Raw genomic sequence first — 57,671 nt, 5'->3', positions numbered from 1 at the left:
CCAGGTGTGACCCTGATTTCACCTCCACCGCACCATGACATCTACTCAATTGAAGATTTGTCACAATTGATTTTTGACTTGAAACAAGTCAACCCTCAGGCGATGGTGTCTGTGAAACTGGTATCTGAACCGGGTGTGGGAACCATTGCTGCAGGTGTTGCGAAAGCTTATGCCGATTTCATTACTATTTCCGGTTATGACGGCGGTACAGCGGCTTCTCCATTATCTTCAATTCACCATGCCGGTTCGCCATGGGAATTGGGTCTAAGTGAGGCGCATCAAGCCCTTCGCGTGAATGACCTGCGTGGTAAAGTCCGTGTACAAACTGACGGTGGTTTGAAAACAGGTCTGGATGTCGTGAAAGCGGCAATTTTAGGTGCAGAAAGCTTTGGCTTTGGTTCAACGCCAATGATTGCATTGGGTTGTAAATACCTGCGTATCTGTCACTTGAACAACTGTGCGACCGGTGTAGCAACTCAACAGGATCATTTACGTCAGAAACACTACATTGGTGAACCTGAAATGCTGATCAACTTCTTCCACTTCATTGCGGAAGAAACCCGTGAATGGTTGGCAGCGCTTGGTGTTGCAAGCCTGAAAGACTTGATCGGCCGTACCGATCTGCTGGAAATGTTGCCAGGTGAAACTGAAAAACATGCGCACCTGGACTTGAGCGCATTGCTTGAGTCACATCCTGCAGCTGAAGGCAAGGCGCAATATTGCCAGGTTGAAGGGAATGCGCCGTTTGACAAAGGTATTCTGGCTGAGAAAATGGTGGCAGAAATGTTGCCAGCGATTGAAGCGGGAATCAGCGGTGAATATAGCTTTACGATTGGTAACTGTGACCGTTCAATCGGTGCGCGTATCTCTGGTGAAATTGCACGCCGCTATGGCAACCTCAGCATGGAAGCGCATCCTGTTAAAGTCAATTTAACCGGTACTGCGGGTCAGTCTTTAGGTGTATGGAACGCTGGCGGTTTACATATTAAACTTGAAGGTGATGCCAACGATTATGTGGGTAAAGGTATGGCGGGTGGCCGCGTGTCTATCTTCCCGCCTAAAGGTTCGCCGTTCCAGACTCAGGAAACCGCAATCATTGGTAATACCTGCTTATATGGCGCGACTGGCGGTAAACTGTTTGCTGCAGGTACAGCCGGTGAGCGTTTCGCGGTACGTAACTCAGGTGCGTTTGCCGTGATTGAAGGTGCAGGCGATCACTGCTGTGAATATATGACTGGCGGTATTGTGACTGTACTGGGTAAAGTCGGCCATAACTTCGGTGCAGGTATGACCGGCGGTTTTGCTTATGTACTTGATCTGGATAACGACTTCGTTGACCATTACAACCATGAGTTGATTGAATTAAACCGTATTTCTACAGAGGCGATGGAAGAGCATCAAGAATTCTTGCTTCGCATCTTGGATGAGCATATTGCTGAGACAGGTAGTGCTTGGGCGTACAAGATCCGCAATGAGTTTGATTTTTACAGCCGTAAATTCTGGCTTGTAAAACCAAAAGCTGCTAATTTGCAAACGCTTTTGAAAACAACCAAAGCTGATCCACAATAATTCCACTACTGCAGATTGATAGGCAGGTGTGGCGGATAAATAAACCGACCACGCCTCCCCACGGAGAGAGACATGGCAGAGCGCCTAAACAATGACTTTCAATTCCTGGATGTCCCACGCCAAGATCCAGAGAAAAAAGATCTAACTGTCCGCAAAGCAGAGTTTGTGGAAATTTATAAGCCTTTTACAGCGGAAATTGCGGCAAACCAGACGCATCGCTGTTTAGGTTGTGGTAACCCATATTGCGAATGGAAATGTCCGGTACATAACTACATTCCCAACTGGTTAAAGTTAATTGCTGAAGGTCGCATTTTCCAGGCAGCAGAACTTTGCCATCAGACCAATACCCTGCCGGAAGTGTGTGGTCGTGTTTGTCCGCAAGACCGTTTGTGTGAAGGAGCATGTACCCTGAACGACGGTTTTGGTGCAGTGACCATCGGGAATGCTGAAAAATACATTAATGATACCGCTTTTGCCTTGGGCTGGCGTCCGGACATGTCACACGTGAAGTGGACAGACAAAAAAGTTGCCATCATTGGTGCAGGTCCTGCGGGTCTGGGCTGTGCGGACATTCTGGTACGTAACGGTGTTAAACCGGTTGTCTTTGACAAGCGTCCTGAAATTGGCGGCTTGCTGACTTTTGGTATCCCTGAATTCAAGATGGAAAAAGACGTGATGAAACGTCGCCGTGAAATTTTCACCGGCATGGGCGTTGAATTCCGTTTAAATACTGAAATTGGTACTGATGTTACGATTGATCAGCTACTTGCAGAATACGATGCCGTGTTTATGGGTATGGGTACATACACGTACATGAAAGGCGGTTTCGCCGGTGAAGATCTGGACGGTGTCTATGATGCACTGGATTTCCTGATTGCCAATGTCAACCGTTGCCAAGGCTGGGAAAAAGATCCTGCTGAATACATCAGTGTCGAAGGCCAAAAAGTGATTGTACTGGGTGGTGGTGATACAGCGATGGACTGTAACCGTACTTCTATCCGTCAAGGTGCTGAATCCGTGATTTGTGCCTACCGCCGTGATGAAGAAAACATGCCGGGTTCTCGCCGTGAAGTGAAAAATGCACGCGAAGAAGGTGTGGAATTCCAGTTTAACCGTCAGCCAATCGAAATTGTCGGTGAAAACGGTAAAGTGACAGGTGTTAAATTTGTGACTACACAATTGGGTGAGCCTGATAGCCGTGGTCGTCGTAGCCCTGAACCTGTACCGGGTTCTGAAGAAATCTTGCCAGCTGACGCAGTTCTTCTAGCATTCGGTTTCCGTACCAGCCCTGCTGAATGGTTTAATGATGTGAAAATTAACCTGGATGGTTCAGGCCGTGTGGTTGCGCCGGAACAGCAAGAGTTTAAATTCCAGACTTCAAATCCGAAAATCTTTGCTGGTGGCGATATGGTGCGCGGTTCTGACCTGGTGGTGACTGCAATCTGGGAAGGTCGCCAGGCAGCTGAAGGTATCCTTGATTATCTGGATGTTTAATCTCTCATTAAACATTGATAAAAAACCCGCTTAGGCGGGTTTTTTATTGTCATGAAGTATTGCCTGAAATGATAAGTTTTGTGTACCTGCTGATAAATAAAGGATTTTAGGGGTAAATGAGCTGGAAAAATGGCTGATTTTGCAAATGAGCCAAGCATTTATGCCATATATGAAGCAGTAATTCCTGCACATACTGAGTGTCTGCATTTCAGCGAAGAGATATTCAGATGACTCAAGTGACGGCAGAAAAATCATATCAAAATCGTCCAAAGGCTGTCGGAATTACAGTGCGTAAACCGCAATTTACTCCGCAAGCCATTCGCAGGCATTATTTTGCCAATTCTCCCATCATGTCACATTTGCTGACAGCGTTATCTTCTACATTTCCCATCGGGGAGCAGTTTTTTGTACATAGCGTACGGAATGTCCGCGATCGCGTAAAAGATGAAAAACTTCAGGCCCAAATCGCTGCCTTTATTGGACAGGAGGCCATGCATTCCAAAGCGCATGCAGCGTTTAATGATGCCTGGCGTCGGGATGATTATAATCTGGATCGTTTTCAGGCTTGGCTTGCACGTAAAGATAGTTATATCAAAGGGCTGCATCCTAAAATCCAGCTGGCAATTACCTGTGCCTTTGAGCATTTTACCGCTTTGCTGGGCGGATATATTTTGCGACATCCTGAAATTCTGGCAAGTTCAGATGAAGATACAATCAAACTCTGGGTCTGGCATGCCATTGAAGAAATTGAACATCGTGCTGTCGCCTTTGATGTTTATCAGCATGTGTATGGGGATGATAAAGTGCGACGTATGATTATGCGCAGTGTGACCACAGGCTTTGCCAGCTTGACTTTCTATTCGGCCACACGGTTATTTTGGCAGGATAAGAAAAAAAGTTTGCCTAAAGTCACGGGTAATCTTTTGGGAATTTATTTAATTGGGAAAATGTTTGTCCAGTTATTGCCTGAATATCTATCCTATTTTAAAGCCGATTTTCATCCTTCTGAAATTGACTATAGCGAGATCGTCAATATGTGGAAGCAGCGATTGGCGACTGAATATCTCCATCCAGAATTTCAAAAAGAGCTATCAACAGGTGCTTATAGCTGATTGAAATGATGCTTGATTCAGCCCGACGCATGATCGGGCTTTTTTTATTTTATTCAAGAAAAATTGAAATTTATCTTGAATAAATAAATTAAACAAAACTACAGCCAAATATGTTTACAATAAAAATATTTAAACAAATACAAATAAATAATAGAGGAATAGCACAATGAATTTTATCAAAAAAACCGCAGCGACAGTGGTGCTGGCAAGCACGCTAAGCTTAACCGGCTGTGGCTATAATACTTTACAGGTGAAGGATGAAGCTGTAACGGCTTCCTGGGCTGAAGTGCAGAATCAGTATCAACGCCGTGCAGATTTGGTACCCAATCTGGTGAATGTGGTAAAAGGTTATGCCAAGCATGAAGAACAGGTTTTAACAGAAGTCACTCAGGCACGTGCCAATGTTGCAGGACTAAAAGTGGATAAACAAGTGCTGGAAGATCCGGCTTTATTCCAGAAATATCAGGAAGCACAGGCACAGATGACCAGTGCATTGTCGCGTTTAATTGCGGTATCTGAAAATTATCCGGACTTAAAGGCGAATGAGCAGTTCCGTGATTTACAAGTACAGTTGGAAGGGACTGAAAACCGCATTGCAGTGGCACGTAACCGTTATATTGCCTCGGTTCAAGACTTTAATGCCTATTCACGCCAGTTCCCGCAAGTTATGACGGCTAAAGTGATTGGCATGAATCCAAAACCGAATTTCAGTGCTGAACAGGGTGCACAAACAGCGCCGAAGGTAACATTTGATTAATCGGGTGGCTATATAGAAAAGGATGCGCTTATGTCTGCTCCAGAAAAGAAAAGCTCTCTTGCGATTGTTTTGCAACTGCTGGTTTTGTGGTGTGCAATATTGTCCAGTTCATTCGCTTTAAGTGCAGATGCAGCAGCCACGGATAATGAAGATGCCGTCATTGCAGGGAAGATCATTCAGGAGCAACAACAAACCCAGCAACAGCCGTCAGCACAGCCAGAAGTAAAACAGCCGCACATTGCCAATGATATGGCAGAAGGCGAGTCTATCCGTGGACTGCCGACTTTAAATGAGCCGGTTGTGGATCAGGCCAATTTACTTAGTGCGGGTGAAAAGCAGGAGATCAGCCAACGGATTCTCAAGCTGCATGAACAAGGCAAGGCGCAAATTGGTGTGGTGATTGTTCCGACCACCGGTCAGGAAGATATTTTTGATTTTGCCATGCGGGTGGCCGAAAAATGGCAACTTGGCTCTGCAAAACAGGATAATGGTCTACTCATGGCGATTGCGGTGAATGACCGGCGCATCCAGATTTTAACCGGCTATGGTCTGGAAGGCGTGCTGCCTGATATTGTGGTAAGCCGAATTATTCGTAATCAAATCACCCCTTATTTTAAACAGGCCCAATATGCCCAAGGCATTGATGCTGGACTTGCGGAGATTGAACGTATTTTAAATATGGACCCTGAGGTTGCAGCAAATGCAGCCCAGGAGTTGAAAGAACGGCAAGAAAAAGCCTTGCATGAACAGCAGGCAAAACAGAAAACCTTGAGTACCGCCTTATTTATTTTAATTGCGGGGATTGTTGGTTCATTTATTGTGGGTAAGCCTCTCAGTGCTTCTACAGCAGCTGTTGCGGGTACGGTGGCTGGACTGGTCAATGGGGCTGGCTTAGTTACCAGTTTGTTGATTGGAGTAGGCATCTTTTTTTTACTCATCACTGCAATTGCACAAACCATTTTTCAGCTTGTACTTTCATCTGCCGGTCGTGGAGGGGGCAGAGGAGGAGGCGGTTTCGGTGGCGGTGGATTTAGTGGCGGCGGTGGCGGCTTTGGTGGAGGAGGAGCATCAGGATCATGGTAACAACAACAGATACGACAGAGATTGTCACCCAACCTAAAACAGAAGAAGTAAATCAACCCAGTTTTAAACGTTGGTTAAAGCATTTTTTATATATGCCTGCAACCAAACGCTATTTTTCCAAACAGGACCAGGTAGCGATTGCCCAGGCGGTCGCCGAGGCCGAGCATGATCATGTCGGAGAAATCCAGGTCGTGATAGAAGGTCATCTTCCTGTAAATCAGGCTTATTTTCAAAATACCCGCATGCGTGCGCGTCAGTTGTTTGCAGAACTTGGAGTGTGGGATACGGAATATAATAGTGGTGTACTGCTTTACATCAATTTATGTGAAAGAAAAGTTGAAATTGTAATTGATCGGGGGCTAAAAACCGCCACTCAGCAAATAATCTGGGATGAAATCTGTAAAAATATGATTGCTCAGTTGGCTCAGGAACAGTTTAAGTTGGCTGTCATAACAGGGGTGATGAACATCGGTGAAGTGCTTAGTCAATTTTATGCTCAATCCATGCAAGAGCAAAATAATGAATTAGGGAATAATCCCATTATTTTGGGCTAGAAAACAGGTGGATTAGTGACACAAAGTGTCACTTTTTTACTAAAAAAAACATTAAAACTACGTTGTAACAATTTTATTTTTTTAAAGTGCTGTTTTTTCTGTCAATTTTATTATAATCAGTTTTGGCACAGTTAGTGCTAACTATAAATTAGCTTACAAAGCTTATAAATAAACAAAAACATTTGTGGAGAATGTTATGAAATCTATGCAAAAGGGTTTTACTCTTATTGAATTAATGATCGTTGTAGCGATTATCGGTATTTTGGCTGCAATTGCGATTCCTGCTTATCAAAACTATACGAAACGTTCACATGTTTCTGAAGGTTTGAGTTTGGCTTCTGGAGCAAAAGCTGCCGTAACAGAATTCTATTCTTCTAATGGTCGTTGGCCTGGTACTAATGCTTCAGCTGGTTTAGCTTCTGCAAACAGTATTGCTGGTAATGCAGTAACTTCTGTAACAGTAAGTGGTAGTAATATTCTTGTTCGTTTCAATGATAAAGTTGCAAACGGAACGGGTGTTGCATTACAAGGTACTAATACTCCAGGTGGTGTAACTTGGAAATGTCAAACTACTGGTGTAACTACACCAGTAGATACTAAGTATTTACCATCCAACTGCCGTTAATGCATAATTGAGAGGAGGCATCTCTATAGGTGCTTCCTCTTTTTTATAAAAAATTTATATGAAACTATTTTTTAAAAAATATAATATCTATATATTTTTAATTTTAATTCTAGTAATAACTTTTTTTATTTATTACCCTGGTTTAATGGGTGATTATGTTTTTGATGATTCAGCGAATATTTTAGAAAATAAGAAATTAGAAATAACCACTCTGGATTGGAATAGTCTAAAATCTGCTTTTTGGTCTGGGGGAGCAGGACCATTAGGTCGCCCTGTAAGTATGCTGTCTTTTGCAATTAATTATTATTTTACTGGCTTTGAACCTTTTTATTTTAAATTTACTAATTTAATTATTCATCTAGTAAATGGTATTTTAGTATATTTTTTGAGCTTGCTTATATTTAAAAGACTAAATATTAACCAAAAAATAAGAAATACTGTAATTCCATACTTAGCCTTAACTGTAAGTGCAATCTGGCTGGTACATCCACTTAATTTGACTAGTACTTTGTATGTTGTGCAACGTATGACTAGTTTATCAGCATTATTTGGCTTTTTATTCCTCCTTATCTATTGTTATTGGCGAAGTCATCAGTGTAAAAATGGATTTAATAGAATAGGAGTATTTTTAGGTTTATTTGTTTCATTTCTGGCTTCGATTTTAAGCAAAGAGTCTGGCTTTTTATTCCTCGGTTTACTCTATTGGATAGAATTACTAATTTTTCAAGGAAAAGATTTATATCAAAAAGATATTTTCATTGTTCGATTTAAATTAATAACCCTATTATGGATTGGGCTCGTTATATGTCTATTAGGGATAGTTTATATTGCATTACCTTATATATCTAGTCTGCCAGCTGGAAACAGAGATTTTAATACGATTGAACGATTATTGACAGAATCGAGAGTTGTATTTTTTTATTTAAAAATGATTTTTTTCCCCTTATTGTCTGATTTAAGCTTATATCATGATGATTTTGAAATTTCTAAATCCCTTACTCAGCCGATAACTACACTTTCTTCTATAGTAGGGTTGTTGACGATCTCGGTTCTCAGTTTACTTTGTGTTAAAAAATATCCTCTAGTGCTGTTTGCATGGGGGTGGTATTTAATTAGCCAATTGATGGAATCGACTTTTATTAGTCTTGAGTTGGTTCATGAACATCGCAATTATTTTGGAACTATTGGTTTTATTATTTTAATCACTTATAGCATTATTAAAATAAAAAATAAAAAAATTGAGGCTTTCATTATATTAATTGGGGTAGTTTATATAATCAATTTAGCCTTGATTACGTGGCAACGTGCAATAATTTGGTCAAATTTGGTCGATCATGCTGCATATGAGGTTACTATGCATCAGAAATCTGATCGTGCTAATTATCAAATGGCGCGTATTTATATGAAATTAATGACCGATGTGCCATCTGAGCGGAAAAAGTATGCTCAACAGGCTTATTATTATTTACAACAATCTAAAGAAAGCTATTTGCCTTCTAACGGGGCATGGTTTGGTGAACTTCATTTAGCCTCAGAGATGAAATGGACAATATCGTCTAAGACGGTTGAAGAATTAAAAGAACGTCTAGCTCATCATTCCTTTGCAAATAATAATATTGGTTTTTTGAGTGCATTTTCTGATTGTCAAATCAAGGGCTTTTGTAAGGTTCCACATGATCAAGCTGTAATGATAATAGCTGCAGGTATTGATAATCCGAATGTAAATAATGATGTACGGTCTGAACTTTATAAACTTCTTGCAAATTATTTTGTTTCGGTGATCGCTGATTATACAAAAGGTGAAGAGTTTATGAGTGAAGCATTAAAATTGAAAAATGATGTCAATGGGCGTCTTGTCTTTGCTCAAATTTTTCGCTTGCAAAATAAATTTAATCTAGCTTTAGAGCAGCTTGAACAAGCTAAAGCCTTGGATAGGGCTAATGTATGGTATAAAGAAATTGCTTTCGAATATCATGAACTTAATACAGCAAAAACTGCATATAAGGAACGACATTGAAAATTAGTGTAGTGTTACCTGCAAAGAATGAGTCTGGGGCTATAGAATCTACAATTAAGGAAATTGTAGATTTGAAATTAATCGATGAGATCATAGTGGTTAATGATGGTTCTAATGATGCAACAGCTGAATTGGCAGAAAATGTAGGGGCTAAAGTAGTCACTCATCCTTATTCTAAGGGTAATGGTGCTGCTATTAAAACGGGTGCTCGTACTGCAACAGGTGACATTATTGTCTTTATGGATGCTGATGGGCAGCATGACCCAAATGATATACCTCGGCTTTTAGAAAAAATTAATGAAGGTTATGATCTCGTAGTTGGTGCTAGACAGAAAGGTTCACAGGCAAGTATTGGTCGTGGCATTGCTAATGGTTTATATAATAATTTAGCAAGTTATATGACAGAACATAAAGTAGAAGACTTAACTTCCGGTTTTCGTGCTGTTCGTGCAGAAAAATTTAGAGAATTTTTATATCTTCTGCCAAATGGGTTTTCATATCCTACTACTAGTACGATGGCATTTTTCAGAGCTGGTTATTCTGTTACGTATACGCCAATTCATGCCGCCAGGCGTATTGGTAAAAGCCATATTAAGCCTATTAAAGATGGAATGCGTTTTTTTATTATCATTTTTAAAATTGCGACTTTATTTTCTCCATTAAAAATGTTTATACCAATTGCAGTAATACTTTTTTTGATAGCGACAGGGTGGTATGGCTATACGTTATGGGATGCAGGTCGTTTTACCAATATGAGTGCACTACTTTATACAGGAAGTATTATGATTTTTTTAATGGGTTTAATTTCAGAGCAAATTACAGCTTTGATGTATAAAGATAGTGAATGAAATTATATGTTACATATAGTTTCTCGTTTATGGAAAGCTTTAACTCATTTAGAAAAAAGAAAATTTATTATTGTTCTTATGTTAACAATATTAATGGCTTTTTTAGAAACATTAGGTGTAATTTCAATTATGCCTTTTTTAGCTGTTCTATCTAGTCCAAGTATTGTGGATAATGACCCGAGGATTCATTATTTTTATCAAATTCTAAATTCATCTTCATACACTAACTTTATAATCAAGTTGGGTGTATGTTCTATGGCTCTGATTAGTTTTTCTGCTGTTTTTAAGGTTATTCACTTTTATGGAATAAGTCGTTTTGCCAGTTTACAGCGGCATTATTTATCAACAAGATTACTTTCTATTTATTTAAAACAAGATTATGAGTTTTTTATTCAAAAAAACAGCTCAGAATTAACAAAAAATATTCTTTCTCAAATAGATCAACTTGTTGATAATATTATTCAACCTATAATGACTATAATATCTTATGGATTAGTTATTTGTGCCATGATTATGTTGATATTCATGCATAACCCATATATAGCAGTTACTGCATTTTTTTTGTTTTTAATGGTATATGTTTTAATTTACTTTGGTGTGAGAAAATTTTTAAGTCAAATTGGTCAGGAATTTCATTATGCTAATAGTGAACGCTATAAAGCTTGTAATGAAGTCTTGGGTGGTATCAAGGATGTTAAAATTAATCATGCAGATCAAGGGTATTTAATACATTTCCAGGAGCAATCTCGAATTTTTGCAAGACATTTGGCAGCCAATCAAACCGTGGGAAATATTCCCTTATTGTTGGTTGAAGCAATGGGGTATTGTGCAATTATAGGCTTAGCAATAGGCCTAGTACTAAATAAGCAAAATATTTCTACAATATTGCCATCATTAGGCTTATTTGGTTTTGCTGCATATAGGATGTTGCCCGCAGCACAAAATATTTATCGTGCAATATCAAGTATGCGTTTTTCTTTAGATTCAGCCAATAAAATATTAGATGATTTGTATTTACCTACTCAATTAGATCCAAAGCAGGCTCATCCACAATTAAGCTTTAAGCATCAAATTGAGCTACGAGATGTAAGCTATGCCTATCCAGGTGACCCAGATAAAAACATATTAGAGCATTTTAGTCTTGTTATTCCATGTAAAAGTAGTGTTGGAATTGTTGGAAAAAGTGGCTCGGGTAAAAGCACACTGATGGATATATTACTTGGGCTTTTAGAGCCACGGCAGGGTGAGTTATTGGTAGATGGTGTTCTTATTAATAAAACCAATGTGCATTCGTGGCAAAATTTGGTTGGCTATATTCCACAATTTATTTACTTAGCAGATGATACAGTCGCTCAAAATATTGCATTTGGTGTTCCAAAAGATAATATTGATATGAATGCTGTTATAAAAGCAGCAAAAGCAGCCCAAATTCATGAGTTTATCGTGAATAATTTAAAGGATGGTTATAATACTTTTGTAGGTGAGCATGGAGTTATGCTTTCTGGTGGTCAGCGTCAACGTATAGGGATTGCTCGGGCTTTATATAAGCAACCACAAGTTTTATTTATGGATGAAGCAACAAGTGCTTTAGATATAGAAACTGAACAGGCAGTGAATGAGGCAATTCAGAATCTTAATGGTCAAATTACTTTAGTAATCATAGCTCATAGAGAAAGTGCTGTTGAAAAATGTGACTATTTACTTGATCTTTCAAAGTATTAATCTTTATTGTTTACGGAGCTTTAAATGAGGTTTTTAATTACTGGAGGAGCAGGTTTTATTGGCTCAGCTTTAATACGGTTCATTCTAAAACAAACTGATCATTATGTATTAAATATTGATAAATTAACTTATGCGGGTAATTTGGAGTCATTAAAAGAAATAGAACAACATCCAAGATACCAGTTTAGAAGAATTGATATCTGTAATTCAGCAGAAATTTTGCAAGCAATTAAAGAATTTAAACCTGATGTAATTATGCATTTGGCAGCAGAATCCCATGTAGATCGTTCAATTGATGGTCCAGCAGAGTTTATTCAGACCAATATAGTCGGTACTTATACATTGTTAGAAGCTACACGACTTTATTGGAAAGAGCTTAATAGTGAACTTCAGGAAAGGTTTCGTTTTCATCATATTTCAACTGATGAAGTATATGGAGATTTAGAGGATACGAATCATCTTTTTACAGAAATGACTCCTTATGCTCCAAGTTCTCCATATTCTGCATCTAAAGCAAGTTCGGACCATTTAATACGCGCTTGGCATCGAACATATGGACTACCTACTATTATTACCAATTGTTCTAATAACTATGGTCCATATCACTTCCCTGAAAAATTAATTCCATTAATGATTTTGAATGCATTAGAGGCAAAGCCCTTACCTGTATATGGTAATGGTGAGCAAGTTCGAGATTGGTTATTTGTGGAAGACCATGCACGTGCTTTATACAAGGTGGCAACCGAGGGGAAAGTGGGTGAAACCTATAATATTGGTGGCAATAATGAAAAGAAAAATATTGAAGTTGTAGATACTATCTGCAAAATTTTAGATTTGTTAAGGCCACAATCTAACGGACAATCCTATAAAAAACTTATTACTTTTGTAAAAGATCGTCCTGGGCATGATTTACGTTACGCTATTGATGCAACGAAAATAAAAAATGAGTTGGGATGGTCACCAGTTGAAACTTTTGAAACAGGCATTCAAAAAACAATAGAGTGGTATTTAAATCATTTAGATTGGTGTCAACGAGTGCAAGATGGTCGTTACCAACGGGAAAGATTAGGAATAAATAAGAATGTCTAATACAACAAAAGGTATTGTTTTAGCGGGTGGGTCGGGGACTCGTTTATATCCTATAACGAAGGGTGTGTCTAAACAGCTATTACCTATTTATGATAAACCTATGGTTTACTACCCAATTTCAGTATTAATGCTCGCAGGAATACGTGAAATATTAATTATTAGTACGCCTGAAGATATTGGTGGATTTAAGCGTTTGTTAGGTGATGGTGCGCAGTTTGGTATTCAATTGAGCTATGCAGTTCAAGCCAGCCCTGATGGTTTAGCTCAAGCTTTTATTATTGGCGAAGAGTTTATTGGTAAAAGCAATGTTTGTTTAGTACTTGGAGACAATATTTTTTATGGTCAAGGTTTTACTCCAATGGTACGGAAAGCTGTGAGCCGTAAAACTGGAGCAACCGTTTTTGGTTATCAAGTCAAAGATCCAGAACGCTTTGGCGTGGTGGAGTTTGATGAAAATAAACGTGCAATTTCTTTAGAAGAGAAACCAAAGCAACCTAAATCCAATTTTGCTGTAACAGGTTTGTATTTTTATGATAATGATGTAGTTGAAATTGCGAAAAAAGTGAAACCTTCTGAGCGTGGTGAAGTTGAAATTACAACTGTAAATCAAATGTATTTAGAGCGTGGTGATCTAAATGTAGAGTTATTAGGGCGTGGTTTTGCCTGGTTGGATACGGGAACGCACTCTAGTTTGTTGGAAGCGGCTCAATTTGTTGAAACGCTTGAGAAACGTCAGGGTTATAAGGTTGCATGTTTAGAGGAAATTGCACTAAATAATGGCTGGATGACTCAAGAACAGGTTTTAAGTATTGGGCAAAGTATGAATAAAAATGACTATGGGCAATATCTGATTTCATTGGTGACAGATCTACTATGAGTTTAATTCAATTAATCGATTTGCCGAATTTTGGAGATCAAAGAGGAGGATTGGTTGCAATTGAGTCAAATCAATCGATTCCCTTTGAAATTAAGCGTTTGTATTATATTTTCAATACTACGAATCAATCACGTGGCTTTCATGCACATATCAATTTAAAACAAGTTGCTATATGTCTAAAGGGTAGCTGCCGCTTTATTTTAGACAATGGGCATCTAAAAGATGAAATTATACTGACATCGCCAACACAAGGTTTAGTGATTAATTCTTTAATGTGGCGAGAAATACACGACTTTTCAGATGATTGTGTGTTACTTGTTTTGGCAAGTGATCATTATGATGAAAGTGACTATATACTTGATTATAAAGATTTTTTAAGGAGTATAAATAATGGTAGATAAGCAACTAAGAGGAAAAACTATTTATTTGCGCTTTGTAACTGAAAATGATGCGGAATTTATTTGTAATCTAAGGAATAATCCTACTTTAAATCAGTATATTTCAAAGTCTCCTGCTATTATTGAAGAGCAGGAAATATGGATCAAAGATTATAAAAAACGTGAGAAGATAGGGAAAGAATATTATTTCATAATTTGTAGAAGCGATAATGATCAATCTATTGGAACAGTCAGATTATATGACTTTACAATGAATCCTAAAAAATCGTTTTGTTGGGGAAGTTGGATTCTTAATGTAAATAAAACACGTTATGCAGCCATTGAAAGTGCGCTTTTAGTATATAAATTTGGATTTGAACAGCTTGGGTTTGAACAGTCACATTTTGATGTAAGAAAAGAAAATATTAGTGTACATAATTTTCATATTCGTTTAGGTGCTCAACTGATAGATTGTAATGATTTAGATAATTTTTATATATACCCTATTGATAAATATGAAGAAATATTGAATGATTATCAATATATTTTAGGTTAGTTTATGCAAATTTTAGATATAAATAGCATCCGAATAGGTGATAAAGCTGAGCTAAAAAGAGCATTTAGTTTGGATGACGTAGAAAAATTCTCCTTAATATCAGGAGATGTTAATCCTATTCATATGGATGCTGAATATGCTTCAAAGACCATGTTTGGGGATAGAATTGTTAATGGTGCTTTAGCATGTAGTATGTTTTCTACTATTTTTGCTAATATTCTACCCAGTCCCGACTGTATTTATGTGAAGACGCAGTATACGTTTTTTAAACCTATATATTTGAATCAATCTGTAGATTATGTCGTTGAAATAATTAATGTCAACTATGAAAAGAGACGAGTTAAATTTGAGATCGGTGCTCTGGTTGATGATAAAAAGTGCATAGCTGGCACTGCAGAATTATATATATCGAATGAGTAATCAGATGACGATCACTTTTCTTGATTTGAAAAAGCTTAATCAACAATACCGTCAAGAATTAATTGATGTGTGTACTCGAGTTATTGATTCAGGTTGGTATATTGGTGGTAAAGAGTTAGTAACATTTGAAAATAACTTTGCTCAATATTGTGGTACAAAGTATGCAGTAGGAGTAGCAAATGGTCTTGACGCTCTTAGTCTCACATTACGTGCATGGAAAGAGCTAGGTAAATTACAAGATGAGGATGAAGTTATCGTTCCATCAAATACTTATATTGCAAGTATTCTAGCAATTACTAAAAACAATTTAATTCCTGTATTGGTTGAGCCTAAGCTTAGCTCTTATAATATTGATCCATTAAAAATTCAACAGGCTATTACAGATAAAACGCGTGTGGTTTTAGCTGTTCATTTATATGGACAATTAGCGGATATGCCAAAAATTATGCAAATTGCAAAACAGCATAATCTATTAGTGTTAGAAGACTCAGCCCAAAGCCATGGTGCACAATTACAAGGGAAAAAGGCAGGTAATTGGGGGCATGCAGCAGGATTTAGTTTCTACCCTGGAAAAAACTTAGGTGCATTAGGTGACGCAGGTATTGTTACGACTAATGATGAAGAATTAGCACAAACTATTCGTGCATTAGGAAATTATGGCAGTTTCCGCAAGTATGAAAATCACTATAAAGGTGTAAATAGTCGTTTAGATGAAATTCAAGCTGCAATGTTGAATGTAAAGTTAAAGTATCTGGATCAAGAAATAGAGCGCCGTCGTGAAATTGCTGAACTTTATTTGGCGGGTATAAAGAACCCTTTAATTGAATTACCAGTTATTCACGGTAATGCAAATAAGTATCTGCCACATGTTTGGCACTTATTCGTTATCCGAAGCAAGAATCGTGATGTATTACAAAAATATTTATTAGATTATGGTATTCAAACTCTGATTCATTATCCAATTCCACCACATAAGCAGCAAGCATATAAAGAGTGGAAAAATTTGAGTTATCCAATATCTGAAAGAATACATGCTGAAGTGATAAGTTTACCGATAGATCCAGCACTGAGAGATGATCAAGTAAACTTTATTATTCAAATTTTAAATGAATTTAATTAGGTAATTTTGAATTTTATATGTTGAATTTTTCTTTCTTAAACAAGCTACTTTCCTACCCGATTGTGAAGTTAGTATGCTTCATGATTATGAATAGATTGGTTTTTAGGAAAAAAGTGTGGCTTGACGTTGGTATTAAAAGAAAAATTAGACTTGAAGGAGCAGAAGAAGGGAAGATTGAAATTCCTAACTTTAATAATACTAAAAAGACGAAAAAGATTGAGATTCCAGAAATATATTGTTATCAACTTCAGAATGTTATTGCTGAAATTGAATCTTCAAGTTTTTATAATAAAAAAAACATTTATATCGAAAGATTTTTAGGGGTTGATCAAGAATTATGTGATTATAATAATGGTCATATCATTTCGAATTTGAAAAATTTTTACTTTATTAGGAAAAATAAAAAAGTTGAAATTTTGAATTGTCGTGTGCTTTTTTTAGGGGGGAATGGTTCTTTTAATTATTTTCATTGGATTATTGAAATACTTCCGAAATTAATTTTTTTTAATCAGTTGAATAGTATTGATTTGATTTTGGTTCACGAGAATGTTGTAAAAATAAAATCATATGCAGATTCTTTTAAATTATTTTTAAATTATTTTAATATAAATATTCCAGTTAAATATGTAGGAAAGAATACCGCTTTAAGATGTCAAGAGCTTTACTATATGTCCAGTTTTAATCATGTTGTTTTTAATGTAAAAGGTGAATATGATGTTAATTATATTAGGTTGTCTGACTCTAAAACTAAATTGATAAGTAATGTTTTTTTTAAAAATTATATTGAAGTCGGTTTTGATAATGAAGATAAGTTTCCTAAAAAATTTTTTATTAAACGCGGTAATGGGATTAGTTCATATAATAGGAGAAACTATAATGAGGAAGAGGTATCTAAAATATTGATAAATTTAGATATAAAAAGTATTTTTATAGAAGATTATAGTTTTTCTGAACAAATGAAATTATTCTCGAATGCGGAATTAATAGTTGCACCTTCAGGTGCATTTTTAACTAATATTATTTTTTGCAAAAAAAATACAAAAGTTGTAAGTTGGTTACCTGAAAAATTTAAAAATTTTTCTGCATATTCTACATTATCCTCTATATTTGAAGTGCAAATGCATTTTGTAACGTCAGAGTCAAAAAGTGAAAAAGATGCTTTGCATGGTGAATATTATTTGAATAAAGAACTTCTAGTTAATAAGATTCTTGAAATATCTGAAGTTTAGTATTTTTGATAAATGAGATTAGATATTTGTATGGATAAGCCTCCTTTAATAACTTTATTTTTATTTTGTTATAATCAAGAGAATTATATTGAAAAAGCTGTATATTCTGTTTTAGCTCAGGACTATGGAAACTTAGAAATTATCATATCTGATGATTGCTCTACTGATTCAACATTCGATATTATCCAAAAGATTGTTAAGAAATATGATGGAAATCATAGAGTGATAATTAATAAAAATACAGAAAATTTAGGCATTGGTGGTCATGTTAATAAAGCATTTAAAATGGCACTGGGGGAATTCATTATCTTTGCAGCAGGAGATGATATATCTTTTCCTGAGAGAGTGAGTAAAATTGTAGACAGATGGCTGGCACTAGATAAAAATGTGAGTGCTATTTACAGTGGTGCTAGACGAATTGATCAACATGGAAAAGATTGTGGGGCTTTGGACGTTGCTATTTCTACGATAAATCCAACAGCATATAATCTCATTTCTTATCGAGATAGTAATAAAAAGTATTTATTGATGGGCGCTAGTGCGGCTTATTCTAGAGATTTGAACAATCAGTTTGGTAGCTTATTACCAGATGTAAATGTTGAGGATATTCCTTTAACTATTCGTGCAAGTCTAATACATGGTGTAAGTTATATACATGAACCCTTGATTTATTACAGAGAAAATGTGTCTGTGTGGTTGCCACGAAAGTTAAAAAATGAGAGTTTTGATAGGCATAGAGCACGTTTACTACATCGTATTAAAAATAAATATTTTGTTGCTAAGCAAATTTTTAATGATGTTCAGTTTATCAAAGCGAATCAGCAAATAGTTAAAGTTGCAAAACAGCGACTTTTAGCAGTTGAATTTATTCAAAACTGTATAGAAAAAAAGAATTTTTCATTTTTGAATTTTTTAATTTTATCAATAAAAATACCTTCATATTGGAGATACATGTTATTTCCTATAATTATGTTTGCAAATCCTTTATTACATAGGATGATTTATAAAACATATATGCTTTTTAAAGGATCTTAAATGATTGCCGCTCAATCTAAAGTTTTTGCAGTGATTGTTACTTACAACAGAAAAGAATTACTACTTCAGTGTTTGTCTGCTTTAAATGATCAAACACATCGTTTGAGTCAGATTGTTATTGTTGATAATGCTTCAACTGATGATACTTTACAGGTGTTAAAAAAATCGGGCTTTTTGAACACTAAGAATATTCATTTGATTGCTCTTGCAGAAAATACTGGTGGAGCAGGAGGATTTTCAGTTGGTATGACATGTGCCTTTGAACAAGGGGCTGATTATGTGTGGATGATGGATGATGATGCTTTACCACACTTTACTGCATTAGAGGAGCTTGTAAAGCATGCGGTACCTGAAGCCATCTTTGGTTCATTGGCGGTCAATAAAGAATCCACCGCATGGACAACCACACTTCTTCCAAAATTTAAAGTTGTTAATTTGAAGCTGGATGTACCTGATAAATCAGAAGTTCAATCTTTACCGTTTCTCGGTTTCTTAACAAGTAAAGAAATTTATCAGAAAATTGGTTTACCCAATGAGTCCTATTTTATCGCTGCTGATGACACAGAATACTGTATGAGAGCACAAAAAGCAGGCTATAAAATTTTTATATGTGGCGCAAGTCAAATAGAGCATCCCAAATCTGATCGCTATGAAGTAAATATTTTTATTAAAAAGATAAATTGCTTAAAGCTAGTACCATGGAAAAGATATTACGATACGAGAAATCGAATTTTTATTGCTAAATCTTATTATGGAATTAAACTTTATACACAAACAATTCCATCTCTAGTATTAAGACTATTTGCAGCATTGCTTTATGAAAGTGATCGAAAAAAGCAGATTAAAGCTTTTCTTGTTGGTTTATATGATGGATTATCAAATCATGCAGGCAAAAGACATGATTATTGGAATTTATAAAAAATGAATATTTTAATTGTAGGGGCGGGTTTTGCTGGTTCAGTATGTGCCCGTGAACTTGCAGAAGTAGGACATCAGATATTGGTAGTAGATCGTCGTGATCATATTGCTGGCAATGCTTATGATGTAAAAGATGAACACGGTATTTTGATTCATCAATATGGGCCACATATTTTCCATACCAATAGTAAACGTATATTTAACTATTTATCCAAATATACAGAATGGCATTACTATGAACACCGTGTACGTGGTGTCGTAAATGGAAAAGAATATCCATTCCCCATCAATCGGGATACCCTCAACCAACTTTATAATTTAGACCTTGATGAAAAAGGTGCAGCTGATTTTTTTGAAAAAGTTCGAGAGCCGAAAGAGCAAGTTAGAACCAGTGAAGATGTAGTACTAAATAGTGTTGGTCGAGATTTATACGAAAAGTTTTTCTTAAATTACACCAAAAAACAGTGGGGAATTGATCCATCACAGCTAAAAGCAGGTGTGGCTGCACGTATTCCAACACGTACCAATTCTGATGATCGTTATTTTACAGATACTTATCAAGTAATGCCTTTACATGGTTATACCGCCATGTTTGAAAACCTTTTGAATCATCCCAATATTACTGTATGTCTTTCGACAGAATATAAAGAAGTACTCAATGAAAATGATACATTCGACCATTTAGTTTATACAGGTCCAATTGATGCATTTTATGATTATAAATTTGGACATTTGCCATATAGATCATTACGCTTTGAACACCAATATCTAGAGAATATAGAGCAATATCAAAGTGTGGGAACGGTAAATTATCCGAATGACTTTGACTTTACTCGTATAACAGAGTTTAAGCATTTAACAGGTCAAAAGCATCCATCTACTTCGATTGTTCGAGAATACCCAACTGATATAGGTGATCCGTATTATCCAATTCCTCGAGATGAAAATGAGCAATTGTTTAAGAAATACCAAGCCTTAGCGAATGCAGAAGAAAACGTGACTTTTGTAGGGCGTTTAGCTGAATACCGCTACTACAATATGGATCAAGTGGTGGGTGCGGCATTAAATGCTGTAGAAAAAATTTTGGGGAAATTAAATTGAAAATAGCATTCTTATGTAAGCGTCAATATATGTCTAAAGATGTCATTTTAGATAAATACGCCCGCTTATATGAGATACCCAATCAATTATCTTTATTAGGTCATGAAGTAGAATGCTTTTGTTTAAGTTATCAAAGTCATGTAAGTGGAACTTGGGATGAGTCAAATGAATTAAAATCTTTGATTTGGCATTCAAAAAGTTATAAAGGATTTAAAAAAGCTGGGTTATTATCTTATCCTTTTGTTCTTTTACAACAATTAAATAAGTTTCAGCCAGACATCATTATTGCGGCCTCTGATATTCCCCATATTGTGTGGGGGGCTTGGTGTTCTAGAAAATTGAATGTCCCTTTTGTTGCAGATCTTTATGATAACTTTGAAGGTTTTGGACAAGCACGCATACCTGGGATGAAAAGCTTATTGCGAAAAGCCGTCTGTAAAGCTCACTTAATTACTACTACAAGTCGGCCATTAGCAGATTTAGTTTCTCAAGAATATCGTGCCAAAGGCATCGTGTTGTCCATGCCAAGTACCATCGATACTGAAATTTTTGTTGCTAGTGATAAAGTAACAGCACGAAAACAACTCGGTTTACCAATAGATAGGCTATATATTGGAACAGCGGGTGGTTTATATAGAGACAAGGGGGTTCAGGTAATCTATCAAGCTTGGGAAAAGATTAAATCAGAATTACCAAATGTGGACTTAGTTATTGCAGGGCCTTATGAAAAGGAATATCCACCGCCTGTAGGTGATAGAGTTCATTATTTGGGAGCATTGCCACATCATCAAGTGGCCACTCTTTTTCAGGCTTTAGATGTCGGTATTATTTCAATCTTGGATACCCCTTTTGGTCGTTATTGTTTTCCCCAAAAAGCTTATGAAATGCTGGCTTGCCATTTACCTGTGGTAGTGGCTAATATTGGTGAGATGAACTATTTATTTAAAGATATGCCTCAAACATTATTTGAAGCAGGTAATGCAGAGGATTTGGCTTTAAAACTCGCCCAACAATTGAACACGCCACGGCACACACGAATTGCGATTAAAGATTGGGAAACCATTATCAAAGATATTGAACCCCTCATCACTTCACTAAAATTGCAACATTAAGCTTTCATCTCAAAAAATTATTGTGTGCTCGCTGCCAAAATTTTTGCATAAGCACTGGCTACGCTGTCCCACTCTATAAGTGCTAACGCATTTTTTCGAATACGTACTGCACGCTCAGCAGCAAGGGTTGGTTCATCTAAAGCCGTGGAAATTGCCGCGATTAATTCCTGTTTATTATGTGGATTAACCGCAATGTGTTTGATGTCTTCGCCTAATAAATCTTCAATTCCTGCTACATGACCGACCACAGCAGGGCATCCGCAGCCAATAGCTTCCATCAATGCAACCGGTAATCCCTCCTGATCACCATTGTCTGCTCGTACAAAAGGAGCCACAAAAAGGGTAGCTTGCCTATACTGATCAGGAAGCTTGTCTTGTGATAATGCACCTAAAAATTTGACATTGTTTTCAAGCTTTAACTGCTGTACCTGTGTTCTCAAATTTTCTTCTTCAGGTCCAAAACCCACAATCTTTAAGGATAATTCTGGACAGGTTCTTACCAAAATAGATAAAGCATCTATTAAATAATTAAGCCCTTTTTTAGGTACGAGCCGCCCGACAAAAAGTATTTCATTTTTATGGCGTTGTATATCAGATTTAGGCGTGAAGCGATTTTGTAAATCAACCCCCATCGGAATAACTTTAAGTATTTTAGGTTGTATTGAAATTTGCTCTAAGTATTCTTTCATTGCCTGACTGACAACAGTCATTGCAGTTGCATCCTCTGCAACTTTCTTTTTTACCTTCGTTAAAACATTACTTTGTAAACCAAATAAATCTCCCCCATGTGAAGTCACCAGATAAGGGAGATTAAATTTTTTGCAAAATCGGCTTGCAATCCAACCTTGTGGAATTAACCAATGTGCATGAATAATATCAATATTTTGTGTACTCAAAATTTTTTTGACTGCAAAATATTGTCCTATCAGAAAACTAGGAACAAGCAACCATTTCCACCAAAAAGCTTTTAAATTGTTAACGATACCGCCATTATTGACCAATGATTGTAATTTTTTAGGGGCATATTTATAACGAACGACCTGAACACCATCTAGGAGCCCATTCGGATCGGCATTTACAGCATCGGGTACAAGTGCAATTACATGAAATTGCTGAGCAAGTCTTTTACAGAGTTCATGGACAAACCCAGGCTCATGATCATTTGCCCAGCGTGGATAAGTTGATGCTAAAACCAGTACTGTTTTTTTTTGAGCCATAAAGAAAAGCCTAGAGAATCGAGTAATGCGCTAAATTTCAGATATTTTCGTCCGCAATTTTTTTAATCTATCTAAAAATTTAATCCTATTCAGGATATTCTACATGATAAAAATTTATAAGAAATAGAAAGTATTATGCTTACAGTTTCTTTTAGATCAGCCAAATGAATCTCTCTTGTACTCCATCGGATAATCTAAGTTATTATAACCATATTCTATTTTCACTGATTTAATCATGAAATTCCTCCTCCTTCTCTTAGCCAGTGTTTTCATCTCCCTGGCTTGGCTTCTGCCTATCCATTACCGCCCGTGGGTCACCTACACGGGGGAACTGTTTGCTTTTTTATCACTCTTTACATTGGCTGCCATTTTTTTAAAAGACAAAATTAAATTGCCAGTGATCAGCCTGCCGCTATTATTTCTCGCGGCTATCCCGCTGGTTCAGTATGGGGCAGGTGAGCTTTTTTTCTTTGATAAAGCCTTGCTATGTAGCTTATTTGTGCTTGGTTTCTGGCTGAGCGTAGTGCTTGGCTATAACTTGTCGAGCGAGAAAGTAGACCGAGCAAACATTTTTACCGGACTCAGTTATGTGTTTCTCATGGCCGGAACAGCGACGGGTGTCATTGCGATTTGCCAATGGTTAACGCTCGATGCCTATATCCCCGGGATGGTGAATATGCAACGTGCTGTTCGTCCCTATGCCAATTTTGCCCAGCCAAACAATATGGCTACTTTTTTGCTCATGTCACTTTTGGCTTGTTTATATTTATATGAAACCAAAAAAGTCCAGACCAAATGGCTGGTTCCAGCGGCATTTATTATGTTGGTGAGCATGGCATTAAGCCAATCCAGAACCTCATGGGTGGCTTGTGTCTTTATTCTGGTTTATTTGGCTTATCAGCAATTCAAAGGCTATATCCATATTAAATGGTATTCCCTGGCGGCATGGTTAGGTGTATTTATAGGATTAGTCCTGGTATTGCCTGTTATTGGGAGCTATTTAACCCAATTATTGGATATACAGATTAAAGCTGTAGATGTGGCAAGACGCGCTACCGGGGATATGTCGCGGTTAGCCATCTGGAATCAAATGCTGCATGCCATTATGGATCGTCCATGGTTTGGTTATGGCTGGAATCAAACCAGTGTCGCATATACCCTAGTCAGTGATCATTTCCAGGGACCGGTATGGATTCGTAGCGCGCATAATTTTATTCTCGATTTTATTTTGTGGAATGGCGTAATTATAGGCTTGCCGTTTCTGGCTTATTTTGGCTATTGGGGTTATCAGCTAAATAAGCGTGTCAATTCTGTTGAATCCGTGATCGGAATTTTAATGGTGGGTGCAGTATTGATTCACGCCATGCTGGAATTCCCGCAGTACTATGCCTATTTCCTGCTCCCGGTCGGTTTTATTATTGGTCTGGTTCAGTCACAACAGGCAGATACCAAAATCCTGACCCTTTCACCCAATTATATGCGGGTTGTTTACGGTTTATTTTTCTTGCTGCTGATTCTGATCGTGCGGGATTATTCGGTGATGGTTCCTAAACTCAATCAAACGCTACGCTACGAAAAAGTACCGCAAAAAATTACCAATCAAGATCAGGTTTACTTGCTGGAAGAATTTAACCGGCGTATAGACTGGATTCGTATGAATCCCTATAGCAAGGTGAGTGCACAACAGCTTGAAGAAATTAGGGAGATGGTGCTTAATTATCCGACCTCCTATGATCTGCTGAAGTATGCCAAAATACTGGCTTTTAATGGCTATGAACAGGAAGCCAGACATCAGCTCTGGTTGTTAAAAAAATTACGTAAAGTCGATTGGGACTATGCGTCATTGGCCCAGCCTGCTGCCAAAAAGTAAAATTTTAAAAAGTGAATCGACCAACTCAAACAGCCAGTCAATCGACTGGCTGTTTTTAAACTTAAATTTGGCTTTGAATGTAGTTTTCGATACCGACTTTCTCGACCAGATCAAGCTGGGTGGTGGCCCAATCCAGATATTCCTCTTCTTCTTCTAGAATTTCCTGAACAAGATCACGGGTGACATAATCCATTTCCTGCTCGGCCAAGCTGACCGCTTTTTGCAGGGCTTCAATATTTTCGTTGACTTTACGTACATCGCAATTCAGTACTTCAACAGTATGCTGACCGATGTATAACTTGCCTAAATTCTGTAAGTTAGGCAGACCTTCAAGAAATAGAATGCGTTCAATAATTTTATCTGCATCTTTCATTTGCTGAATCGATTCTTTGTATTCTGCCGAACCCAGCTTCTCAATTCCCCAATCGTTAAACATGCGTGAGTGCAGGAAATACTGGTTAATGGCAGTCAACTGGTGATAAAGCACCTGATTTAACTGATTAATGACGTCACGATTGCCTTTCATTGTAAGTTCTCCATCAACAATTTTTTGCCTTCACAAGGGTCAGGCAATCAAAAAAAATGATTATTGCAAATATCTTAAACAACAAGCAAAACAATGGCGAGTAGTTTATTGAACAGCAAATGAAAATCGCAATCAAGAACGATAATAGGCGCTATGCTACATGGGCGTGTATAAAAAACCCGCCTAGAGTCATAAGCGGGAGAGGAGAAAATGATCTTTTGATCATCCAGTTTCTCATTGAAATAATCGGGTTCTAAGCTGCCACAGAGATGCGGGCTGCAATTTCTGAAAGTTCTTCGCTAATGATGGCGCGTGCTTCAGGGGCGCAACGGCCACAACAGGTACCTAAATCAAGCAGGTCACGAATTTCACGATAGCTTTCCGCACCATTTGCAACGGCATCTTTAATATCTTGATCGGTAATACCACGACATAAGCATACGTACATTTGAACTGGCCACATAAAAGTGAAATGGGATAAGTGATATTATTGATAATTATTATCGTTTGTCAATGAAATTCATTTGAAATATCATTTATTATGATTGAGTTTTTGAATAAAAAAATAGCACCTGAGCGGAAATCCGAGTGCTGCTCGGATTTTCGTTCAAGATGAATTGATCATTTGGAAATGAATTTTTGAGACGTGGGTATTTAATGAGTTTTGTAAATTATTGATTAATAATTACAATACCATCCATTTCAACCAAAGCTCCTTTAGGCAAGCTGGCGACACCTAATGCTGCGCGTGCAGGGTAAGGCTGGGCAAAATATTCACCCATAATCTGGTTGACCAGCTGGAAGTGGGAAAGATCGGTCAGGAAGATATTCAGTTTGGCGATATCTGCCAATGAGCCACCGGCTGCTTCACAAACGGCTTTCAAGTTATCAAATACACGGCGAATTTGTGCTTCAATGCCTTCAACCAATTCCATACTGTAAGGATCTAAACCAATTTGACCTGAAAGGTATAGGGTATTTTCAACTAAAATTGCTTGAGAATATGTACCAATAGCTGCAGGTGCATTTTCAGTATGGATTACTTGACGGGACATCGATTTCTCCTTATATCATCTCTATGCATCATAGCCTAAATTATTCAATAAGAGTGACTTATGTTTGAACTAACTGGCTTTGGATGCTTCAGCAATGTTAATGGGCTGGGCTAAACGGGTAATGCGTGGAAAACCAAAGTGCATACGTAAATCACGAATAATCTGGGCAATTTGCTTACGGTTATGCACTACAATATGCACATAGGTTTTGCCTTCATGGGCATGAACCATTTCTACACCGGTTTTTTCTTTCCGGCACTGATAAATCAGGTCAGAAATCTGTTCATCATTCATCAGCATATCAATGCTTAAATAGGCAGTGAAACTGATGTCATCGAAATCTTCAGATGTCCAGTGCAAGGGCATAATATTTTCTGGATGCAGATGCTGTTCATGCAACAGGTTATGACAACGCGCACGATGCACAATCAAGCCACGCCGTGAGAGATGTCCCTGAATTGGATCACCAAGCACAGGATTGCAACAATGGGCGTATTTGACATCTACACCTTCTGTGCCTTGAATAAGACGGGTAGAAGACTGGTTATCCAGGCTTTGTCCTTGTGCAAACAGGTGGTTGGCCACTAATTGCGGTAACAGGTCGCCCACGGCAATCTGTTCAAATAAGTGTTCCTTAGATTCGATATGTCGCCATTGCAATATATCAATCCAGTCTGCTTCGGTTAAATCTTTGATGGAGCGATTAAACAGTTTCAGTGCACGGTTCAGGGCTTGCTGGCCGACCAGTTGTTGTTCTTCAATATCCTGATCACGCAAAATATTCTGGATGGCACGACGCGCTTTTTGGGTATTGATGAAGCTGAGCCAGTCCGGATTTGGTGTCGCCAGAACATCGGTAATAATCTCGATCACTTGCCCACTGACCAGTGGTGTGGAAAGGGGGCGGGTTTCACCGTTTATTTTTGCTCCGACAGCATGGTTGCCTAAAAACAGGCTGGCTGAATAAGCAAAATCGACGGCTGTAGCCCCTTGTGGAAGTTCGTGCAAATGGCCATGCGGGGTATACACCCAGATTTTTTCCTGATGCAGATAATCCAACAGATCACTAAAGGTGGTTTTGGCACATTCACCATCCACCAGTACATTCAGGTTCTGCATAGACGCCTGAATGGCTGAGCGGCAGGCTTGCGGTGCATTTTCACCCAGGACCACACCGAAACGGGCAGCCTTACGCATCAGCTCGGTCTGAATAGTCAAAGAGAGCGTGGTTTTCTCACCTTTTAAGCGCATCATTAAAGACTGGTTGCCACCTGGCAATGGACGGCGGATATGATCTTCATAATGTAGAATCTGGAAATTTTCGCGCAGGATTTCTGCCAGACGGTCACAGTCGGCAATGCTTTGCAGGATAATTTCAAAAGCATGGCTGTGGGTGAGCTCTTGCAGGTCAATATCGTTTTTGACGAAGTGGCGCAGCAATTCAATATTGTTATTTTTCTTCTTAATACGGCCAGTAATCTGGTGCTGTTGCAGCAGTTCAGTCAGGTTTTTTTCCCAGATACTCTGATATTCACAGCGTTTCGGTTTGGTTTGTAGTAGGGCATCCTGAACATTGTTAAACATATCCAGGTCAAGATTTTGATAGCACAGATGTTCTAGGTTGTCGGCCATCTCGTTCATGCCGACGATACGGGCCATCGGCACAAAAATATCAAAGGTTTCCTGGGCAATACGTGCCCGTTTATCTGGGCGCAACGAACCTAAAGTGGTCATGTTGTGATAACGGTCAGCCAGCTTAATAATAATGACACGCGGGTCTTGCAGGGTAGCTTGCAGAATTTTACGGAAGGAGGCGGCTTTATTATATTCTTTGTCGCTAGAATGACTGAGTTTGGTCACGCCATCGACCAGCTCGGCCACCGTGCGGCCAAATTTTTCCGTAATGTCTTCTTTGTTGAAATCGGTATCTTCAATCACGTCATGCAGCAGGGCGGCCATCAGGGTTTCGGCATCCAGACGCATATGCGCAAGAATACTGCTGACCGCAATCGGATGCAGGATATAGGGTTCACCACTTTTACGGGTGATGCCGTCATGGGCAATATCGGCATAATCGCAGGCCACAAGCACGCGCTCGACATCACTTGCACTTAAGTAAGCGTCGATAATAATTTTGAGCTGTTGTTTGGCTTGGCTGACCTGTGGGCCTGGCATATAACACCTTTATTACTTCAGTTTCTACAATTTAAATCGCTAGAGCTTTAATGAAAAGCATATTGCATGACTTGTCAATTTTTTCATTTAAAAAACAGCAAAAAGATACATCCTAAATAACGTATCTTTAATTTTATGTTATAACGGTTATTCATCCAATATTAAAGTTGTGCAATAAAAAAAGCCTAGTTAAAACTAGGCTTTTTTAAGATATTTTTTCTTATTGGAAAGAAAAGCCATCTAAATTCAAATTGTTTGCAGAAAGTGCAAGGTCAAGGCTAGAAGTTTGATAGTCTTGATCACGTTGTTTCAAAATATCTTTAGATACATGACCTACCGCAATTTCACGTAAAGCAACTACGGTCGGTTTATCGTTATCCCATTCTACAGTTGGTTCAATGCCTTGACGTGCCAATTGACGCGCGCGTTTGCTTGCCACTAGTACAAGCTCAAAGCGGTTGTCTACATGGTCTAAACAATCTTCAACGGTTACGCGTGCCATAAGAATTCTCGTTTGAATATTAAATTTGAACAGACTGGGCAGTATAAAATGCTTTGCCTGCAGACTCAAGTTTTAATCACGGTTCAACAGGAGTAATTAATTTTTCAATCAGTTCCTGATGACGGGCTGCCTGCTGTGCAATCACTAAACGATTGGCAATAATCACACATTCCAGATCATGCAGTGCTTTATTAAAGTCATCATTAATAATGACATAGTCAAAGTTTGTATACTGCTGCATATCTTCAACTGCACAGCCCAGGCGGCGCTCAATCACTTCAACAGAGTCTGTGCCACGGTTGGATAGGCGCTGGCGCAAATCGAACTGGCTTGGCGGTAAAATAAAAATTTGTTTCGATTCGGGAAAAAGTTTGCGGACTTGATCTGCACCTTGCCAGTCAATTTCAAGTAAAACATCATGCCCTTTGGCAAGCTGCTGTTTTACAGTGGCTTGAGCCGTACCGTAATAATTGCCAAACACTTCTGCATATTCAATAAAACCGCCTTGCTCAACCAAGGCAAGAAAATCTTCTTTTTTTGAAAAATGATAATGTACACCGTCAAGCTCACCGGGACGTTGGTCACGAGTAGTATGAGAGACAGAAACGTGCAGATTGGTCACACGGTCGAGAAGGGCTTTAACGAGGGATGTTTTGCCTGTTCCGGATGCAGCAGAAACGACAAACAAGAGACCCGACATGATATTTTTCCTGATATGATAAAATATCTTCTCTATTTTAGAGTAGACGACCCGCAAACAAAATAGCCAAGCGTCTTTTTGTTGGCATTTATTTCAAATTATTCCGCTCAACTTCGGGTGAACATTGAGGATCTTATGGAAATTGTATTGGCCAATCCACGTGGTTTTTGTGCAGGTGTCGACCGAGCAATTGCGATCGTCAATCGGGCACTGGAATGCTTTAATCCGCCTATTTATGTGCGTCATGAAGTGGTGCACAACAAGTTTGTGGTGGATGATTTACGTCAGCGTGGTGCTATCTTTGTCGATGAACTGGATGAAGTTCCCGATGACAATATCGTGATCTTTAGTGCACATGGTGTGTCAAAAGCGGTACAAATTGAGGCGGAGCGTCGTGGTTTGAAAGTCTTTGATGCCACCTGTCCACTAGTTACCAAAGTGCATATAGAAGTGACCAAATATGCGCGTGAAGGCACGGAAGCCATTTTGATTGGACATGAAGGACACCCGGAAGTGGAAGGCACCATGGGGCAATATGACAAGAAAAATGGTGGCGAAATCTATCTGGTGGAAGATGAAGAGGATGTGGCGGCATTAAAAATCCGTCATCCCGAGAAAGTGGCATTTGTGACCCAAACGACGCTCTCCATTGATGATACCGCGAAAGTGATTGATGCTTTACGTACAAAATTTCCTGAAATTCAGGGGCCGCGTAAGGATGATATCTGTTATGCCACGCAAAACCGTCAAGATGCGGTACGTGACCTGGCCACTCAATGTGATGTGGTTTTGGTCGTAGGATCTCCTAATTCTTCAAACTCAAACCGTCTGCGCGAGCTGGCGGAACGTATGGGGAAACATGCCTATTTGGTGGATAATGCAGATCAGCTTGATCAGGCCTGGTTTGATGAAAATACCAAAATTGGGGTAACTGCCGGTGCATCGGCACCCGAAATTTTAATCAAGCAGGTGATTCAGCGTTTACAGGATTGGGGCGCGAAAGCACCGGAAGAGCTGGCAGGACGTGAAGAGAATATTACTTTTAGTTTGCCGAAAGAGTTACGTATTCCTGTAACTCAAGCATAAAGCGTGAATGATTTAACATTCTGAAATTTTTAAAAAAATGAACAGATAACTGTGAAATGACAGTTATCTGTTTTTTTATGCCTTTTATCTTTATTTGTGTCAGTTTTGTAAGTTGGTCCGATATTATTTTTACTAGGGTAAAGTTTTGTTGCCTTGGGGAAAGTATGAATAAAAATAAAGGATTCACCTTAATTGAACTTATGATCACGATAGCTGTGTTGGCGATTATTTCAACAATGGCTGTTCCTTCTTTTACTCAGACGATTCGAAAAAACCAACTAATAAGAGATACACGTGATTTTGTAGATTTATTAGCAGAAACAAGGTCTGAAGCAATTTTTAAACAGGGTGAGCGGGTTTTGGCTGTAGATAACAGTGTTTCAACATTCTATAAAAAATGGGTGCCCAATCATGTGACGAAAGAAAGTGGTGATGCCAGCGTTACTTTCAATCGTTTAGGGCAATCCAAAATAACAACCAATGGCCAGTGTTTTGTATTTAAACATAATAGCGATGCAGCTTTGAAAGCTTACGTTTATGTGCAAAAAGGTGGAACGGTCGTTTATAACAAAATGGCAACAAGTTGCCCAACCTGAGAATAAGGAATAATTACAAATGAAAAATACTCAAAAAGGGGTTGGGCTCGTAGAGGTGCTGGTTGCACTGGTGCTTTTAAGCATTGCTGTGTTGGGTTTTGTAGCATTGCAAATAAGGGCTATGGGAGCGAGTGCAGAGGCTGGAATGAATGTACAAGCTTCTAATATTGCTAGGGATCTGGCAGAAAGAATGCGCGTGAATCGTGATGGGTTGGCCGGTTATGTTGACAATAGTCAAGCAGATAACTGTGCGACAAGCTTTTGTGATGCTACAAAAATGGCGAACTACGATTTTAGACAGGTGAAAACAAGAGCAACTAATTTGGGCATGAGTATAAATGTCCTAAATTGCCAGGGTTCTACTCTAGTTCGCAAATGCATCTATGTTGCCTGGGAGGGTACAACGGCAACAAATGGTACGGGCAGTCCAAACTGTACCAATGGCACTGCTTATGTCCCAAATGCCAAATGTATTATTATGGAGGTATATAACTATGGCTCATAAGCACTATACCTCGGGCTTTACTCTGATTGAATTAATGATTGCTTTAACTTTAGGCTTGCTTATTGTTGCGGCGGGTCTGGCTGCATTTTTAAGTAGTTCGCGTTCTTTGGGGTTACAGTCAGGAATGAGCGAATTACAACAAAATGCTAATTTCGGTTTGTCTTTGGTCGCACATGACTTACGTCATACCAATTTGAATACTGTATCTGCACAAAAAATAAATAATTTTGTGAATGGTTCAGGGATTATTTTTAAAAAGGAAAATCTGCCTCTTGCATTACAGACGATCACGAATTTAGAAACTGAATTGGTCAGTTTGCAAGACAGAGATACTGATAATACTACAGGTAAAAGTGACCGTATAACTATTCAATATACCCCTGAAACTGAAAGCATTATTAACTGTGAGGGAGCAACAGTCGGAACTGCTGTTGCACCTGCTTCAAATCTGGTAATTGTGCAGCGTTATTATTTGGCTGCTAGTCCACAACAAATTACAGGTGAACCAACAGCTTACTCCTTATATTGTGATGCGGGCTCATATCCTAAGAGTGCACCAACTGCAATTGCCGGTTTAGGTGTGCATGGTTCCAATAATGCACAACAAATGATGCAACGTGTAGATGCATTTAAAATACGTTTAGGTGTGAAAAATCCTTCTGGCCAATTTCGTTATATGACCATCAATGAGTACATCGATGAAATGGATGATATTCGTGATGCATGTGCGACCCCAATTGTTGAAGATACTTGTGCAAAAACTTATCTGCAAGTGACTTCAATGGAGGTAGGAATTTTATCTCGTTCGACAGGGACGATTGGTGCTGATGCAAGTTTAAATACTCAAACGACATTTGATGTTGCTGGTAAGGATAATGTCACGCTAGCAGGTGATGCTGCAGTTAATAAGCGATATTTACGTCAAGCGGTTAATCAAGTTGTCGCAATTCGGAATACATTGGGGGCATCGCAATGAAACAACAACAAGGTGCAACGCTTATTACAGTTTTGATTATTTTGGTGCTTGTGACATTACTGGGCACAATTGCTGTGAAATCGGGAATTTTAGGATTGAAAATTGCGACAAATAGTCAGGTGAATGCTTTATTGATGGGGAATTCTGACTCTGCTTTATTTAATATCGAGAACCCCGATCAAGTGGCAAGGCAGTTGGCACTCGATGGCATGTTTGCTTATTTCAACTCTTCAGCAAATGCTAATGATGAATTGGTATTTTGTTATCGCGCATCGGAAAATTCTTTCTTTAAATTATCTAAAGCTAGCGCGATTACAGCGGATGGATCAACGACCAAGATTGGTGTTGATGGCTTTTGTAAAGCTAATCAATTTGCAATGGGGCGTTCTGCAGTGCTGTCACAAGTGTATTTAACCAAAAATGCAACAACCTCTACACCATTTGGTGGTGTGCCCAAAGGGACAAGTCTTGGACAAAGTAATGTGCCGGTAACCACGCATAATATCGGGGCGACTGTCATTTCAGTCTTGCCAAGTTTTGCAGGTGCGACTACTACTCAAATAGAGGGCTGTTTTAAGCAGCGAGCTTCGGCAGTGGGGGCATGTTTTGAGGGTTTAGGTATTCCTTATAACATGCAGCATTCGGATTATACCGTTGGCGGTCAGCCGAAGTTAGTATCGTAAAGAAAGAGAATTTAAAGATGAAAAAAATAAATCAAAAAAAAGGACTTTCAGCGACGGTGTCGATGTTTATGACTTTGGCTGTTTGTCAAAGTGTTGCGACACAAGCCAGTGACATTGATATCTATAGTAGTTCTACAGGTGGTCAAACACGAATTATGTTTGTACTGGATACTTCTGCCAGTATGAAAGCTACAAATACTTTTAAATTTGCATGTGATGCTCCTGTGGCAGATAGTTTGGTAACAGTGCCAACTAATAACACCGAGACATCAACCACAACACCATCTTATACACGTTATTATTGTATGGCTAATACTACGGTTGAAAATTTACCCAAAACTTATAATTATAAAGCCCAAACTATTTCAGCATTAAAAACATATAAGTGCCAAAGTAATGTGACTACGGCTACAAATTGTGTTGGTACGGAGGCTTCACTTGGTCCTTATGAATGCTCAGAAGTATCAGGAAATACGACTTATTATTTTAATACAAGTGATAGTCAAAATCGTTGTAATAGAGGAACAAAGACCTATGTTTTTAAAACAGAAACCATAAATACAACCAACTATTATACTTGTAATTCCCCGTATACACAGCAAGGTGACTGTCCTACAGGTACATTATTGACCTCGCCACCTTCTGGCGCAAATACTTTTTTGGAATCAGCAAATGGTTTTAATTATTATGGGGCGCCAGCACAAACCACAACACAAACTGAAAAATATTACGATCGTATTACCAAACTCAAAGATGGTTTATTTACCGTATTACAAGGGTTAAATGGTGTTCCGCAATTAGGAAATGACATTGTTATAGGTCTAACGCGGTTTACTGGAGGAACTTCAGGAACTAGCTCTAAAACTGGAGAAGTTTTAGTTTCAGCGCGGCGTTTGGACACTACTTCTAGTAGTTTAACAGGAACTGCGAGAACCACTTTTGAAACGGAATGTGGTACGGCATCTAATACAACACAACGTTCATGCATATTGCAAAAGATTGCAACTATGAATGCTCCTGACTATACGCCAACAGGCAGGGCATATGCGATTGGGGCGAGGTCTTTACTAAATACCATCGGAACAGATACATCTTCGTGCAATGGTAATGGTGTTTATGTTTTAACAGATGGCGGTCCTAGCACAACTAGTGTTGCAGATCCCGAAACAGAAATGTCAGCTACAGTGAGTGGTTTCAGTTGTCCTTCTTCATGGGATACGAATGTGGATAGTGAAAATTCGACCTATGAATTTAAGTCAAAAACTGCTAGTCCGGACAATGAAAAGGTTTGGCGTTGCATTGCAAAGTTTGCCAACACTTTATTAAATGGCGCTACTAATCGCCCCAAAATTAAAACAGCCGTAGTGGGTTTTGGTAAATTCTATAGTGGGTTAGATGCGTATACTGGAGCGGAAAAAACTAAAAGTGGACCTTTAACTTCTACCAATACTGATGTAGCCAATATATTAAATCGTTTTTTAAGTATTAGTAATACTTATGGTGAAACAACTGGTGGAGCGAGTCGTGCTGATATTGCCAATACCGCATTATGGGGAGTTTACGGGCGTGGTGGATGGTATTCGGCTTCAGAGCCTGGGGAAGTTGCTCAAAGTATTTTAAATTTTGTTGATGAAGTAAAACCTGAATTCGACCCAGTTGCCACAGGTTCTCCTACTTTACCGCAAGACGCCTTAAATCCCTTGCGTATTCAGCCGTATGGTTATTACGCTTCATTTATTCCAAAGCCTCAAGAAACTACCCAGTTATGGGCGGGAAATCTTAATAAATACCATATCTATAATGGTGAACTTTATAATTCCAGCAAAACAGTACGCTTAATCACTGATACTGGTGCATTAAATTCAGCAGCTGATGGAATTTGGTCAGGAGGTATGAAAGGAAAGTTATCTTTAGGTTTAAGTACAAATGCTGAGAATGAAAAAAACGCTAACCGTACGATTTACACTAATCGTCAAATTACCGGCACTGCTGCCCCATTTATGGCTAGTGAACTTAATTCACTGAAAAAAGTTAATGTGGAAAGTTTATTCGGTACGGGTACAACAGCTCTATTTGCGAATGACCCAGACAAGAATTATTGGCTCAATTTGCTGGGTTATAATGTGGGTGCAACTGAAACAGATATTACTTTAGATAGTCTTACCGCAAAACCGGAACTTCGTCAGGTCGGTGCTGTGATGCACTCCACCCCAATTCTACTTACGCAACGGGGTAAAATAACTGTTAGTTCTGCAGGAGTATTAGATACAACAGATCGAGATGACTATCTACTCTTTGGTAGTACACAGGGGCTACTGCATGTAGTTGATGCTGATACAGGTATAGAGAAATTTGCTTTTGCACCCCATGAAATGATGCAAAACCAGAAAGTAGCATTCTTATCTGAGACCAGTAGTACACAAGGTTCATCAAATTTATTTTATGGTATAGATGCACCATGGACAGCATATACCCAATATGTGTCAAAAGCAGATGGAACATTAACTGTAAAAAGTTCTGATCGTACCAGTGATGGGGGGACTAACACAGATCTGGCACTTAAAGGTCTGCAGTGGGTATATGGCGGTCTGCGTATGGGGGGACGTAGTTACTATGCACTGAATTTAAGTGATTTGGATAATCCAAGTTTGAAATTTCATATTAATCCTGCTGCTGCTGTAACCACAGATGCAAATGGAACTACAACACCAAATACGGATAATGCACTAAGTTATATGGGCCAAAGCTGGTCTAAGCCAACACTTGCTTATGTTAAATTTGGTGGTGTTAAGAAGCTGGTAATGTTTGTTGGTGGCGGATATGACACTGGTTATGAAAGTGCAGCCTATGATCAAAATACCACGACTGGTAGTGGTGCGGGTGTTTATATGTTTGATGCTGACACAGGTAGTTTACTTTGGTGGAGTAGTGCTAATGCTACGGCAGCTAAAGGAGCAGAAGCATTTACTGATGCCAGCGCATCTACGATAAACATGAAATATAGTGTGGTGAGTCAGATTAATGCCATTGACCGTGATAATGATGGTCTGGTCGATAATCTTTATTTTGGTGACTTGGGTGGGCAGGCTTTCCGTGTTGATTTAAATAATGCAGCAACTGGTGTGGATGCAAGTGCTAAAAAAGCTAATTTTGCTACGCGTGTGGTGCGGTTGTTTAATGAACATGCGAGTGGAGGTACAAGTCCTCGGTTCTATGAAATGCCGAGCGTTTCTATTCATGAAGATAATGGTTATGTAGCAGCAGTTGCTTTTAGTTCAGGTAATCGTAGTTCACCCTTGGTAGGAACAGCAGCAGCCTCAGGCACAAATAACCAGGCAGGTTCAACGGTGAGTGCCGCAGATGGAGTTTTTGTCGTATACGACAAAGATGTGGCAAAAACGAATTTGTACGCTACCTCACCGGTGCCGACATTGACTACACAAAATGTAACACTTGCTTCTTTAAATACAAATATCACCACGGGTGTCGCTATCACAGGGAATAATGGCTGGAAATATACCTATTCTTCTACAGCTGGTGTCTATAAAGGCATGAATGAGCTGTATGCCTTGGATGGTATGCTGTATGTCAATGTGTATCATCGTGATGGAACGGGTATTGGTGGTTCTTGTGGTGCAGGTGTAAAAGGAGATTCCTATGTCTATCAATTCTGCTTGCCGACAGGAAAGTGTTCTTTTGCTACTACAACAAGTGGCGTTCCAAATAGGGTTAAATTGGGAGCGGGTATTTTAGGCACAGGTTTAGGGCAGGGGTTTAGGAATGCTAATAATACAGGTCTGATTGTAAGACGTCCTGCAACTCTAAATTGTACAACCACACCAAACTTACCTGAATGTCAAGAGTTTACGACCACAGCGAAACTTAGACAGTTGCGTTGGTATGAAAGTCGATAGGGGGAATCATGAATAAAATACGTGCATTTACCCTGATTGAGCTGATGATTGTGGTCGTGATTGTTGCAATTTTTGCAGCAATTGCATTTCCTTCATATCAACAATATATGGAACGACAGGACCTGGCAATTGCACGGCAGGAAGCATTACGCATTGCTGCTGAGCTGGAGCGGTTTAAAGCAAAAAACTTTAGTTACAAAGGTTTTGATGCCAGTTATTTGTATAGTTATACAGGAGCTGATGCTGATGGAAATCCGACCACAGCAAGTCATTATGACGCTGCAACAGGACAATTATTGTTACCAATTGGTTCCACTGCTTCTACAGCGAAATATACCCTAACGCTAGCCAATAATGGAACAGGATATAAACCTTTGACTTTTGCCAAAGATTCAGATGGTAATGAAACTGCGGCTTCAGCCAGTGTGAATGGCCTGAGTTGGGTGATGTCGTTACAGCGGGCTAAAGATAGTTCAGGCGAACCAAAACAGCCACGAAACTATGATTTATTGTTGAATAGTGCAGGGGTGCGCTGTATGACAAAAGTGAAAGACGTTGTTACAAGTTATACGGACTGTGGCGGGTATAGCGAGGGATGGTAATGAATAAAAATAAAGGATTTACCCTAATCGAGTTAATGATTGTTGTGGCAATAATTGCTGTTTTGGCAGCGATTGCTTACCCTTCTTATACTCAATATAAAATTCGTACTAACCGTGCTGATGTACAAAGTGAAATGATGAATATTGCACAGCGCTTACAAAGTTATTACGTGATCAATCATAATTATACGAGTGCAACCCTAGACAACGGCACAACCAGCAAAGATTATCCAATATCTAATTCCGTTTATAGGATTACGCTTGTTTCGAGTGGTCAAACCTATACATTAACTGCAGAGCCTATATCCGGCACTGTTCAGGTAGGTAATGGAAGTGTAATTCTTAATAGTCATGGGTGGAAGTGTTGGACTAAAACTACGACAGCATGTACACCTTCAGCCACCTCAAACTGGGACGGTCGCTAAGATAAATTCAAACTGTGGATAACCTGAAATTTGATCTTTCTTTCAGCGCAAATATAACGTAAAATATTGCCCTCTATGAAAGGGGTTTGAAATGTATCGATGGTCGGTACAGGGATAATCCGTAAAAACTATAAGGTTGTATCATGGTAGTTATTCGTCTTGCACGCGGTGGTGCTAAAAAACGTCCGTTCTATCAAATTATTGTAACTGATAGCCGCAATGCGCGTGACGGTCGTTTCATCGAACGTATCGGTTTTTTCAACCCTACAGCTCAAGGTAAAGCAGAAAAACTTCGTTTAGATGCTGACCGTTTTGCTCACTGGGTAGCACAAGGTGCTCAACCTTCTGAACGTGTTGCTTCTTTAGCTGCTCAAGCTAAGAAAGCTGCAGCTGCTGCATAATTTTTATATAAATTAGGTAGTAGTTTGCCCATGACACCAACACAGAATGTTCCCGAAGATCGTATTCAGATTGGACAGTTACGTTCAGCTTATGGATTAAATGGGTGGCTCTGGGTCTATTCCAATACAGAACCTATGAGCAACATCTTTGACTATCTGCCTTGGTACATTGAGACCAAAGCAGGTTGGCAAACAGTAGATGTAAAACGTTGGAAACCGCATGGCAAAGGCCTGGTTGTTTCGCTAAAAGGTGTGAGTGATCGTACTGCAGCGGATGAACTGGTTGGCGCAAATGTCTGGATTTCAAAAGCGCAGCTTCCGAAAGCAGGTGTGGACGAGTATTACTGGTCAGATTTAAAAGGCTTAACCGTGTTGGGTCTGAATGAAGAAGACCAGGAAGTCAATCTCGGTAAAATCCATGAACTGTTTGAGACCGGTGCCAATGATGTGATGGTGGTTCACGCAACACCAGACAGCGTTGATGCTGAAGAGCGTATGATTCCATGGCATAAAGATGTGGTACAGCGCGTTGATATTGAAGCTGGTCGTATCTACGTTAATTGGGGCGTAGACTACTAACAATTTTTCGGAAATACGGGAGTCTGCGATGTTTTTTGCAGTCATTACACTTTTTCCTGAAATGTTTGAAGCGATTACAGCCTATGGTATTAGCGGGCGTGCGGCAAAACGTGAAATAGTACAAGTCACTTGTATTAATCCACGTGATTATGCTGAGGGTAACTACAAAAGAGTGGATGAACGTCCATTTGGTGGTGGTCCCGGTATGGTGATGATGGCAGAGCCTCTGGCTAAAGCAATCAACCATGCCAAAGAGCTTGCGCAAGAAGCAGGAGCGGTGAACGTGCCTGTGGTGTATATGTCACCGCAAGGTAAAACCTTAAACGAAGCTGCGGTACAAGATTTCGTTCAATATGACGGATTGATTGTACTGTGTGGACGTTATGAAGGGGTCGATGAACGTTTGATCCAGCATTATGTTGATCAGGAATGGTCAATTGGAGATTACGTCTTGTCGGGTGGTGAACTGCCTGCGATGGTTTTATTGGACAGTATTATCCGGAGACTTCCGGGTGCCATGTCAGATGAACAATCTCACGTGCAAGACTCATTTGTGGATGGTCTTTTAGATTGCCCACAATATACCAAGCCAGACCATTTTGAAGGTTTGGAGGTGCCTGAAGTACTTAAATCCGGGCATCATACCAATATTGAAAAATGGCGGTTTTTGCAGCGCTATCAACGCACCTTGGAACGCAGGCCAGAGCTTGTGGAAAAAGTTGAGCTGACCAGCCAGCAAAAAAAATGGCTACGAGATTTGAATACTTAATTGTATTCGTTAATAGGCTTTTTATGCATTGAAGCGGTCAAGCATAAAAAGAAATATAATCGGGTATATGCGCTTTAGCCTCTATATCCAGTGGAATTCAGACCCTTCTGAGCCACACATTATTGGAGATACCCCATGAGCGGTAAGCATCCTTTAGTACAAGCTGTTGAAAATGCTCAGCTTAAACAAGACATCCCAGCTTTTGCACCAGGTGACACAGTAGTTGTCCAAGTAAAAGTAAAAGAAGGCGACCGTGAACGTCTACAAGCGTTCGAAGGCGTTGTTATTGCTAAGAAAAACCGTGGCTTGAACTCTGCATTCACAGTACGTAAAATTTCTAGCGGTGTTGGTGTTGAGCGTGTATTCCAAACTCACTCACCAATCGTTGCTGGTATCGAAGTGAAACGTCGTGGTGACGTTCGTCGTGCTAAACTTTACTACCTACGCGAATTGTCTGGTAAAGCTGCACGTATTCGTGAAAAATTGCCAGCTCGTAAAACTAAAGCTTAATTTTAAGTTTTATACGAGTAAAAAAAATGCGCCTGTTGGCGCATTTTTTTATGTCTGACATTGCAGTGGTTACAAGCCTTGCTGTTTCAAACGGTTGGCATGCTGGCGGTAGACATCTACCGGGTCTGGTGCAAATAAAGATTTCAAACCAAGAACCTGATTGACTTCATCTAAATGGTTCCAGTTATAGTTATCGCGGATGGTTTTACCAAACTTGGCACTGCAACGCGACACCAGGCCATCATTTTCTTTGCCGCCATCAATCAGCAAACTTGTTACTTTTAAGGCACCATCAGGGTCCAGCAAATTGGTTACTGTCCCGACACCGGTAAAGGAATAGTTATAAATGCCCTGGTCGAGTAACTTGCCTTCGCCACAAGCTGTGCTTGGCATGCCGATAGGGAACTTGGCATTAAACTGTGCAGAGCCTGCAAGGGTTAAGCTTGTTCCGCCTGCAAGTGAATCATGCGGGAAGCTTTGCGGGTCAAGCCCTTGTGCCCAGGTAATGGCTTTGGAAACAAAATTGATTACCCCTACCAGTGGGCCTTCGATCGCTGTGCCTTCAGCAGATAAAATCAGGTCTGCCACAGGCGAGCCTTTATGTGGCGCACCTACACCTGTCATGGAAGCAACTTTGTCTGGCAATGCTCCGCCCACATAGCGAATTGTTGGGCCACCATGCGAGTGACCAATCAGATTGACTTTTTCTGCCCCGGTTAATGCCAGAATCTCTTCGACTTGTTGTACCAGTTGCTCGCCACGAATTTCAGATGAATTAAATGGCGATACGCGGGTGGCCCAGACATTGGCACCGTTTCGTGCCAAGTCGGGCAAAATCTGATACCAGTAATCAAGACCAAACTGGTCTGTACCTACGGTAATGAAACCTGCCATACCGTGACTAAAGACAATCGGGTATTTGGTTTTTGCATAAGTTGAGACCGCTTTCGCTGTCACCTGTGAGGTGTTGGATGCCTGAGCCGTACCCAATAGCGTGCTGGTGACTAGACCGGCGAGCCATAATCCATATTTCATAAAAAATCCTCATTTTTTATATTTTCTTGATGCTTTTATTTTTAGACAATTTAGATTGTCATATTAATTATTGAATAAGGCAGAATGAAATAACGATAAGTTCTCGATCAGTGAAATATATAGATGTAACAAAATATTTTTAAACAAGGGGCACATCAGGGAAAATATCCCGGATGTGCTGGTTATTATAAACCTTGTAACTTTAAACGGTTGGCATGTTGTCTGAACAGGGTAACTGGATCAGGGGCGAACATTCCTTTTAAACCAAACATCATATTCGCCAGATCAGTATGATTGAGATTGTAATTATCACGAATGACCAGACCAATATGTGAACTACAGCGAGCGACCATACCATCATTGTCTTTGTTGCCATAAGATAATGGTCCGAGTTGCATCAAGATGCTATCAATGTCCAGCAGGTTGGTGGTTTGTGCAGTTCCACCCCAGGAATAGTAATAAATGCCTTTATCTACTTTGGCACCGCTCTTGTTACAGTCTGAAGCCAAAGCAGAGGTTGGGAAACGTTTATTAAAGTTTGTAGATTCCACTTCAGTCAGAGACTTCATTGAAGCATCAAAGCTTACCGGAATGTCCGGATTGGCTTGAGCCCAGGTCATCAGTGGACCAATGATGTATTGTCCCAGAATATTGAAGGCAGTGCGGCTAATGCTATTGCTCTGAATATCATCGGCGACTTTAGAACCGCGATAGGTTCCGCCCACGCCCGTGACTGATGCCACATATTGCGGTTCTACGGCTGCGACATACTGTACGGTTGGGCCGCCATGACTGTGACCAATCAGGTTCACTTTATCCTTTCCCGTAATTGCGAGCACTTCTTCGACTTGAGCAATCAGCTGTTCACCACGGAACTCGGTGGTATTGGCCGGGGAGAGTTGTGCGGCAAAAACAGTCGAACCATTGCGCGCCATATCAGGCAAAATCTGATACCAGTAATCAATATTGAAACTGTCATCGCCGATGCGTGACCAGCCCAACCAGCCATGGGTCATGACAATGGGATACCGGGTCTTGGCATAGTCGGATTTGACCGTTTCTTGAATCTGCAAAATTCCTTTTGCTGCCTGTGTTTCAGCTGTAAGACCGCAAGTGAGGGTCATCATTACAGCAAGCGTTAGCGCTTTTTTACTTTTTAAAGTTTTCATCAACTTTTCCTTTTAATACTTTTGTTTTTATTCATATCAGTACATCCATAAGTTGATCCATCTGATCTCCTTATCAGACGACATTAAGATTATTCGGTATATGGTAATTTTCCTCCCTGATCATGGATGGTTTCAAAAGTCCCTACTCGTAGTTGTTCTTGGGGTTTATTAAAGTGCTGAGTCCGTAATTTTTGTACGGCTTGCTGCTTGGCCTCGTAACTCATGCCGCTTTTCATGATGCTGTCCCGTTCAGCCAGATACTGATTGATCTTGTCTTTCCAGTCATTGCGTTGCTTATCTAGGGTTTCTAAACGTTGCGTCGCCTCAGGACCGACCAGATTCATACGCATCTGATGAATATCTTCAGCTGAACCGCCACGCGCTTTAATATCCGCGGTGAGTTTACGCAGGTCTTCCAGTTTATTGAGCTGTTCGAGATTTTCTTTCCAGTTTTCAGGTAACTGGTTGAAAAGATCTTTTAATTTTTGTGCTTTTTGTGCTTCGGTTAAGCTCTTGTCTGCCAGAACGGTCATGCGATTGAGCGTGTATTCATGATAGGTATCTTCAGTACCAAATAAGCCTTCAATTTCGTAGTCAGAGAAAAGCTGTTTACGCAGATTTTTCATATGGGCAAAAATGCTTTGATAATATTTAGGATCTTCCTTATCGATATTTGGGGGCTGCAACTCGCCCAGTTTTTCCCGGTAATTGATATAGCGGCTCCACAAATCAATAATTTGTCCTAAAGCGGGTTCTTTATAGTTTTGCTGGATATAGGCTTTGAAATCATGTTTGATTTGCTTGAGATCTTTTTCGCCATACTGGGTAATGAAATATTCAAAACAGTTGCGGGTCTGTTCATTCACAATCAAGCGATTGGCATTGTCCAGGCTTAACTGACAGTTCACTTCGGTGTCTTGCTGGCTAGGACTGATGAAAGCCCGGCTTTGGTCAGTGGGGGCAGACATTGATGAGGTTAAGGTAGGAGGTGGTGCATTAAGGTTTTGAACGGTATCAGTTCGTTCTGCGGTCGACTGGGACGGGGCGAGCCAAAATAACAGCACGCCTAGACATACCAAAATTACCACCAAAATAATCCATAATTTATGATGTTTATGCATTTCCTATGCAACCTTCTTTTTCTGTTTATTAAGGTTCTAAAATTGAACTCAATTTGCCATAAAAAACTGAATAAAACGTAGAAAAGTTGTAAAAAATGACAAGCGGTTGCTAACATAGCAGCCGTTTGAACTTGATTGATTTTCACTATGAAAAAGACTTCACCTAAAATTCAGCGCCGTCATATCAGCGGCGTATTTTTACTGAATAAGCCTCTAGGTATCAGTTCAAATGCAGCCTTGCAAAAAGTACGCTGGCTCTATCGGGCAGAAAAGGCCGGACATACCGGCGCGCTGGATCCACTGGCTTCAGGCTTACTGCCCATCTGTTTGGGGGAGGCCACCAAATTTTCCCATTATTTACTCGATTCGACCAAGCGTTACCAGACCACGATTCACTTGGGGCACAGCACCACCACCGGTGATGTTGAAGGTGAGGTACTGCTGGAACAGGCTGTGCCTGCATTGACGGAAGAGAAAATAAAGCAGGTTCTGGAAAAATTTGTTGGCGATATTCAGCAAGTGCCACCGATGTATTCAGCACTGAAAAAAGAAGGCCGTCCGCTGTATGAATTGGCGCGTAAAGGAATAGAAATTGAACGGGAAGCCCGTCCGATTCATATTTATGCCATCGAATTACTTTCTTTTACTGAAAATAGTATTACCCTTGATGTGACCTGTTCTAAAGGCACCTACATTCGTGTATTGGGCGAAGATATTGCCCAAGCCTTGGGTACATATGGTCATCTGACTTATTTGCACCGGATTAAAACCGGTCATTTTGACCTGATTCCTGAATATACGATCGAATATCTGGAGAGTCTGACTGAACAGCAGCGAGAGGCTTTGTTGCTGCCTGCCTATGCACCGGTCGATCATTTTCCTAAAGTTCAGGCACCTGAAGGGCGTGCAGAATATTTTAGCCGTGGCATGGAAAGCAATATTGAACATGCTGCGGAAGCGCAGGTGCTGGTGTTTGATGGTGAAAAATGTCTGGGTCTGGCTGAAATTACCGACCGTAAGCGCCTGGTTCCGAAACGTGTATTAAATCTCGAATAATTGTTGAAATAAATGTATGGAAATTGAAATTGTCTTAAGCCTTCTGTTTTTTGCATTTTTTGCCGGTGCGATTGATGCAGCAGTAGGAGGTGGCGGGTTGATTCAAATTCCGGCCATTATGAATGCCATGCCGCAACTGTCGCCAGCGACGGTGTTTGGCACCAACAAACTGTCATCGATTTGTGGTACTGCATCGGCGGCCTATTCATTTGTGCGTCAGGTCAAGCTGCGCTGGAAGCTGCTGGCGGTTATAGCCAGCTGTGCTTTTGTTAGCTCCTTTGCCGGGGCGGCCTGTGTCAGCATGATTCCCAAAGAAGTGCTGCGTCCTTTTGTGCTGGTGATGCTGATTGTGATTGCCATCTATACCTTTATGAAAAAGCAGTTTGGGCAAGTACATGTACGGCAGGAACTGACACCGAAAATCTTGCTGCTGGCTGCTGTAGGCAGCCTCGCGATCGGTTTTTATGACGGCATTTTTGGTCCGGGCACCGGCAGTTTCTTTATTTTCTTTTTTATCCGTTATCTTCAAGCGGACTTTTTGCATGCTTCGGCATTGTCCAAGGTGGCCAATTTAACCACCAACCTTGCTGCACTGAGCTTTTTCGCCCCTACGGGTCATGTCCTGTTTGGCTTGGGGCTGATGATGGCTGCTGCCAATGTAGTCGGTTCAATAGTCGGTGTGCGGGCTGCCTTGAAATACGGCAGTGGTTTTATCCGTATTCTGTTTTTAATTTTGGTCAGTATCTTGATTGTTCGTTTGGGATATCAGACCTTTTTTCCGTAAATCATTCCCGATATTAAAATTTTTTATACAAATTGCTTCATCTCGTCACCCACATGTGCGTCATTCGCTTTTAAGATCATGAGCAGAATGTCTTCAAAATAATGATAAGCAGTCTTTTGAGTGTGTAGCGGCTGTAGCAAATAAAAGGGTGGTGTAGATGAATATTTTCGAAGCTTTACGTGCAAGCCATGAAATTCAGAGAGAACTTTCTGAAAAATTAATCCAGACCTCGGGGAATAGTGAAGAACGTCGTGAGCTGTTTGAACTGCTTAAAAATGAACTGTTTGCTCATGCAGTTGCGGAGGATCGTTATTTATATATTCCTTTAATGATGACCGATTCTGGCCTGAGTATTACCCGTCATGCCCTGGCGGAACACCATGAAATTGATGAATTACTTGAGCAATTGACCGAAACCGATTTTAGCAATCATGGTTGGTTGTCGATAGCCAAGAAACTTTCTGAAAAGGTGCATCATCATTTAAAAGAGGAAGAGCATGGTTTTTTCCAGCAGGCGGGTAAAATTCTGGAAGACCAGCAAAAGATAAGCCTAGCCAAGAAATATTTGGCTGAATATAAAAAGTATAAAAAGGCAGATAAAGACAGTCTGACTTAAAGCGATATAAACAAAAAGACGGCGTGGAGCCGTCTTTTTTACCAGGTTTTCTGATTATGAGCTTTGAGGATTTGGTGTTTTACTGGCTCTAAATGTCACGCCAACCGATGCCAGCATCACACACAGCAGGGCAATCCACTGTAGCCATCCTATTTTTTCTCCAAGCAAAAGCAGTCCCGTGAGTGCAGCCAGAGCAGGAGAAAGGCTGGATAAGGTGCCATAACTCAGTTTGCTTAAATGCTTCAACGCTTGCAGATCAAGCGCATAAGGAATGGCAGTGGCCAGTATTGCGATTGCTAGGGCTTTGCCCCAGTACTGGGTTTCCACCAATGCAGCAGCATTGTTGTATAAGCCAATCGGTAACAGGCTGAGAGCAGACAAACTGATGGCAATGGTTAAGGCATGCATACCAATATTCTGCTGCACCACCTTTTGACCAAAATAAATATAAAAAGCCCAGCACAGCCCCGCCGCCAAGGCACATGCAGCACCGATCAGCGAAAATTGTTCGCTTCGAGCCTGTCCCCATGGCACCATCAGGGCAATGCCTAAAATGGCGAGTCCGACCCAAAGATAATCATTACGCCGCTGGATAGAAAGTAACGCCAGGCCCAAAGGTCCGATAAATTCCAAACCGACTGCAATGCCTTGCGGTAACTTTCCCAAGGACATATAGAACAGGATATTCATGAGTCCTAGTGCTGCGCTATAGCACAACAAGTCACGCCATTTTAAAAAGGACAGACGCTTTAAGATGTGCCACGAACGAAACATGATGCAGACAATGACGGAGGCAAAACACAACCTTAGAATCGTGACGGTGAGAGGATCGAGCACCATGAACAGCTGTTTTGCAAACGATGCACTGATTTGATAGGAAATCATGGACAGAACCATGAAGACTACGGCAAGAAGTTGAGAGTTTGGCATCGGGGTACACACTAGAGTGCATAGATTTTAAGTGCGGTGATTATAGCAATGCGAAGTGAAGGTTGTGGAATAATGTATATTCAAAATAACGTTAATCATGTGAATAATATAGTAAAATTGTACTTAATAATCAAAAAGATAATAATAGGCGGCTTTTTTATTATTTGAAAATTAATGGAAAAATAAGAATGAGACTAACAACAAAATTAAAGTATATGACTTTTGCTTGTATGCTTGGAGTGACATTGACTGGTTGTGGTTCGAATAGTGATTCCAGCCCTGAACCTGTAAAAGGCGAAGTGGCTGTTGAAAAATCAGTTTCTGTTTCTGCTTTTATTCAGTCTGCGCAGGGTACTGCTTTGAGCGATGTAGAAATTAGCATTGCTGGGCAAACATTTAAAACAGATGCTGATGGTTTGGCTGCATTTAAAGTCAATCTTCCACAATCGACCGATTCAGTTGTTGTCCGATTAAGTCGTGCAGGATTTATTAATCAGTCTGTATTGATTAACGTTAAGGATTTGGCGTATTTCACAGCGAATTTACTGAGTATTAAACAAAGTGTTGCTGTATCAAATATTGAAGATGCACAAGTTATAGAGTCAGATTATAGCCATGCCAAAATCACCATTCCGGCAAATGCGTTTGTGCTGCCGAATGGTCAAGCTGCTACCGGGCCGGTAACAGTTGAATTTAGCCCGTGGGATATTCAGTCAGCTGATTTAAATGCCATGCCAGCCAATGGTGATGCGATTGATGCACAAGGCAATAGAACTAACTTAATTAGCGCAGGGATGATTACTGCAATATTTAAAAATGCTGCTGGTGAACATTTGCAGTTGGCTAAAGGCAAAACCGCTGATATTCAAATGGATCTTCCATTAACCAGTATTAATAATCAGCCCTTGGTTGTAGGGTCAAAAATTCCAATGTGGCATTTTGATGAAGCAAAAGGCTTATGGGTGGAAGAAGGTGAAGGCCAAGTGATTGCATCACTCACTTCCAGTACGGGTCTAGCTGTTCATGCAACGGTCTCACATTTTTCTACCTGGAATTGGGACTTTAAATTTGATAATGGTGGCAAAGTATTTGTGCAATGTAAGTCAGCTGCTGCTACGGTTCCATGTCATGTCACAGCTCAAGTGAAATTGGATGATGGTTCATCATTTACCAAAGTAAATTCCATTCCGGCAGAGGGTTCAACAGTAATCAATATGCCATCAGCAGGTTCAATTATTTGGACAGCAAAAGATGAGTCAGGCACGTTGATTGGTGAAAAGACCTCTGGCACAACGGGCAATGTCATTATTGATTTAGGCACACCAACTACAGATAACTTCGTCAAATGTGTAACAGCAGAGAAAAAAGCTGTGGCATGTTCTGGTCATTTCAATGGTATAGCCTTTACTGTACCGGCTGAAGGTGGTCGAATTATTTCTGGACTGAAGAATGCCACCAATTTGACCTGGACTGCAGCAAGTGCAAGTTATGAACAAGGTGCGGCTGTGTATCAGGCAACGGGTTCTGTGACTTCAGCTTTAAAAGGTCCTGTTACCATTACCTTGAGTAAGACCACAAAACTGTTTGATCAGTATAAAGTCAGCCTGCGCTGTAATTCATCCGAAGTGGTGCCGTCATATTGCATGGTGTATTTAAGGGGGAATTATTATATTACAGGAAGTAATACAGAGCAGCCTAATTTTTATAAGCAATATCGCTTGCCGTTAAATCAGCAGATTAGTGTTTATTTGCCAATACCTCCACAATCACAAGTAGACTGGGCATGGGTAGGTGCGGATGGTGTGCTTGAAAAGAATAATTTGCAAAAGCCAATTTCTTGGAGTTCTGAAACTATTTACGACAATAATCAAATTCAATTTGATTTTGATCAGATTCAGTGGTGCGATGCCACAATGAATAATGTTGAATTAGATCCGAATAATCCTCCGAAGGAAAGCATCCCGCCGTGCTGGGTGCCGACTTAATGCGATTCATCTAAGAATCTAAGCATTCAAAAACCGTGCAACTGCACGGTTTTTTATCCCTTGATTTTATTTTCAGTTCTGTTCTTGGCTTTTTGCGTAGTATAAGTACAACCCATCGAGGCAGTAATAATAGTGACTAATGCTAGCCACTGATTCCACATCAGTTGTTCACCTAAAAAGATAAAACCGGACAATGCTGCAATTGCCGGTTCTACGCTCATTAAAGTACCGAAACTCAGCGCCGTTAAATTGCGTAGGGCAATCATTTCCAGAGTAAAAGGCAGGGCACTGGCCAGTACTGCCAAGGCAATAAAATAAATGAGGTTCGAAGGTTCAAAAACGCTGGCTGACATACCGGAAAACAGGGCAATCGGCATTAAACACAACATGCCGATGAACATACCCAAGCACACGGTATGATTACCTGAAATACCCGGAGGTTTTTGTCCGGCTACGATATACAACGCCCAGCAGGCGCCTGCACCGAATGCAAAAGCAATCCCGATCAAATCGAGACTTTGGGAAACCTGATTGAAGGGAAATAATAAAATGAGACCAAGAATGGCCAGTCCGACCCAGATAAAATCAAATTTTTGCCGCGCATAATACAGCGCAACACTGAGCGGTCCAATGAATTCAAAAGAAACGGCAATACCCAGCGGCAGGCGATTAATCGACAGGTAAAACATGGCATTCATACCGGCAAGTGCAATACCGTAGCTGATAATGGCTTTCCATTTCACCTGTTTAAAATTGATCTGCCAGATTTTAAAAATAAGTGCCAAGATTGCAGCACCAATGAGCATGCGCATGGCTGCAACGCTCAGGACGGGAAACTGACCGAACAGGATTTTGGCAAGCGAGCCACTGCTCTGCACGCTGATCATTGCAATCAGCAATAACAATAGTGCCTGAACATGGGGTGTATTTTTAAAATTCAACATTGACTAAATTTGGTTCGATTTCTCGAATAGCGGGAGATCAGCAATAAAAGCTGTAAAAAATTTACAGCCTTTGTTTATATTCAAAAATATTGAATAAATTTCACGACGGAGTCTTTTCATTGAGACGGGTAATCCTTCTTGAAAGAGTTTATTACTTTTGTTTCGGTATGAGTAGCAAAGCTACGCAAGAACAAAACCACCTTGCGAACATTTGAAACATGTTTCAAATATTCTCATCGCAAAACTCGTCAAATGTTTCCATCTAATTTTGTTCATCGCAGAAACATAAATTACTGAAATGTCGGTCTGCCTCAAACAGTTGCGAATGGTTTTGTCACGAAATTCACTTCCATTCAGAATATTAAATTTTGGGCTTAAAAAACAAAAAACCACAGCATGAATGCTGTGGTTTTTTAAATAAAATTGAATTAGAACAATACGCGAACGCGGATTGTACCTTCAACTTCGTGAAGCGTATCGAGTGCTTCTTTAGACGCAGTTGCATCAACGTCCATCACCAGGTAACCGACATCACCTTTAGTCATTAAAGACTGACCAGAGATGTTGATGCCGTGTTCAGCAAACAGGTTGTTGATTTTAGACAGCACGCCTGGAATGTTTTTGTGAATGTGCAGTAAACGGTGTTTACCTTCAGTCAATGGCAACGCGATTTCAGGGAAGTTCACAGCAGACAAGGTCATGCCTTTATCTGAATAAGCAACGAATTTCTCTGCAACTTCAAGACCGATGTTGGCTTGCGCTTCCATGGTTGAACCGCCCACGTGAGGGGTAAGAATCACGTTGTCCAGGCCACGAAGTGGAGAAACGAATTCTTCACCGTTGGCTTTAGGCTCTTTAGGGAATACGTCAACTGCAGCACCTGCAATGTGACCAGACTTGATGGCATCCGCAAGGTCTTCAATGATTACACATGTACCACGTGCAGCATTGATGAAGATTGACCCTTCTTTCATTTGAGCAAACTGTTCTTTGCCCATGAAGTTACGCGTAGATGGAACGTCTGGAACGTGTAGAGATACCACGTCAGCATTTGCAAGCAACTCGCCCATCGTACCGACCTGGCGTGCGTTACCCATAGGAAGTTTGGTTACTGCATCATAATAAATGACATTCATACCCATGCTTTCAGCAAGCACTGAAAGTTGAGAACCGATTGAGCCGTAACCGACAATACCTAAAGTTTTACCACGAGTTTCATACGAACCTACTGCAGACTTGTTCCAGCCACCACGGTGAGTAGAAGCAGATTTAGCAGGTACGCCACGAAGCAATAAAATAGCTTCAGCAAGTACCAGTTCAGCTACTGAACGGGTATTTGAATATGGTGCGTTAAATACTGGAATACCGCGACGCATTGCTGCATCCAGGTTCACCTGGTTGGTACCGATACAAAAACAGCCAACAGCGATCAGCTTGTTGGCTGCTTCGAATACTTCTTCAGTCAGTTGAGTACGTGAACGAATACCAATGAAGTGGGCATCTTTTACCGCTTCTTTCAACGCTTCACCCTCAAGCGCAGTTTTACGGTAATCGATGTTGGTGTATCCAGCAGCATTTAAAGTGTCGATTGCGTTTTGATGAACGCCTTCTAACAACAAGAAACGAATTTTATCTTTAGGCAGTGAAAGATGTTGGCTCATTACGGCTCCGCTACAAAGGCCAAATTTAGTCGCGATATGATAACATACGAGAAGGGTCTATATACATTTCCTTTATGACGGAGACTATAGGTATTTTTGCCATACATATGCCAGGAACTACAGATTTTGGTCTAACTAAAGCTGTAATTTTTAAGCCTAGATTGTCAAAATGCTTATTTTCACCAGGTTTCAGTAAAAAATGTCTTATAATGTCGAGTAGTGAAATCGATCACAGTTATATTGTTGATTTTATGCTCACACCCAGTCTAAGACATGATTTTTTTGTAAATCTCTTTGCAAAGAATGCTCTATAGACCGTCCACCACTTGTATATTTCTTGCTAGGTCTGCAAACGATGAATGCTCCAGTCGCTTTAACACCTGAGTTATTAACCCAATTGACAGCCATTGTGGGTGAAAACCGCATTAAAACTGATGCTGCTAGTCTCGATGCCTGGGGCAAAGACTACACCAAGCATTTCGATCCAAACCCATCAGTCATTGTTTTTCCATCAAGTACGGAACAGGTGCAGGCGATTGTTAAATTTGCCAATGAACACAACATTGCCATCACACCGTCGGGCGGCCGTACCGGTTTATCGGCCGGTGCAGTAGCAGCCAACGGTGAAATTGTGGTTAGCATGGACAAGATGAACCAGATTCTGGAATTCTTCCCGGCAGACCGTATGGTGCGTGTACAAGCGGGTGTGGTGACTGAACAGTTACAAAACTATGCCGAAGAACAGGGCATGTATTATCCGGTGGATTTCGCGTCTTCAGGTTCATCACAAATTGGCGGTAACATCGGCACCAATGCCGGTGGTATTAAAGTGATCAAATACGGCATGACCCGTAACTGGGTGCTGGGTCTGACCGTTGTAACCGGTAAGGGCGACATCCTGCGCCTGAACAAGGGCATGATCAAGAACGCGACCGGTTATGCATTACAACATTTGTTCATTGGTGGTGAAGGTACGCTTGGTCTGGTGACTGAAGCTGAAATCAAGCTGGAGCGTCAACCGCAAGACCTGCAAGTGATGGTACTGGGTGTACCTGACTTTGAAGCCGTGATGCCTGTACTTCACGCATTCCAGGCAAAAATTGATTTAACTGCATTTGAGTTCTTTGGTGAACTTGCGATGCAAAAAGTGCTGGATCATGGTCATGTACAACGTCCGTTTGAAACGGAATGTCCATTCTATGTACTGCTTGAATTTGAAGCGCCGTTTGAGCCAATCATGGACAAGGCGATGGAAATTTTTGAGCATTGCATGGAACAGGGTTGGGTGCTAGATGGTGTCATGAGCCAAAGCCTGGAACAGGTACACAGCTTATGGCGTTTGCGTGAAGATATTTCTGAATCAATCGCACCGTTTACACCATACAAAAATGACATTTCCGTACTTATTACGCATGTTCCTGCATTTATTAAAGAAATTGATGCGATTGTTGCGGATAATTACCCTGACTTTGAAATCTGCTGGTTCGGTCATATTGGTGACGGTAACTTGCACTTGAACATCTTAAAACCAGAGAACCTGTCTAAAGATGAATTCTTTGCCAAATGTCAGGTGGTGAACAAATATGTATTCGATACTGTGAAAAAATATGACGGTTCGATTTCTGCAGAACACGGTGTTGGTATGACTAAAAAACCTTACCTCAACTACACCCGTTCTGAAGAAGAAATTGGCTACATGAAAGCCTTGAAACAGGTATTCGATCCAAACGGCATTATGAACCCGGGTAAACTGTTCGATCTTTAATATTTAACCTGTAAGTTCTATGCGCCGATGACTACATAACTGTTATCGAGTATGAAAAAAAGGCATGGCATCATAGATGTGATGTCTTTTTTTTATGGGGGAGATTTCCCAATGTTACGTTTACTTTCTACCTCTATACTTTGTTTGGGCTTAATCACGACGGGTTGTGCAACGACTAAAAAATTGGCCTCTAAAGTGAATATTGGTTCGTCTGATACGCCTTTGCAACAAGTGTTAAAAGAACGACCTGATTTGCGTAAGGGTTCGGCAACGGTGGAGATTCGTCAGTTTTTTAACAGTGTAGAGTCCCCAACTGCTGCGCAGGTAAAAGTCACGGAAACGGGTTTAATGGATGACTCGGTTCGTTCAATGCGTACGGTATATAGTTTTAAACTGGTAGATGGGGACTGGAAGAAGGTGGATACAGAGAAGTCGTATCAATGTTTGCGTGGGAAAAATACCAAGGTTTTTCAGAAAGCGAAATGCCCTTAATAAATCTTTGATTTATGGTTGAAAAGTAAGTTGTAATGCTGCATAAAAAGCGTATCGTTTGATGCGCTTTTTTGCGTTTGAGGATATAAGAACAATGAATATTTTAATTGTCGGCAATGGCTTTGATTTGTCGCATTATTTGCCGACAAAGTATGATCATTTTATGGATGTGATGAGGGCAATTGAAGATAAAAATACAGGTGGTTTGCCTAGAAATTTGTCTGAAAGAAAAATAGAAGAGTGGTTAGAAGAATTAGACAAACTTTTTCAAAAACGTAATGAAGTGGAACAACCATCTCATCATATGAATTTTGATGAGTTATTTTTAAAAACACGAGACCCTAATTTTATAAGTAAAACAAAGGAATATTATTTAACAGATAGTATCCTCCTTTCTGCACAAGATGTTATTAAAATTCAATATAGATTGTCTCTTAATTGTTGGTATCAATATTTTAAAGATCATGTACAAGAAATAAAAACATGGATTGATTTTGAACAAAAAATAGAAGATGTCTTAGTTGTAGTCGCACGTTGTATAGTTGATCTAGAATCAATGGATCATCGAGAAAAAATAGTAAATTATTTGAATAATAGAGGGCAAGATAATTTAAAAATAAAGACAAATGATTTAGATATTCTAAATTTCTTTAAGTTTACAACTAAAAATGATGGAGTAATGATTCCTTTTAATTTAAATAAGGATTTTTGTCACGGAAAGAATGTTAAAAATGGCTTTAGTTCTGCTGATTTTATGAGTTTTCTTTACACAGAGTTAGAGAAATTTATTGAAATCTTTAACGTATATTTGGAAATTATTGTTGGTCAACTCTTCCAAATAAAAAAGATAGAGATTGATGCTGAGTGGTCTTATCCTGATAAAATCTTCTCATTTAACTATACCAATACCTACCAAAGACTTCATGATGCTGTTGATGTGGAATACTTACATGGTAGTTGTGGTGAAGATCAAAATATTGTTCTGGGTGTTTCTGATTTAGAGAGTGAATCCTTAAAAAAAATAAAAGCGTATGGATTTACTAAATATCAGCAAAAGCTTTTTAAAGATACTGATTATTTATTTCTAGATGGATATAAAAGTGAGATTCTAGAAAGTAAAAATATGATAGAGGAGTTAAAAAGGAAAACATTGATGCCTGTACAATCAGCTTATATCCGCGCTACTCAAAGTCAATTGGAAAATAAAATAAACTCTCAGAAATTGAATCTTAACTTTTATATTTGGGGACATTCACTAGATGTTTCAGATAAAGACTATATTATCGATCTGTTTAGTTTAAATGATGACATAGATCGAAATGTACGCGTAACGGCTTATTATTTTAATAAGCCAGCGAAATTTGCATTATTAAATAATTTATTGGCAATTTTAGGAAAAGATAAAGTTGAGCAATGGATGAAAAATAAATGGCTGGTGTTTAAATCAAATCCAGAAATTAAATTTAATGAAATGATTTCGGAAAAAACAGCTTAAAGACAAGAAAAATGGTCTCTGCTAAAATACACCTACTCAACCAAGTAGGTGTATTTGTTTGAGATCAGTTATTCTCACGAATTTTTTATTTAAACACCTGGTGAATACGGTGTTTTAAGTCACTTATAAGCAAGTGCATTTCCCAAACTCTAATTTAAACACTCAATGCTTGGCATTGGGCTGACGCTTCTCTCCCTAAAAATAGTGTGTAGCCCCACAAGCTTAAAATATATGTAGAAAAACAATGCAAAACGTTCAAACCGCCACCTTAAACCGTGCCACGCTGATGTTTCCATTGGCATTGGTCCTGTTTGAATTTTCCGTCTATATTGGCAATGACTTGGTGCAGCCTGCCATGCTCGCCATTACCAAAGACTTTGGCGTGAGCAGTTCATGGGCGCCATCTTCCATGTCGTTTTACCTGCTGGGTGGGGCATGTGTAGCATGGTTGCTCGGCCCATTGTCCGACCGACTAGGACGAAAAAAAGTATTACTTGCCGGCGTGCTGTTCTTTGTACTGTGTTGCTTGCTGATTTTACTCACCCACACTATTGAAAGTTTTTTGGCGCTACGTTTCTTGCAAGGTATTGGTTTAACCGTTATTTCCGCAGTCGGCTATGCTGCAATTCAGGAAACTTTTGAAGAACGTGATGCCATTAAAGTCATGGCGCTGATGGCGAATATTTCATTGCTTGCACCCTTACTCGGCCCTGTGGTGGGTGCCTTCCTGATTGATCATGTGTCCTGGCATTGGGGCTTTATCGGCATCGCCTCATTAGCCTTTTTAAGCTGGTTTGGACTGAAAGCCAAAATGCCCGAGAACAAAGTCAGCATACCAAAACAGCCATTCAGCTACATTCTGGATGACTTTAAACAAGTCTATAAAAACAAACGTTTTCTGACGATGACCTTGGCTTTGCCGATGGTCAGTATGCCGTTGATGCTCTGGATTGCACTGTCACCGGTCATGCTGGTGGAAGAACTGGGTTTTAGCAGCATGCAATACGGCTTGGCACAGTTTCCGGTATTGGGTGGATTGATTGTTGGAAATGTGGTGCTGATTAAAATTATCGACAAACTGGCTTTGGGCAGATCTGTGCTGATGGGCTTGCCGATTATGCTGCTCGGCACCGTAATTTTACTGGTTGGAGTGATTTTGCCGGAGTATCTGATCTGGTGCCTCATTGCAGGTATGACGCTCATCAGCTTTGGTGAAGGGATCAGTTTTTCGGTGCTGTACCGTTTTGCGCTGATGTCATCGGAAGTATCCAAAGGTACAGTGGCAGCAGCCGTTTCGATGCTGTTGATGTTCAGCTTCTTTATCATTATTGAACTGGTTCGGGTGATGTATGAACACTACCACTATTTAGCCTATAGCGTGGCGTGTTTTGTTTTAATTGCACTGTGGTTCAGTTTTCCGCGAGCGATGCTTAAGCAGATTTTAAAGGAACGGGTGAAGCAGGGACAGTTTTAAGTGACTGATTTTTTTTCCTCTCTTTGTAGGAGATGAGGAATATATTCCGCAAGGGATGAGGGTGTATTTAGATTGTAAAATGACCTCTCCCTAACCCTCTCCTAGAAGGCATAGGTATCTACACAATTCCCGAGCTTTGCGTTAAATTGAAGAGCATGCTCTTCAATTTAACATCTCCGGTCTGGATCAGCGTCTGATTAAACGCTATAACAGCCTTGTAAAGCTCAATATGAATCCTCTTGCTTCACTTGCTCCCTCAATCAAAGACCTGGCTTCTGCCCAAAGGTCGAGTTTCGCAACCACACAGGCCGTTTGGCGATTCCTGAATAATGACAAGATTTCTTTTAGCCAGTTAAACCAGCCGATTGAACAGCTTGCATGTGAGCAGATCAACTCGTCACAGCATCGCTATGCATTGATCGTTCATGACTGGTCTCA

The 57,671-nt window shown here is 39.8% G+C and carries 55 protein-coding genes and 1 pseudogene (1 of these 56 running past the window's edge); 43 read left to right on the top strand and 13 right to left on the bottom strand.

What is annotated here, in order from left to right; genetic code table 11:
- The 21 genes from gltB to H4I94_RS08190 all read left to right on the top strand — a co-directional run.
- Positions 1–1,569: the 3' portion of a glutamate synthase large subunit gene (gene gltB / locus H4I94_RS08295; protein ID WP_261182807.1), read on the top strand. The gene continues 2,907 nt to the left of window position 1, outside the view; 1,569 of the gene's 4,476 nt are visible here — the last part of the coding sequence; the start codon falls outside the window, past its left edge; it ends in the stop codon at positions 1,567–1,569.
- 72 nt (positions 1,570–1,641) lie between these two features.
- Complete coding sequence (locus H4I94_RS08290) at positions 1,642–3,063, top strand: FAD-dependent oxidoreductase (protein WP_261182767.1); 1,422 nt, start codon at positions 1,642–1,644, stop codon at positions 3,061–3,063.
- Between the two features lie 227 nt (positions 3,064–3,290).
- On the top strand, positions 3,291–4,175 hold the full coding sequence (locus H4I94_RS08285) for a metal-dependent hydrolase (RefSeq protein ID WP_261182766.1): 885 nt from the start codon (positions 3,291–3,293) through the stop codon (positions 4,173–4,175).
- 166 nt (positions 4,176–4,341) lie between these two features.
- The gene (locus H4I94_RS08280) at positions 4,342–4,932 is read left to right on the top strand and encodes a LemA family protein (protein WP_092820197.1); all 591 of its coding nucleotides are present in this window, start codon (positions 4,342–4,344) and stop codon (positions 4,930–4,932) included.
- A gap of 30 nt (positions 4,933–4,962) precedes the next feature.
- A complete protein-coding gene (locus H4I94_RS08275; RefSeq protein WP_261182765.1) occupies positions 4,963–6,015 on the top strand; it encodes a TPM domain-containing protein in 1,053 nt (350 codons plus the stop codon).
- Positions 6,009–6,569, top strand: a complete 561-nt coding sequence (locus H4I94_RS08270; RefSeq protein WP_261182764.1) for a TPM domain-containing protein — start codon at positions 6,009–6,011, stop codon at positions 6,567–6,569. Before H4I94_RS08275 ends, H4I94_RS08270 begins: the two co-directional genes overlap by 7 nt.
- A 205-nt stretch (positions 6,570–6,774) precedes the next feature.
- Positions 6,775–7,194, top strand: a complete 420-nt coding sequence (locus tag H4I94_RS08260; protein WP_409976753.1) for a pilin — start codon at positions 6,775–6,777, stop codon at positions 7,192–7,194.
- Between the two features lie 58 nt (positions 7,195–7,252).
- Complete coding sequence (locus tag H4I94_RS08255; RefSeq protein WP_261182763.1) at positions 7,253–9,211, top strand: hypothetical protein; 1,959 nt, start codon at positions 7,253–7,255, stop codon at positions 9,209–9,211.
- On the top strand, positions 9,208–10,059 hold the full coding sequence (locus tag H4I94_RS08250) for a glycosyltransferase family 2 protein (RefSeq protein WP_261182762.1): 852 nt from the start codon (positions 9,208–9,210) through the stop codon (positions 10,057–10,059). Before H4I94_RS08255 ends, H4I94_RS08250 begins: the two co-directional genes overlap by 4 nt.
- A 6-nt stretch (positions 10,060–10,065) precedes the next feature.
- Positions 10,066–11,781: an ABC transporter ATP-binding protein gene (locus tag H4I94_RS08245; protein ID WP_261182761.1), complete on the top strand. Its 1,716-nt coding sequence runs from the start codon at positions 10,066–10,068 to the stop codon at positions 11,779–11,781.
- 24 nt (positions 11,782–11,805) lie between these two features.
- Positions 11,806–12,870, top strand: a complete 1,065-nt coding sequence (rfbB, locus tag H4I94_RS08240) for a dTDP-glucose 4,6-dehydratase (RefSeq protein ID WP_261182760.1) — start codon at positions 11,806–11,808, stop codon at positions 12,868–12,870.
- Positions 12,863–13,747, top strand: coding sequence for a glucose-1-phosphate thymidylyltransferase RfbA (gene rfbA / locus H4I94_RS08235; RefSeq protein ID WP_261182759.1), 885 nt, complete (start codon positions 12,863–12,865; stop codon positions 13,745–13,747). Before rfbB ends, rfbA begins: the two co-directional genes overlap by 8 nt.
- Positions 13,744–14,148, top strand: a complete 405-nt coding sequence (locus tag H4I94_RS08230; RefSeq protein ID WP_261182758.1) for a sugar 3,4-ketoisomerase — start codon at positions 13,744–13,746, stop codon at positions 14,146–14,148. Before rfbA ends, H4I94_RS08230 begins: the two co-directional genes overlap by 4 nt.
- Entirely contained in the window at positions 14,138–14,680 is a 543-nt protein-coding gene (locus H4I94_RS08225; protein WP_261182757.1) for a GNAT family N-acetyltransferase, read from the top strand. Before H4I94_RS08230 ends, H4I94_RS08225 begins: the two co-directional genes overlap by 11 nt.
- Before the next feature lie 3 nt (positions 14,681–14,683).
- Positions 14,684–15,100 (top strand): MaoC family dehydratase, encoded by a 417-nt coding sequence (locus tag H4I94_RS08220; RefSeq protein WP_261182756.1) that lies wholly within the window; start codon positions 14,684–14,686, stop codon positions 15,098–15,100.
- 4 nt (positions 15,101–15,104) lie between these two features.
- Positions 15,105–16,220 (top strand): DegT/DnrJ/EryC1/StrS family aminotransferase, encoded by a 1,116-nt coding sequence (locus tag H4I94_RS08215; protein ID WP_261182755.1) that lies wholly within the window; start codon positions 15,105–15,107, stop codon positions 16,218–16,220.
- A 113-nt stretch (positions 16,221–16,333) separates the two neighbouring features.
- Entirely contained in the window at positions 16,334–17,449 is a 1,116-nt protein-coding gene (locus H4I94_RS08210; protein ID WP_261182754.1) for a glycosyltransferase family 61 protein, read from the top strand.
- 30 nt (positions 17,450–17,479) lie between these two features.
- The gene (locus H4I94_RS08205) at positions 17,480–18,484 is read left to right on the top strand and encodes a glycosyltransferase family 2 protein (protein WP_261182753.1); all 1,005 of its coding nucleotides are present in this window, start codon (positions 17,480–17,482) and stop codon (positions 18,482–18,484) included.
- Positions 18,485–19,402 (top strand): glycosyltransferase family 2 protein, encoded by a 918-nt coding sequence (locus H4I94_RS08200; protein ID WP_261182752.1) that lies wholly within the window; start codon positions 18,485–18,487, stop codon positions 19,400–19,402. It abuts the gene before it with no gap.
- 3 nt (positions 19,403–19,405) lie between these two features.
- The gene (gene glf, locus H4I94_RS08195; protein ID WP_261182750.1) at positions 19,406–20,503 is read left to right on the top strand and encodes a UDP-galactopyranose mutase; all 1,098 of its coding nucleotides are present in this window, start codon (positions 19,406–19,408) and stop codon (positions 20,501–20,503) included.
- Between the two features lie 29 nt (positions 20,504–20,532).
- Complete coding sequence (locus tag H4I94_RS08190; RefSeq protein ID WP_261182748.1) at positions 20,533–21,615, top strand: glycosyltransferase family 4 protein; 1,083 nt, start codon at positions 20,533–20,535, stop codon at positions 21,613–21,615.
- 17 nt (positions 21,616–21,632) lie between these two features.
- Here H4I94_RS08190 and H4I94_RS08185 read toward each other — a convergent pair whose 3' ends face one another.
- Positions 21,633–22,832 carry a glycosyltransferase gene (locus H4I94_RS08185; protein WP_261182747.1) on the bottom strand — a complete coding sequence of 400 codons (1,200 nt, stop codon included), beginning with the start codon at positions 22,830–22,832 and terminating at the stop codon, positions 21,633–21,635.
- Positions 22,833–23,067: 235 nt separating this feature from the next.
- On the opposite strand from H4I94_RS08185, the gene H4I94_RS08180 reads away from it, so the two are divergent.
- Positions 23,068–24,702: a PglL family O-oligosaccharyltransferase gene (locus H4I94_RS08180; RefSeq protein ID WP_261182745.1), complete on the top strand. Its 1,635-nt coding sequence runs from the start codon at positions 23,068–23,070 to the stop codon at positions 24,700–24,702.
- A gap of 61 nt (positions 24,703–24,763) precedes the next feature.
- Here H4I94_RS08180 and bfr read toward each other — a convergent pair whose 3' ends face one another.
- The 6 genes from bfr to gmk all read right to left on the bottom strand — a co-directional run bounded on the left by bfr (position 24,764) and on the right by gmk (position 29,660).
- Positions 24,764–25,228, bottom strand: coding sequence for a bacterioferritin (gene bfr, locus H4I94_RS08175; protein ID WP_092820182.1), 465 nt, complete (start codon positions 25,226–25,228; stop codon positions 24,764–24,766).
- A gap of 253 nt (positions 25,229–25,481) precedes the next feature.
- Positions 25,482–25,676: a bacterioferritin-associated ferredoxin gene (locus H4I94_RS08170; protein ID WP_086174534.1), complete on the bottom strand. Its 195-nt coding sequence runs from the start codon at positions 25,674–25,676 to the stop codon at positions 25,482–25,484.
- A 223-nt stretch (positions 25,677–25,899) separates the two neighbouring features.
- Positions 25,900–26,283, bottom strand: coding sequence for a RidA family protein (locus H4I94_RS08165; protein WP_092820181.1), 384 nt, complete (start codon positions 26,281–26,283; stop codon positions 25,900–25,902).
- A gap of 69 nt (positions 26,284–26,352) precedes the next feature.
- Positions 26,353–28,458, bottom strand: coding sequence for a RelA/SpoT family protein (locus H4I94_RS08160; RefSeq protein WP_261182740.1), 2,106 nt, complete (start codon positions 28,456–28,458; stop codon positions 26,353–26,355).
- A 220-nt stretch (positions 28,459–28,678) separates the two neighbouring features.
- On the bottom strand, positions 28,679–28,960 hold the full coding sequence (gene rpoZ, locus H4I94_RS08155) for a DNA-directed RNA polymerase subunit omega (RefSeq protein ID WP_004896248.1): 282 nt from the start codon (positions 28,958–28,960) through the stop codon (positions 28,679–28,681).
- A gap of 76 nt (positions 28,961–29,036) precedes the next feature.
- Positions 29,037–29,660, bottom strand: a complete 624-nt coding sequence (gene gmk / locus H4I94_RS08150) for a guanylate kinase (RefSeq protein WP_092820179.1) — start codon at positions 29,658–29,660, stop codon at positions 29,037–29,039.
- Between the two features lie 135 nt (positions 29,661–29,795).
- On the opposite strand from gmk, the gene ispH reads away from it, so the two are divergent.
- From ispH to rplS, 12 genes are all read left to right on the top strand, one after another.
- A complete protein-coding gene (gene ispH, locus H4I94_RS08145; RefSeq protein WP_092820178.1) occupies positions 29,796–30,746 on the top strand; it encodes a 4-hydroxy-3-methylbut-2-enyl diphosphate reductase in 951 nt (316 codons plus the stop codon).
- A 164-nt stretch (positions 30,747–30,910) separates the two neighbouring features.
- On the top strand, positions 30,911–31,342 hold the full coding sequence (locus H4I94_RS08140) for a Tfp pilus assembly protein FimT/FimU (RefSeq protein ID WP_092820177.1): 432 nt from the start codon (positions 30,911–30,913) through the stop codon (positions 31,340–31,342).
- A gap of 19 nt (positions 31,343–31,361) precedes the next feature.
- Entirely contained in the window at positions 31,362–31,847 is a 486-nt protein-coding gene (gene pilV / locus H4I94_RS08135; protein ID WP_261182738.1) for a type IV pilus modification protein PilV, read from the top strand.
- The gene (locus tag H4I94_RS08130) at positions 31,837–32,823 is read left to right on the top strand and encodes a PilW family protein (protein WP_261182737.1); all 987 of its coding nucleotides are present in this window, start codon (positions 31,837–31,839) and stop codon (positions 32,821–32,823) included. The genes pilV and H4I94_RS08130 overlap by 11 nt, the downstream gene beginning before the upstream one ends.
- A complete protein-coding gene (locus H4I94_RS08125; protein WP_261182736.1) occupies positions 32,820–33,506 on the top strand; it encodes a pilus assembly protein PilX in 687 nt (228 codons plus the stop codon). The genes H4I94_RS08130 and H4I94_RS08125 overlap by 4 nt, the downstream gene beginning before the upstream one ends.
- 17 nt (positions 33,507–33,523) lie before the next feature.
- On the top strand, positions 33,524–37,420 hold the full coding sequence (locus H4I94_RS08120) for a pilus assembly protein PilC (protein ID WP_261182735.1): 3,897 nt from the start codon (positions 33,524–33,526) through the stop codon (positions 37,418–37,420).
- An 8-nt stretch (positions 37,421–37,428) separates the two neighbouring features.
- Positions 37,429–38,022, top strand: coding sequence for a type IV pilin protein (locus H4I94_RS08115; protein WP_261182734.1), 594 nt, complete (start codon positions 37,429–37,431; stop codon positions 38,020–38,022).
- On the top strand, positions 38,022–38,447 hold the full coding sequence (locus H4I94_RS08110; RefSeq protein WP_261182733.1) for a type IV pilin protein: 426 nt from the start codon (positions 38,022–38,024) through the stop codon (positions 38,445–38,447). The genes H4I94_RS08115 and H4I94_RS08110 overlap by 1 nt, the downstream gene beginning before the upstream one ends.
- Positions 38,448–38,590: 143 nt before the next feature.
- Positions 38,591–38,848: a 30S ribosomal protein S16 gene (gene rpsP, locus H4I94_RS08105; protein WP_092820170.1), complete on the top strand. Its 258-nt coding sequence runs from the start codon at positions 38,591–38,593 to the stop codon at positions 38,846–38,848.
- Between the two features lie 30 nt (positions 38,849–38,878).
- The gene (gene rimM / locus H4I94_RS08100; RefSeq protein WP_092820169.1) at positions 38,879–39,427 is read left to right on the top strand and encodes a ribosome maturation factor RimM; all 549 of its coding nucleotides are present in this window, start codon (positions 38,879–38,881) and stop codon (positions 39,425–39,427) included.
- A gap of 28 nt (positions 39,428–39,455) precedes the next feature.
- The gene (gene trmD, locus H4I94_RS08095) at positions 39,456–40,196 is read left to right on the top strand and encodes a tRNA (guanosine(37)-N1)-methyltransferase TrmD (RefSeq protein ID WP_261182732.1); all 741 of its coding nucleotides are present in this window, start codon (positions 39,456–39,458) and stop codon (positions 40,194–40,196) included.
- Between the two features lie 135 nt (positions 40,197–40,331).
- Complete coding sequence (rplS, locus tag H4I94_RS08090; protein ID WP_086197174.1) at positions 40,332–40,706, top strand: 50S ribosomal protein L19; 375 nt, start codon at positions 40,332–40,334, stop codon at positions 40,704–40,706.
- Positions 40,707–40,775: 69 nt separating this feature from the next.
- Here rplS and H4I94_RS08085 read toward each other — a convergent pair whose 3' ends face one another.
- The 3 genes from H4I94_RS08085 to H4I94_RS08075 all read right to left on the bottom strand — a co-directional run bounded on the left by H4I94_RS08085 (position 40,776) and on the right by H4I94_RS08075 (position 44,031).
- Entirely contained in the window at positions 40,776–41,741 is a 966-nt protein-coding gene (locus H4I94_RS08085; RefSeq protein ID WP_131273081.1) for a lipase family alpha/beta hydrolase, read from the bottom strand.
- Positions 41,742–41,926: 185 nt separating this feature from the next.
- Positions 41,927–42,910, bottom strand: coding sequence for an esterase/lipase family protein (locus H4I94_RS08080; RefSeq protein ID WP_131273080.1), 984 nt, complete (start codon positions 42,908–42,910; stop codon positions 41,927–41,929).
- Positions 42,911–42,999: 89 nt separating this feature from the next.
- On the bottom strand, positions 43,000–44,031 hold the full coding sequence (locus tag H4I94_RS08075; protein WP_261182729.1) for a lipase secretion chaperone: 1,032 nt from the start codon (positions 44,029–44,031) through the stop codon (positions 43,000–43,002).
- A gap of 147 nt (positions 44,032–44,178) precedes the next feature.
- Between H4I94_RS08075 and truB the strand changes: the two genes are divergently transcribed.
- The 3 genes from truB (at position 44,179) to H4I94_RS08060 (ending at position 46,487) form a co-directional block, all read left to right on the top strand.
- Positions 44,179–45,087, top strand: a complete 909-nt coding sequence (gene truB / locus H4I94_RS08070; protein ID WP_261182728.1) for a tRNA pseudouridine(55) synthase TruB — start codon at positions 44,179–44,181, stop codon at positions 45,085–45,087.
- 16 nt (positions 45,088–45,103) lie between these two features.
- The gene (locus tag H4I94_RS08065) at positions 45,104–45,871 is read left to right on the top strand and encodes a sulfite exporter TauE/SafE family protein (RefSeq protein ID WP_131273077.1); all 768 of its coding nucleotides are present in this window, start codon (positions 45,104–45,106) and stop codon (positions 45,869–45,871) included.
- Between the two features lie 157 nt (positions 45,872–46,028).
- Positions 46,029–46,487: a hemerythrin domain-containing protein gene (locus H4I94_RS08060; RefSeq protein ID WP_261182726.1), complete on the top strand. Its 459-nt coding sequence runs from the start codon at positions 46,029–46,031 to the stop codon at positions 46,485–46,487.
- A gap of 54 nt (positions 46,488–46,541) precedes the next feature.
- On the opposite strand, the gene H4I94_RS08055 is transcribed toward H4I94_RS08060, so the two are convergent.
- The gene (locus H4I94_RS08055; RefSeq protein WP_261182725.1) at positions 46,542–47,417 is read right to left on the bottom strand and encodes an EamA family transporter; all 876 of its coding nucleotides are present in this window, start codon (positions 47,415–47,417) and stop codon (positions 46,542–46,544) included.
- Positions 47,418–47,647: 230 nt separating this feature from the next.
- Here H4I94_RS08055 and H4I94_RS08050 point away from each other — a divergent pair, with 230 nt between their 5' ends.
- Positions 47,648–49,402 (top strand): FAM171 family protein, encoded by a 1,755-nt coding sequence (locus tag H4I94_RS08050; RefSeq protein ID WP_261182724.1) that lies wholly within the window; start codon positions 47,648–47,650, stop codon positions 49,400–49,402.
- Positions 49,403–49,455: 53 nt separating this feature from the next.
- On the opposite strand, the gene H4I94_RS08045 is transcribed toward H4I94_RS08050, so the two are convergent.
- Together H4I94_RS08045 and serA are read right to left on the bottom strand one after the other, a co-directional pair.
- A complete protein-coding gene (locus tag H4I94_RS08045) occupies positions 49,456–50,346 on the bottom strand; it encodes an EamA family transporter (RefSeq protein WP_261182722.1) in 891 nt (296 codons plus the stop codon).
- Between the two features lie 428 nt (positions 50,347–50,774).
- Positions 50,775–52,007: a phosphoglycerate dehydrogenase gene (gene serA, locus H4I94_RS08040; protein WP_092820160.1), complete on the bottom strand. Its 1,233-nt coding sequence runs from the start codon at positions 52,005–52,007 to the stop codon at positions 50,775–50,777.
- 355 nt (positions 52,008–52,362) lie between these two features.
- Here serA and H4I94_RS08035 point away from each other — a divergent pair, with 355 nt between their 5' ends.
- The 5 genes and pseudogenes from H4I94_RS08035 to H4I94_RS08015 all read left to right on the top strand — a co-directional run.
- The gene (locus tag H4I94_RS08035) at positions 52,363–53,772 is read left to right on the top strand and encodes an FAD-binding oxidoreductase (protein WP_092820158.1); all 1,410 of its coding nucleotides are present in this window, start codon (positions 52,363–52,365) and stop codon (positions 53,770–53,772) included.
- 111 nt (positions 53,773–53,883) lie between these two features.
- Entirely contained in the window at positions 53,884–54,264 is a 381-nt protein-coding gene (locus tag H4I94_RS08030) for a hypothetical protein (protein WP_261182721.1), read from the top strand.
- 94 nt (positions 54,265–54,358) lie between these two features.
- The gene (locus H4I94_RS08025; RefSeq protein WP_261182720.1) at positions 54,359–55,759 is read left to right on the top strand and encodes a bacteriophage abortive infection AbiH family protein; all 1,401 of its coding nucleotides are present in this window, start codon (positions 54,359–54,361) and stop codon (positions 55,757–55,759) included.
- Positions 55,760–56,003: 244 nt separating this feature from the next.
- Entirely contained in the window at positions 56,004–57,233 is a 1,230-nt protein-coding gene (locus H4I94_RS08020) for an MFS transporter (RefSeq protein WP_261182719.1), read from the top strand.
- Positions 57,234–57,462: 229 nt separating this feature from the next.
- Positions 57,463–57,671, top strand: a pseudogene (locus H4I94_RS08015) (transposase); the annotation flags it as partial.

Origin of the sequence: Acinetobacter sp. T_3_1 (assembly GCF_025377055.1) — a bacterium.
In the GTDB taxonomy this organism is placed as follows: Bacteria; Pseudomonadota; Gammaproteobacteria; order Pseudomonadales; family Moraxellaceae; genus Acinetobacter; species Acinetobacter kookii.
This window is presented reverse-complemented; position numbering and strand designations above follow the sequence as displayed.

Excerpts from the sequence above, each read along its gene's own strand:
- H4I94_RS08290 (WP_261182767.1), top strand. The coding sequence starts at position 1,642 with ATGGCAGAGCGCCTAAACAATGACTTTCAATTCCTGGATGTCCCACGC.
- H4I94_RS08285 (WP_261182766.1), top strand. The coding sequence starts at position 3,291 with ATGACTCAAGTGACGGCAGAAAAATCATATCAAAATCGTCCAAAGGCT.
- H4I94_RS08280 (WP_092820197.1), top strand. The coding sequence starts at position 4,342 with ATGAATTTTATCAAAAAAACCGCAGCGACAGTGGTGCTGGCAAGCACG.
- H4I94_RS08275 (WP_261182765.1), top strand. The coding sequence starts at position 4,963 with ATGTCTGCTCCAGAAAAGAAAAGCTCTCTTGCGATTGTTTTGCAACTG.
- H4I94_RS08270 (WP_261182764.1), top strand. The coding sequence starts at position 6,009 with ATGGTAACAACAACAGATACGACAGAGATTGTCACCCAACCTAAAACA.
- H4I94_RS08260 (WP_409976753.1), top strand. The coding sequence starts at position 6,775 with ATGCAAAAGGGTTTTACTCTTATTGAATTAATGATCGTTGTAGCGATT.
- H4I94_RS08255 (WP_261182763.1), top strand. The coding sequence starts at position 7,253 with ATGAAACTATTTTTTAAAAAATATAATATCTATATATTTTTAATTTTA.
- H4I94_RS08245 (WP_261182761.1), top strand. The coding sequence starts at position 10,066 with ATGTTACATATAGTTTCTCGTTTATGGAAAGCTTTAACTCATTTAGAA.
- rfbB (WP_261182760.1), top strand. The coding sequence starts at position 11,806 with ATGAGGTTTTTAATTACTGGAGGAGCAGGTTTTATTGGCTCAGCTTTA.
- rfbA (WP_261182759.1), top strand. The coding sequence starts at position 12,863 with ATGTCTAATACAACAAAAGGTATTGTTTTAGCGGGTGGGTCGGGGACT.
- H4I94_RS08230 (WP_261182758.1), top strand. The coding sequence starts at position 13,744 with ATGAGTTTAATTCAATTAATCGATTTGCCGAATTTTGGAGATCAAAGA.
- H4I94_RS08225 (WP_261182757.1), top strand. The coding sequence starts at position 14,138 with ATGGTAGATAAGCAACTAAGAGGAAAAACTATTTATTTGCGCTTTGTA.
- H4I94_RS08220 (WP_261182756.1), top strand. The coding sequence starts at position 14,684 with ATGCAAATTTTAGATATAAATAGCATCCGAATAGGTGATAAAGCTGAG.
- H4I94_RS08215 (WP_261182755.1), top strand. The coding sequence starts at position 15,105 with ATGACGATCACTTTTCTTGATTTGAAAAAGCTTAATCAACAATACCGT.
- H4I94_RS08205 (WP_261182753.1), top strand. The coding sequence starts at position 17,480 with ATGGATAAGCCTCCTTTAATAACTTTATTTTTATTTTGTTATAATCAA.
- H4I94_RS08200 (WP_261182752.1), top strand. The coding sequence starts at position 18,485 with ATGATTGCCGCTCAATCTAAAGTTTTTGCAGTGATTGTTACTTACAAC.
- glf (WP_261182750.1), top strand. The coding sequence starts at position 19,406 with ATGAATATTTTAATTGTAGGGGCGGGTTTTGCTGGTTCAGTATGTGCC.
- H4I94_RS08190 (WP_261182748.1), top strand. The coding sequence starts at position 20,533 with ATGTCTAAAGATGTCATTTTAGATAAATACGCCCGCTTATATGAGATA.
- H4I94_RS08185 (WP_261182747.1), bottom strand. The coding sequence starts at position 22,832 with ATGGCTCAAAAAAAAACAGTACTGGTTTTAGCATCAACTTATCCACGC.
- H4I94_RS08180 (WP_261182745.1), top strand. The coding sequence starts at position 23,068 with ATGAAATTCCTCCTCCTTCTCTTAGCCAGTGTTTTCATCTCCCTGGCT.
- bfr (WP_092820182.1), bottom strand. The coding sequence starts at position 25,228 with ATGAAAGGCAATCGTGACGTCATTAATCAGTTAAATCAGGTGCTTTAT.
- H4I94_RS08170 (WP_086174534.1), bottom strand. The coding sequence starts at position 25,676 with ATGTACGTATGCTTATGTCGTGGTATTACCGATCAAGATATTAAAGAT.
- H4I94_RS08165 (WP_092820181.1), bottom strand. The coding sequence starts at position 26,283 with ATGTCCCGTCAAGTAATCCATACTGAAAATGCACCTGCAGCTATTGGT.
- H4I94_RS08160 (WP_261182740.1), bottom strand. The coding sequence starts at position 28,458 with ATGCCAGGCCCACAGGTCAGCCAAGCCAAACAACAGCTCAAAATTATT.
- rpoZ (WP_004896248.1), bottom strand. The coding sequence starts at position 28,960 with ATGGCACGCGTAACCGTTGAAGATTGTTTAGACCATGTAGACAACCGC.
- gmk (WP_092820179.1), bottom strand. The coding sequence starts at position 29,660 with ATGTCGGGTCTCTTGTTTGTCGTTTCTGCTGCATCCGGAACAGGCAAA.
- ispH (WP_092820178.1), top strand. The coding sequence starts at position 29,796 with ATGGAAATTGTATTGGCCAATCCACGTGGTTTTTGTGCAGGTGTCGAC.
- H4I94_RS08140 (WP_092820177.1), top strand. The coding sequence starts at position 30,911 with ATGAATAAAAATAAAGGATTCACCTTAATTGAACTTATGATCACGATA.
- pilV (WP_261182738.1), top strand. The coding sequence starts at position 31,362 with ATGAAAAATACTCAAAAAGGGGTTGGGCTCGTAGAGGTGCTGGTTGCA.
- H4I94_RS08130 (WP_261182737.1), top strand. The coding sequence starts at position 31,837 with ATGGCTCATAAGCACTATACCTCGGGCTTTACTCTGATTGAATTAATG.
- H4I94_RS08125 (WP_261182736.1), top strand. The coding sequence starts at position 32,820 with ATGAAACAACAACAAGGTGCAACGCTTATTACAGTTTTGATTATTTTG.
- H4I94_RS08120 (WP_261182735.1), top strand. The coding sequence starts at position 33,524 with ATGAAAAAAATAAATCAAAAAAAAGGACTTTCAGCGACGGTGTCGATG.
- H4I94_RS08115 (WP_261182734.1), top strand. The coding sequence starts at position 37,429 with ATGAATAAAATACGTGCATTTACCCTGATTGAGCTGATGATTGTGGTC.
- H4I94_RS08110 (WP_261182733.1), top strand. The coding sequence starts at position 38,022 with ATGAATAAAAATAAAGGATTTACCCTAATCGAGTTAATGATTGTTGTG.
- rpsP (WP_092820170.1), top strand. The coding sequence starts at position 38,591 with ATGGTAGTTATTCGTCTTGCACGCGGTGGTGCTAAAAAACGTCCGTTC.
- rimM (WP_092820169.1), top strand. The coding sequence starts at position 38,879 with ATGACACCAACACAGAATGTTCCCGAAGATCGTATTCAGATTGGACAG.
- trmD (WP_261182732.1), top strand. The coding sequence starts at position 39,456 with ATGTTTTTTGCAGTCATTACACTTTTTCCTGAAATGTTTGAAGCGATT.
- rplS (WP_086197174.1), top strand. The coding sequence starts at position 40,332 with ATGAGCGGTAAGCATCCTTTAGTACAAGCTGTTGAAAATGCTCAGCTT.
- H4I94_RS08085 (WP_131273081.1), bottom strand. The coding sequence starts at position 41,741 with ATGAAATATGGATTATGGCTCGCCGGTCTAGTCACCAGCACGCTATTG.
- H4I94_RS08080 (WP_131273080.1), bottom strand. The coding sequence starts at position 42,910 with ATGAAAACTTTAAAAAGTAAAAAAGCGCTAACGCTTGCTGTAATGATG.
- H4I94_RS08075 (WP_261182729.1), bottom strand. The coding sequence starts at position 44,031 with ATGCATAAACATCATAAATTATGGATTATTTTGGTGGTAATTTTGGTA.
- truB (WP_261182728.1), top strand. The coding sequence starts at position 44,179 with ATGAAAAAGACTTCACCTAAAATTCAGCGCCGTCATATCAGCGGCGTA.
- H4I94_RS08065 (WP_131273077.1), top strand. The coding sequence starts at position 45,104 with ATGGAAATTGAAATTGTCTTAAGCCTTCTGTTTTTTGCATTTTTTGCC.
- H4I94_RS08060 (WP_261182726.1), top strand. The coding sequence starts at position 46,029 with ATGAATATTTTCGAAGCTTTACGTGCAAGCCATGAAATTCAGAGAGAA.
- H4I94_RS08055 (WP_261182725.1), bottom strand. The coding sequence starts at position 47,417 with ATGCCAAACTCTCAACTTCTTGCCGTAGTCTTCATGGTTCTGTCCATG.
- H4I94_RS08050 (WP_261182724.1), top strand. The coding sequence starts at position 47,648 with ATGCTTGGAGTGACATTGACTGGTTGTGGTTCGAATAGTGATTCCAGC.
- H4I94_RS08045 (WP_261182722.1), bottom strand. The coding sequence starts at position 50,346 with ATGTTGAATTTTAAAAATACACCCCATGTTCAGGCACTATTGTTATTG.
- serA (WP_092820160.1), bottom strand. The coding sequence starts at position 52,007 with ATGAGCCAACATCTTTCACTGCCTAAAGATAAAATTCGTTTCTTGTTG.
- H4I94_RS08035 (WP_092820158.1), top strand. The coding sequence starts at position 52,363 with ATGAATGCTCCAGTCGCTTTAACACCTGAGTTATTAACCCAATTGACA.
- H4I94_RS08030 (WP_261182721.1), top strand. The coding sequence starts at position 53,884 with ATGTTACGTTTACTTTCTACCTCTATACTTTGTTTGGGCTTAATCACG.
- H4I94_RS08025 (WP_261182720.1), top strand. The coding sequence starts at position 54,359 with ATGAATATTTTAATTGTCGGCAATGGCTTTGATTTGTCGCATTATTTG.
- H4I94_RS08020 (WP_261182719.1), top strand. The coding sequence starts at position 56,004 with ATGCAAAACGTTCAAACCGCCACCTTAAACCGTGCCACGCTGATGTTT.